This window comes from Agromyces solani (genome assembly GCF_058349925.1).
The window spans coordinates 226,396-282,178 of sequence record NZ_JBYRER010000004.1; the positions used below are offsets into that span (position 1 = coordinate 226,396).

54 protein-coding genes and 1 tRNA gene (2 of these 55 running past the window's edge) are annotated in these 55,783 nt (G+C 70.5%); 24 read left to right on the forward strand and 31 right to left on the reverse strand.

Annotated features, from left to right (window positions below):
- Together ctaD and AC3RJ7_RS17740 are read left to right on the forward strand one after the other, a co-directional pair.
- Positions 1-1,228 carry the 3' portion of an aa3-type cytochrome oxidase subunit I gene (ctaD, locus tag AC3RJ7_RS17735; RefSeq protein ID WP_491457176.1) on the forward strand. 509 nt of this gene lie to the left of the window's left edge, so 1,228 of the gene's 1,737 nt are visible here — the last part of the coding sequence; its start codon lies beyond the left edge, outside the window; its stop codon occupies positions 1,226-1,228.
- Positions 1,228-1,659, forward strand: coding sequence for a cytochrome c oxidase subunit 4 (locus AC3RJ7_RS17740; RefSeq protein ID WP_491457177.1), 432 nt, complete (start codon positions 1,228-1,230; stop codon positions 1,657-1,659). The genes ctaD and AC3RJ7_RS17740 overlap by 1 nt, the downstream gene beginning before the upstream one ends.
- A 56-nt stretch (positions 1,660-1,715) precedes the next feature.
- On the opposite strand, the gene AC3RJ7_RS17745 is transcribed toward AC3RJ7_RS17740, so the two are convergent.
- From AC3RJ7_RS17745 to ctaE, 6 genes are all read right to left on the reverse strand, one after another.
- Positions 1,716-2,381, reverse strand: a complete 666-nt coding sequence (locus AC3RJ7_RS17745) for a class I SAM-dependent methyltransferase (RefSeq protein ID WP_491457178.1) — start codon at positions 2,379-2,381, stop codon at positions 1,716-1,718.
- A 68-nt stretch (positions 2,382-2,449) separates the two neighbouring features.
- Positions 2,450-3,292, reverse strand: coding sequence for a methyltransferase domain-containing protein (locus AC3RJ7_RS17750; protein ID WP_491457179.1), 843 nt, complete (start codon positions 3,290-3,292; stop codon positions 2,450-2,452).
- Between the two features lie 31 nt (positions 3,293-3,323).
- Positions 3,324-4,931 (reverse strand): cytochrome bc1 complex cytochrome b subunit, encoded by a 1,608-nt coding sequence (gene qcrB, locus AC3RJ7_RS17755; protein WP_491457180.1) that lies wholly within the window; start codon positions 4,929-4,931, stop codon positions 3,324-3,326.
- Positions 4,928-6,004, reverse strand: coding sequence for a cytochrome bc1 complex Rieske iron-sulfur subunit (qcrA, locus tag AC3RJ7_RS17760; RefSeq protein ID WP_491457181.1), 1,077 nt, complete (start codon positions 6,002-6,004; stop codon positions 4,928-4,930). The genes qcrB and qcrA overlap by 4 nt, the downstream gene beginning before the upstream one ends.
- Positions 6,005-6,041: 37 nt before the next feature.
- Positions 6,042-6,836: a cytochrome bc1 complex diheme cytochrome c subunit gene (gene qcrC, locus AC3RJ7_RS17765; RefSeq protein WP_491457182.1), complete on the reverse strand. Its 795-nt coding sequence runs from the start codon at positions 6,834-6,836 to the stop codon at positions 6,042-6,044.
- A gap of 47 nt (positions 6,837-6,883) precedes the next feature.
- Positions 6,884-7,528, reverse strand: coding sequence for an aa3-type cytochrome oxidase subunit III (ctaE, locus tag AC3RJ7_RS17770; protein ID WP_491457183.1), 645 nt, complete (start codon positions 7,526-7,528; stop codon positions 6,884-6,886).
- A 132-nt stretch (positions 7,529-7,660) separates the two neighbouring features.
- Between ctaE and trpD the strand changes: the two genes are divergently transcribed.
- Positions 7,661-8,713 (forward strand): anthranilate phosphoribosyltransferase, encoded by a 1,053-nt coding sequence (trpD, locus tag AC3RJ7_RS17775; RefSeq protein WP_491457184.1) that lies wholly within the window; start codon positions 7,661-7,663, stop codon positions 8,711-8,713.
- A 68-nt stretch (positions 8,714-8,781) separates the two neighbouring features.
- Here the strand turns inward: trpD and glpK are convergent, their stop codons facing one another.
- Positions 8,782-10,296, reverse strand: a complete 1,515-nt coding sequence (gene glpK, locus AC3RJ7_RS17780; protein WP_491457185.1) for a glycerol kinase GlpK — start codon at positions 10,294-10,296, stop codon at positions 8,782-8,784.
- Positions 10,297-10,381: 85 nt separating this feature from the next.
- Positions 10,382-11,140 (reverse strand): MIP/aquaporin family protein, encoded by a 759-nt coding sequence (locus AC3RJ7_RS17785; protein WP_491457186.1) that lies wholly within the window; start codon positions 11,138-11,140, stop codon positions 10,382-10,384.
- A gap of 206 nt (positions 11,141-11,346) precedes the next feature.
- On the opposite strand from AC3RJ7_RS17785, the gene dhaK reads away from it, so the two are divergent.
- The 3 genes from dhaK to dhaM are packed head-to-tail and all read left to right on the forward strand — an operon-like array spanning position 11,347 to position 13,730.
- Positions 11,347-12,348, forward strand: coding sequence for a dihydroxyacetone kinase subunit DhaK (gene dhaK, locus AC3RJ7_RS17790; protein ID WP_491457187.1), 1,002 nt, complete (start codon positions 11,347-11,349; stop codon positions 12,346-12,348).
- Positions 12,349-12,366: 18 nt separating this feature from the next.
- On the forward strand, positions 12,367-13,014 hold the full coding sequence (gene dhaL / locus AC3RJ7_RS17795) for a dihydroxyacetone kinase subunit DhaL (protein ID WP_491457188.1): 648 nt from the start codon (positions 12,367-12,369) through the stop codon (positions 13,012-13,014).
- A gap of 2 nt (positions 13,015-13,016) precedes the next feature.
- Positions 13,017-13,730 carry a dihydroxyacetone kinase phosphoryl donor subunit DhaM gene (gene dhaM, locus AC3RJ7_RS17800; RefSeq protein ID WP_491457189.1) on the forward strand — a complete coding sequence of 238 codons (714 nt, stop codon included), beginning with the start codon at positions 13,017-13,019 and terminating at the stop codon, positions 13,728-13,730.
- Positions 13,731-13,742: 12 nt separating this feature from the next.
- Here the strand turns inward: dhaM and AC3RJ7_RS17805 are convergent, their stop codons facing one another.
- Positions 13,743-14,507 (reverse strand): SDR family NAD(P)-dependent oxidoreductase, encoded by a 765-nt coding sequence (locus tag AC3RJ7_RS17805; RefSeq protein ID WP_491457190.1) that lies wholly within the window; start codon positions 14,505-14,507, stop codon positions 13,743-13,745.
- Positions 14,508-14,597: 90 nt separating this feature from the next.
- On the opposite strand from AC3RJ7_RS17805, the gene AC3RJ7_RS17810 reads away from it, so the two are divergent.
- The gene (locus AC3RJ7_RS17810; RefSeq protein WP_491457191.1) at positions 14,598-14,936 is read left to right on the forward strand and encodes a hypothetical protein; all 339 of its coding nucleotides are present in this window, start codon (positions 14,598-14,600) and stop codon (positions 14,934-14,936) included.
- Between the two features lie 105 nt (positions 14,937-15,041).
- Entirely contained in the window at positions 15,042-15,518 is a 477-nt protein-coding gene (locus tag AC3RJ7_RS17815) for a GNAT family N-acetyltransferase (protein ID WP_491457192.1), read from the forward strand.
- A 25-nt stretch (positions 15,519-15,543) separates the two neighbouring features.
- On the opposite strand, the gene AC3RJ7_RS17820 is transcribed toward AC3RJ7_RS17815, so the two are convergent.
- From AC3RJ7_RS17820 to AC3RJ7_RS17835, 4 genes are all read right to left on the reverse strand, one after another.
- Positions 15,544-17,778, reverse strand: coding sequence for a winged helix-turn-helix domain-containing protein (locus AC3RJ7_RS17820; protein WP_491457193.1), 2,235 nt, complete (start codon positions 17,776-17,778; stop codon positions 15,544-15,546).
- Between the two features lie 224 nt (positions 17,779-18,002).
- The gene (locus AC3RJ7_RS17825) at positions 18,003-18,290 is read right to left on the reverse strand and encodes a hypothetical protein (RefSeq protein WP_491457194.1); all 288 of its coding nucleotides are present in this window, start codon (positions 18,288-18,290) and stop codon (positions 18,003-18,005) included.
- On the reverse strand, positions 18,283-18,669 hold the full coding sequence (locus AC3RJ7_RS17830) for a hypothetical protein (RefSeq protein ID WP_491457195.1): 387 nt from the start codon (positions 18,667-18,669) through the stop codon (positions 18,283-18,285). The genes AC3RJ7_RS17825 and AC3RJ7_RS17830 overlap by 8 nt, the downstream gene beginning before the upstream one ends.
- A 140-nt stretch (positions 18,670-18,809) precedes the next feature.
- Positions 18,810-19,247, reverse strand: a complete 438-nt coding sequence (locus AC3RJ7_RS17835) for a MarR family winged helix-turn-helix transcriptional regulator (protein WP_491457196.1) — start codon at positions 19,245-19,247, stop codon at positions 18,810-18,812.
- Between the two features lie 69 nt (positions 19,248-19,316).
- On the opposite strand from AC3RJ7_RS17835, the gene AC3RJ7_RS17840 reads away from it, so the two are divergent.
- The gene (locus tag AC3RJ7_RS17840) at positions 19,317-19,772 is read left to right on the forward strand and encodes a hypothetical protein (RefSeq protein ID WP_491457197.1); all 456 of its coding nucleotides are present in this window, start codon (positions 19,317-19,319) and stop codon (positions 19,770-19,772) included.
- Here AC3RJ7_RS17840 and AC3RJ7_RS17845 read toward each other — a convergent pair.
- Both AC3RJ7_RS17845 and AC3RJ7_RS17850 read right to left on the reverse strand, forming a co-directional pair.
- Positions 19,756-20,412, reverse strand: coding sequence for a hypothetical protein (locus AC3RJ7_RS17845; RefSeq protein WP_491457198.1), 657 nt, complete (start codon positions 20,410-20,412; stop codon positions 19,756-19,758). The genes AC3RJ7_RS17840 and AC3RJ7_RS17845 overlap by 17 nt on opposite strands.
- A gap of 55 nt (positions 20,413-20,467) precedes the next feature.
- Positions 20,468-22,843, reverse strand: a complete 2,376-nt coding sequence (locus AC3RJ7_RS17850; protein WP_491457199.1) for an ATP-binding cassette domain-containing protein — start codon at positions 22,841-22,843, stop codon at positions 20,468-20,470.
- 209 nt (positions 22,844-23,052) lie between these two features.
- Between AC3RJ7_RS17850 and AC3RJ7_RS17855 the strand changes: the two genes are divergently transcribed.
- Positions 23,053-23,655 carry an HdeD family acid-resistance protein gene (locus tag AC3RJ7_RS17855; RefSeq protein ID WP_491457200.1) on the forward strand — a complete coding sequence of 201 codons (603 nt, stop codon included), beginning with the start codon at positions 23,053-23,055 and terminating at the stop codon, positions 23,653-23,655.
- A gap of 89 nt (positions 23,656-23,744) precedes the next feature.
- On the opposite strand, the gene AC3RJ7_RS17860 is transcribed toward AC3RJ7_RS17855, so the two are convergent.
- Positions 23,745-24,512, reverse strand: coding sequence for an SDR family oxidoreductase (locus AC3RJ7_RS17860; RefSeq protein ID WP_491457201.1), 768 nt, complete (start codon positions 24,510-24,512; stop codon positions 23,745-23,747).
- A 139-nt stretch (positions 24,513-24,651) separates the two neighbouring features.
- On the opposite strand from AC3RJ7_RS17860, the gene AC3RJ7_RS17865 reads away from it, so the two are divergent.
- The 4 genes from AC3RJ7_RS17865 to AC3RJ7_RS17880 all read left to right on the forward strand — a co-directional run bounded on the left by AC3RJ7_RS17865 (position 24,652) and on the right by AC3RJ7_RS17880 (position 27,309).
- Positions 24,652-25,119 (forward strand): NfeD family protein, encoded by a 468-nt coding sequence (locus AC3RJ7_RS17865; protein WP_491457328.1) that lies wholly within the window; start codon positions 24,652-24,654, stop codon positions 25,117-25,119.
- Positions 25,119-26,099 carry an SPFH domain-containing protein gene (locus AC3RJ7_RS17870; RefSeq protein WP_491457202.1) on the forward strand — a complete coding sequence of 327 codons (981 nt, stop codon included), beginning with the start codon at positions 25,119-25,121 and terminating at the stop codon, positions 26,097-26,099. Before AC3RJ7_RS17865 ends, AC3RJ7_RS17870 begins: the two co-directional genes overlap by 1 nt.
- 7 nt (positions 26,100-26,106) lie before the next feature.
- On the forward strand, positions 26,107-26,862 hold the full coding sequence (locus AC3RJ7_RS17875; protein ID WP_491457203.1) for a glycerophosphodiester phosphodiesterase family protein: 756 nt from the start codon (positions 26,107-26,109) through the stop codon (positions 26,860-26,862).
- Positions 26,863-26,946: 84 nt separating this feature from the next.
- Positions 26,947-27,309 carry an RNA polymerase-binding protein RbpA gene (locus AC3RJ7_RS17880; protein WP_244854108.1) on the forward strand — a complete coding sequence of 121 codons (363 nt, stop codon included), beginning with the start codon at positions 26,947-26,949 and terminating at the stop codon, positions 27,307-27,309.
- Here the strand turns inward: AC3RJ7_RS17880 and lnt are convergent.
- From lnt to AC3RJ7_RS17925, 9 genes are all read right to left on the reverse strand, one after another.
- A complete protein-coding gene (lnt, locus tag AC3RJ7_RS17885; RefSeq protein ID WP_491457204.1) occupies positions 27,306-28,865 on the reverse strand; it encodes an apolipoprotein N-acyltransferase in 1,560 nt (519 codons plus the stop codon). The genes AC3RJ7_RS17880 and lnt overlap by 4 nt on opposite strands.
- A gap of 23 nt (positions 28,866-28,888) precedes the next feature.
- Positions 28,889-31,315, reverse strand: coding sequence for a DEAD/DEAH box helicase (locus AC3RJ7_RS17890; RefSeq protein WP_491457205.1), 2,427 nt, complete (start codon positions 31,313-31,315; stop codon positions 28,889-28,891).
- Positions 31,316-31,344: 29 nt separating this feature from the next.
- On the reverse strand, positions 31,345-32,103 hold the full coding sequence (gene tatC / locus AC3RJ7_RS17895; protein ID WP_491457329.1) for a twin-arginine translocase subunit TatC: 759 nt from the start codon (positions 32,101-32,103) through the stop codon (positions 31,345-31,347).
- A gap of 50 nt (positions 32,104-32,153) precedes the next feature.
- A complete protein-coding gene (tatA, locus tag AC3RJ7_RS17900; protein ID WP_491427555.1) occupies positions 32,154-32,372 on the reverse strand; it encodes a twin-arginine translocase TatA/TatE family subunit in 219 nt (72 codons plus the stop codon).
- Positions 32,373-32,492: 120 nt separating this feature from the next.
- Positions 32,493-33,485, reverse strand: a complete 993-nt coding sequence (locus AC3RJ7_RS17905) for a helix-turn-helix transcriptional regulator (RefSeq protein WP_491457206.1) — start codon at positions 33,483-33,485, stop codon at positions 32,493-32,495.
- Positions 33,482-34,501, reverse strand: a complete 1,020-nt coding sequence (locus AC3RJ7_RS17910) for a helix-turn-helix transcriptional regulator (protein ID WP_491457207.1) — start codon at positions 34,499-34,501, stop codon at positions 33,482-33,484. The genes AC3RJ7_RS17905 and AC3RJ7_RS17910 overlap by 4 nt, the downstream gene beginning before the upstream one ends.
- A gap of 62 nt (positions 34,502-34,563) precedes the next feature.
- Entirely contained in the window at positions 34,564-35,484 is a 921-nt protein-coding gene (locus AC3RJ7_RS17915) for an FKBP-type peptidyl-prolyl cis-trans isomerase (RefSeq protein ID WP_491457208.1), read from the reverse strand.
- 42 nt (positions 35,485-35,526) lie between these two features.
- Positions 35,527-36,579 carry a tRNA (adenine-N1)-methyltransferase gene (locus tag AC3RJ7_RS17920; RefSeq protein ID WP_491457209.1) on the reverse strand — a complete coding sequence of 351 codons (1,053 nt, stop codon included), beginning with the start codon at positions 36,577-36,579 and terminating at the stop codon, positions 35,527-35,529.
- Positions 36,576-37,250: an HAD family hydrolase gene (locus tag AC3RJ7_RS17925; protein WP_491457210.1), complete on the reverse strand. Its 675-nt coding sequence runs from the start codon at positions 37,248-37,250 to the stop codon at positions 36,576-36,578. Before AC3RJ7_RS17925 ends, AC3RJ7_RS17920 begins: the two co-directional genes overlap by 4 nt.
- A 75-nt stretch (positions 37,251-37,325) precedes the next feature.
- On the opposite strand from AC3RJ7_RS17925, the gene AC3RJ7_RS17930 reads away from it, so the two are divergent.
- On the forward strand, positions 37,326-38,231 hold the full coding sequence (locus AC3RJ7_RS17930) for a proteasome assembly chaperone family protein (RefSeq protein WP_491457211.1): 906 nt from the start codon (positions 37,326-37,328) through the stop codon (positions 38,229-38,231).
- A gap of 111 nt (positions 38,232-38,342) precedes the next feature.
- On the opposite strand, the gene AC3RJ7_RS17935 is transcribed toward AC3RJ7_RS17930, so the two are convergent.
- Together AC3RJ7_RS17935 and AC3RJ7_RS17940 are read right to left on the reverse strand one after the other, a co-directional pair.
- Entirely contained in the window at positions 38,343-39,173 is an 831-nt protein-coding gene (locus AC3RJ7_RS17935; protein WP_491457212.1) for an undecaprenyl-diphosphate phosphatase, read from the reverse strand.
- 88 nt (positions 39,174-39,261) lie between these two features.
- Entirely contained in the window at positions 39,262-40,581 is a 1,320-nt protein-coding gene (locus AC3RJ7_RS17940) for a M20/M25/M40 family metallo-hydrolase (protein ID WP_491457213.1), read from the reverse strand.
- A 235-nt stretch (positions 40,582-40,816) separates the two neighbouring features.
- On the opposite strand from AC3RJ7_RS17940, the gene AC3RJ7_RS17945 reads away from it, so the two are divergent.
- From AC3RJ7_RS17945 to AC3RJ7_RS17975, 7 genes are all read left to right on the forward strand, one after another.
- Positions 40,817-40,901 (forward strand) — tRNA-Leu (locus AC3RJ7_RS17945).
- 104 nt (positions 40,902-41,005) lie between these two features.
- The gene (locus tag AC3RJ7_RS17950; protein WP_491457214.1) at positions 41,006-41,500 is read left to right on the forward strand and encodes a hypothetical protein; all 495 of its coding nucleotides are present in this window, start codon (positions 41,006-41,008) and stop codon (positions 41,498-41,500) included.
- A gap of 84 nt (positions 41,501-41,584) precedes the next feature.
- On the forward strand, positions 41,585-42,340 hold the full coding sequence (gene imuA' / locus AC3RJ7_RS17955) for a DnaE2-dependent mutagenesis accessory factor ImuA' (RefSeq protein WP_491457215.1): 756 nt from the start codon (positions 41,585-41,587) through the stop codon (positions 42,338-42,340).
- Entirely contained in the window at positions 42,337-43,881 is a 1,545-nt protein-coding gene (locus tag AC3RJ7_RS17960; RefSeq protein WP_491457216.1) for a DNA polymerase Y family protein, read from the forward strand. Before imuA' ends, AC3RJ7_RS17960 begins: the two co-directional genes overlap by 4 nt.
- Positions 43,882-43,894: 13 nt before the next feature.
- Complete coding sequence (locus AC3RJ7_RS17965) at positions 43,895-47,359, forward strand: error-prone DNA polymerase (RefSeq protein WP_491457217.1); 3,465 nt, start codon at positions 43,895-43,897, stop codon at positions 47,357-47,359.
- 64 nt (positions 47,360-47,423) lie between these two features.
- Complete coding sequence (locus AC3RJ7_RS17970; RefSeq protein WP_491457330.1) at positions 47,424-48,659, forward strand: MFS transporter; 1,236 nt, start codon at positions 47,424-47,426, stop codon at positions 48,657-48,659.
- 9 nt (positions 48,660-48,668) lie between these two features.
- The gene (locus AC3RJ7_RS17975; protein ID WP_491457218.1) at positions 48,669-49,541 is read left to right on the forward strand and encodes a DUF3097 domain-containing protein; all 873 of its coding nucleotides are present in this window, start codon (positions 48,669-48,671) and stop codon (positions 49,539-49,541) included.
- A gap of 31 nt (positions 49,542-49,572) precedes the next feature.
- On the opposite strand, the gene AC3RJ7_RS17980 is transcribed toward AC3RJ7_RS17975, so the two are convergent.
- From AC3RJ7_RS17980 to AC3RJ7_RS17990, 3 genes are all read right to left on the reverse strand, one after another.
- Positions 49,573-50,325, reverse strand: a complete 753-nt coding sequence (locus AC3RJ7_RS17980; RefSeq protein ID WP_491457219.1) for an SDR family oxidoreductase — start codon at positions 50,323-50,325, stop codon at positions 49,573-49,575.
- Positions 50,326-50,362: 37 nt separating this feature from the next.
- Positions 50,363-51,457: a VIT1/CCC1 transporter family protein gene (locus AC3RJ7_RS17985; protein ID WP_491457220.1), complete on the reverse strand. Its 1,095-nt coding sequence runs from the start codon at positions 51,455-51,457 to the stop codon at positions 50,363-50,365.
- A 222-nt stretch (positions 51,458-51,679) separates the two neighbouring features.
- Positions 51,680-52,156 carry an Lrp/AsnC family transcriptional regulator gene (locus AC3RJ7_RS17990; RefSeq protein WP_231431019.1) on the reverse strand — a complete coding sequence of 159 codons (477 nt, stop codon included), beginning with the start codon at positions 52,154-52,156 and terminating at the stop codon, positions 51,680-51,682.
- A gap of 111 nt (positions 52,157-52,267) precedes the next feature.
- Here AC3RJ7_RS17990 and AC3RJ7_RS17995 point away from each other — a divergent pair, with 111 nt between their 5' ends.
- Positions 52,268-53,488, forward strand: coding sequence for a trans-sulfuration enzyme family protein (locus tag AC3RJ7_RS17995; RefSeq protein ID WP_491457221.1), 1,221 nt, complete (start codon positions 52,268-52,270; stop codon positions 53,486-53,488).
- A 51-nt stretch (positions 53,489-53,539) separates the two neighbouring features.
- Here the strand turns inward: AC3RJ7_RS17995 and AC3RJ7_RS18000 are convergent, their stop codons facing one another.
- Entirely contained in the window at positions 53,540-55,393 is a 1,854-nt protein-coding gene (locus AC3RJ7_RS18000; RefSeq protein WP_491457222.1) for a DEAD/DEAH box helicase, read from the reverse strand.
- A 47-nt stretch (positions 55,394-55,440) separates the two neighbouring features.
- On the opposite strand from AC3RJ7_RS18000, the gene AC3RJ7_RS18005 reads away from it, so the two are divergent.
- A protein-coding gene (locus AC3RJ7_RS18005) for an SGNH/GDSL hydrolase family protein (RefSeq protein ID WP_491457223.1) crosses the window boundary here: on the forward strand, positions 55,441-55,783 show its 5' portion. Its footprint extends 443 nt past the window's final position; the window shows 343 of its 786 coding nt (coding positions 1-343); its start codon is at positions 55,441-55,443; its stop codon lies beyond the right edge, outside the window.

Genomic DNA, 55,783 nt, shown 5'->3' on the forward strand with positions numbered 1-55,783 from the left:
CAACCTCTGGATGCTGGGCCTCGGCCTCTCCGGCTTCGGCACCATCCTCGGCGCCGTGAACTTCATCACGACCATCATCACGATGCGCGCGCCGGGCATGACCATGTTCCGCATGCCGATCTTCACGTGGAACACGCTCGTCACCTCGATCCTGATCCTGATGGCGTTCCCCGTGCTGGCGGCGGCGCTGCTCGCCGCGGGGGCCGACCGCGTCTTCGACGCGCACGTCTACGATCCCGCCAACGGCGGCGTCATCCTCTGGCAGCACCTCTTCTGGTTCTTCGGCCACCCCGAGGTGTACATCATCGCCCTGCCGTTCTTCGGCATCGTGTCCGAGATCTTCCCGGTGTTCAGCCGCAAGCCGATCTTCGGGTACAAGACCCTCATCTACGCGACGATCGCGATCGCGGCCCTGTCGGTCACCGTGTGGGCCCACCACATGTACGTCACCGGCTCGGTGCTGCTCCCGTTCTTCGCGCTCATGACGATGCTGATCGCGGTGCCCACGGGCGTGAAGATCTTCAACTGGATCGGCACGATGTGGCGAGGCTCGATCACGTTCGAGACGCCGCTCATCTGGTCGCTCGGCTTCCTCATCACGTTCGTGTTCGGTGGCCTCACCGGCGTCATCCTGGCGTCGCCGCCGCTCGACTTCCACGTCTCCGACACGTACTTCGTGGTCGCGCACTTCCACTACGTGGTGTTCGGCACGGTCGTGTTCGCCATGTTCGCGGGCTTCTACTTCTGGTGGCCCAAGTGGACCGGCAAGATGCTCAACGAGACGCTGGGCAAGTGGCACTTCTGGCTGCTGTTCATCGGCTTCCACACGACGTTCCTCATCCAGCACTGGATCGGCGTCGTCGGCATGCCGCGACGGTACTTCTCGTACCTGCCCGAGGACAACGTGACCTGGATGAACCAGCTCTCGACCATCGGTGCCGGCATCCTCGCGGTCTCGCTCGTCCCGTTCTTCCTGAACGTGTACATCACCGCGCGTCGTGCGCCGAAGGTGACCGTCAACGACCCGTGGGGGTACGGCGGTTCGCTCGAGTGGGCGACCAGCTGCCCGCCGCCGCGGCACAACTTCACGTCGATCCCGCGCATCCGTTCGGAGCGTCCGGCGTTCGACCTCAACCACCCCGAGGCCGGCATCCCCGTCGGCATCGGTCCGGCGAAGGACGCCCCTGAGGCGCCGACGTACGACGCCGCCACGGAGGAGATCAAGTAATGCGCGCCAACGTCATCCTGTTCTGGATCCTCAGCGTCTTCTTCCTCCTCGCGGCCGCAGTGTACGTGGTCTGGAGCTGGAGCGACAACGCCGCACACGGCCTCGACCACCCCGAGTGGGTGGGCACGGTCGCGGTCACGCTCAGCGCCGTCCTCGCGGCGTTCATCGCGTTCTACCTCGGGCGGGTGCACAGCGCACAGGGCGCTGAGCTGCCCGAGGACCGCCTCGACGCGAACATCGACGACGGCGACGCAGAGTTGGGCTTCTTCAGCCCGTGGAGCTGGTGGCCGATCATGCTCGCCGGTGCGGCTGCGCTGCTGTTCCTCGGTCTGGCCGTCGGGTTCTGGATCTCGTTCATCGCGGTCGGCATCGGTGTGATCAGCCTCGTCGGCTGGGTCTACGAGTACTACCGCGGCAACTTCGCTCGCTGAGCCTCAGCTGCACGAAGCCCCGAACCGATCGGTTCGGGGCTTCGTCGTTTCCGGGATCACGCGTGCACCGCGCCGACGACGCGCCATGAACCGGCTCGCTGGCGGTAGCGCGCCTCGAAGCCGTTGCGCTCGAGCACGGCCACCATCGCATCGGGGGAGTGCACATACCCGCGGTAGCTTCGCCGCTGCAGCCGCATGAGCAGGTTGCCGGATGCCGCCGCGAACCTGGTGAGGAGATCACGAGGGGGGTGCGTGAAGACGAGGGCGCGGTTCGCCCTCCCGGCTGCTGCGGACAACAGGCGGGTCGCATCGGGGTAGCAGCAGACGACGCGATGCAGGATGACCACGTCGGCGACGTCGACGGCCTCAGGATGCAACGCGAGATCGACACCGGTGCGGCGGGTCATGACGTGTGCCGTGCCGGATTCCGCGGCGACCCGCGCCGCCACCGTCTCATAGGAGCTCGACAGCTCCAGATTCACCGAGGCCGCAGCGCCGCGCTTGATCAGCTCGATCTGGATTTCGCCGATACCCCCGCCGATCTCGAGCACCGTTGCGCCCTCGACACCGACCTCGTCGGCGAGGTACTCGACGATGCGCCGCTCGGGCGGGGTCAGACCCTCCTTCGCGTAGCGTCGGGCGATCCGCTCGGCGAAGCGGCTGGTGAATACGGGCTCGTAGCGGTCGGCACCCTCCGTACCGCCCACGCAGCAGTCGTCCATGCAGCAAGTATCGGCCCTGCCGACGTCGAATGCATCAGTCCGATCGTGGGAGGTCGGTCGCGAGGCGTTCAGCGCTCGAGCACGAGGAGTGCGACCGAGACGGTCACCGTCGCCGGCGCGACATCCTGTTCGATCGGTGGCCTCGCGCCGTCACGGGCATGATGCGCCGACGGTCCCATGCCGGCGAGCTGCCGCTGCGTCGCGGCGTCGGCTGCGAGATCGTACTCGATCGACCTGACCTCGGCGGGTGCGAAACCGTCGGCGGCGAGTTGTTCGACGAGGCGTTCGGCCTTGCCGGGCGGGACATCGAGCATCAGCCCCGCCTCGCGGAGCTCGATCAGATGGCGCTCCGTGGGCACGATCGTGAGGAGGCGCCCGCCCGGGCGCAGGACACGAGCGAACTCCGTACCGTTCCTCGGCGCGAAGATGTTGAGCACCAGGTCGGCGGTCGCCGTCCTGAGCGGAAGCGGCCGCCAGATGTCGAGCACGACGCCGGTCGACTCGGGGACCGCGCGAAGACTCGTGCGAACGGCGTCGGGCGAGCGGTCGGCCACCAGGAAGGTCGTGCGGGGGAGTGCTCGGTCGAGTTCGGCCGAGTAGTGCCCGGTTCCGCAGCCGAGGTCGGCGATGCGCAGCAACGATGTGGCGTTCGCGGCGTGCTCGCGGGCCGCGTCGACGAGGGCGTTCGAGATGGGTGCGTACGCACCGCCGCCGAGCAGGGCGGCCCGTGCCTCGAGCATCGAGCGGTCGTCGCCGATCGTCTTGGGGGCCTTCGGCGGAAGGAGGGTGAGGAAGCCGTGCTTCGAACGGTCGAAGCGATGTCCTTCGGCGCAGCCGAACGTCCGCTCGGCGACGGGGGAGAGTTCGCTGAAGCAGTTCGGGCACCGGAGCCAGGTCGAATCGATCGACATGGTCCGGTGCCCGAATACGTCAGTCAGCGCGTCAGTGGTGGCCGTCGTGGCCCGACTCCAGCTCGCCCTTCGTGACCGGCGCGATGCGGTCTTCGAAGAACCAACGCGAGAGCGAGGCGCGCACGCGCTGGCCGAAGGTGATCTTGCCGCGTGCGTTCGGCCGGATCATCAGCGGCTCGTAGGTCTCGAAGTCGACGAGCTTCCAACGGTCGTACTCGTCGAGCGGCTGGTGGACCTCGATGAACTCGCCACCGGGCAGCTTGACGATGCGGCCCGACTCGTAACCGTGAAGGACGATCTCGCGATCCTTCTTCTGCAGGGCGATGCACACGCGCTTCGTGATGAAGTACGCGATGAACGGCCCGATGATGACGACGGCCTGCAGCGCGTGGATCACGCCCTCCATGGTCAGGGAGAAGTGGGTCGCCAGGATGTCGGAGCTCGCCGCGGCCCAGAGGCCTGCGTAGAACGTGACGCCGGCGGCACCGATCGCCGTGCGGGTCGGCGCGTTGCGCGGACGGTCGGCGATGTGGTGCTCGCGCTTGTCGCCCTTGATCCAGGCCTCGATGAACGGGTAGATCAGCACCGTCATGATGAATCCGCCGAGGACGAGGATCGGCACGATGATGTTGAACGACCACGTGCGGTCCAGCCAGACGAACTCCCAGCCCGGGGGCACGAGACGCAGCGCACCGTCGGCGAAGCCGATGTACCAGTCGGGCTGGGTACCGGCGGAGACGGGGGAGGGGTCGTACGGGCCGTAGTTCCAGATCGGGTTGATCGTGAACATCGAGGCGATGAGCGCAAGCACACCGAAGATGATGAAGAAGAACCCGCCGGCCTTGGCCGCGTAGATCGGAAGGATGGGCGGGCCCACCGCGTTCTGCTGGGTCTTGCCCGGGCCGGCGTACTGCGTGTGCTTGTGCACCACGACGAACACGAGGTGGATCGCCACGAGCGCGACGACGAGCGCCGGGAGCAGCAGGATGTGGAGGGTGTAGAGGCGGCCGACGATCGCGGTGCCCGGGAACTCTCCGCCGAACAGCAGGAACGACGTCCAGGTGCCGACCACCGGGATGCCCTTGATCATGCCGTTGATGATCGCGAGGCCGTTGCCCGAGAGCAGGTCGTCGGGGAGCGAGTAGCCAGTGAAGCCCTCGGCCATCGCGAGGATGAACAGCGTGAAGCCGATCACCCAGTTGAGCTCGCGGGGCTTGCGGAACGCGCCCGTGAAGAAGATGCGCAGCATGTGCAGGCCGATGGCGGCGACGAACAGCAACGCGGCCCAGTGGTGCATCTGCCGCACGAAGAGCCCGCCGCGGATGTCGAACGAGATGTCGAGGGTCGACGCCATGGCGACGGACATCTCCACGCCCTTGAGCGGCACGTACGAGCCGTTGTAGTGCACCTCGGCCATCGACGCCTGGAAGAAGAACGTCAGGAACGTGCCCGAGATCAGGACGACGACGAAGCTGAAGAGGGCGACCTCACCCAGCAGGAACGACCAGTGGTCGGGGAAGGCCTTGCGCCCGAGCTCCTTGACGAAGCCGGCGAGGCTCGTGCGCTCGTTGACGTAGACGGAGGCTGCCGCGGTGAACGACCGCTTCTGCGGCGCGGTTGCGGACGGTGCGGTGCTCAATGGCGCTCCCAGAAGCTCGGGCCGACGGGTTCGGTGAAGTCGCTTCGCGCGACGAGGTAGCCCTCGTCGTCAACGGTGATCGGCAGCTGCGGCAGCGGACGCTTCGCCGGGCCGAAGATGACCTCGCAGTGGTTGGTGACGTCGAACTGCGACTGGTGGCAGGGGCACAGCAGGTGGTGCGTGTGCTGCTCGTACAGGGCGACCGGGCAACCGACGTGCGTGCAGATCTTGGAGTACGCGACGATGCCGTCGTACGACCAGTCCTTGCGGTCGGGCTGCTCGTTGAGCTCCGCCGGGTCGAGGCGCATGAGAAGGACGGCGGCCTTGGCCTTCGCCTCGAGCTTGCCGTGCTCGAGTTCTGCGAGCCCCTCGGGGATCACGTGGAACGCGCTTCCGACCGTGACGTCCGCCGCCTTGATCGGCGTGCCCGACGGGTCGAGGGTGAGGCGGCTGCCCTTCTGCCACATCGTGTGGCTGAGCAGCTCCACCGGGTTCTCGTCCTGCGGAGCGAAGCCGCGGAAGAGGACGATCGCCGGGAGGGGGAACACCAGCAGCGCGCCGATGAGGCTGTTGCGGATGGCGGTGCGACGGGTGAACCCCGACTCGCGGTCGGAGTCGGCGAAGACCTTCGCGGCCGCCGCCTGGGTCTCGGGAGAACCGCCGATCGGGTGCCGCTCGTCGGCGAGCTCGACCTCGGTCATGACGGCCTTGCCCCAGTGAACGACGCCGAAGCCGATGCCGAGGAGGGCGAGCGTCGCACCGAGGCCGAAGAACATGTTGTTCAGGCGGACCATGCCGACGTCGTTGGACTCGATCGGGAAGAGCATGTACGCCGCGATCGCCCAGACGCTGCCGAGGATCGACAGGTAGAAGAGCGTGTAGACGGTGCGCTGGGCCCGCTTGTCGCGCTTCGGGTCCTCGTCGGTCACTCGCGGCCGGTGCGGCGGGAATCCGGGATTCTCGAACGCGTCGGCGGCGATCACCGCGGTGCCCGGCGAAACGTTCGAGTCGTGCGCGGCGTGCGACGAGTCGGCAGCGGCGATTTCCGCGCCGCTGTGGTCGTCCTGTGCCATGGTTCTCCTTCTGAGTCTTCTTCGTGCCGGGCTGTCGCTAGTTGGACTTCGCCGTGATCCACACGGTGATCGCGACGATGGTGCCGAGACCGAAGATCCAGATGAACAGGCCCTCCGAGACCGGGCCGAGCGAGCCGAGCTCGAATCCGCCGGGCGAACGGTTGTCCTGGACGTACTTGAGGTACGTGATGATGTCGCGCTTGTCCTCGGGCGAGATGTTGAGGTCGTTGAAGACGGGCATGTTCTGCGGACCCGTGACCATCGCCTCGTAGATGTGGACGCCCGTGACCTCGGTGAGCGGGGGAGCGAACTTGCCCTCGGTGAGGGCGCCGCCCGCGCCGGCGACGTTGTGGCACATCGCGCAGTTGATGCGGAAGAGCTCGGCGCCGTTCGCCGCGTCACCGCCGCCGTTGACGAGGTGGTCGGCCGGGATCTCGGGGCCCGGGCCGAGCGACGCGACGTAGTAGGCGAGCTGCTTGACCTGCTCGTCGGTGAACTGCGGCGGCTTCTGGAGCGCCTGGGGACCCTGCATCTGCATCGGCATGCGGCCGGTGCCGACCTGGAAGTCGACCGCCGCGGCACCGACGCCGATGAGGCTCGGACCGTTGGAGGTGCCCTCCGCGTCGATACCGTGGCACGTCGCGCAGTTCGCCTGGAAGAGCTTCTTGCCCTCTTCGATGGTCTGCTGCGAGGACGGGTCGGCCTCGGCCTGGGCGACGGTGCCGGCGCTGAGCGCGGCGTAGGCGCCGCCGGTGAAGACGAGGCCCATGGCGAGGAGCGCGACGGTGGCGAGCGGGTGCCGACGGCCGGCGCGTCGCTTCTGGCGGGTCATGTGGTTCTTCCTGTTGACGGGCTTGCTGGACTGACGCATCGGGCGGCCTACTTCAGCACGTAGATCACGAGGAACAGACCGATCCAGACCACGTCGACGAAGTGCCAGTAGTACGAGACGACGATCGCACTGGTCGCCTCGCGGTGACCGAAGTTCTTGACGGCGAAGACTCGGCCGATCACGAGCAGGAAGGCGATGAGACCGCCGGTGACGTGCAGACCGTGGAAACCGGTCGTGAGGTAGAACGCCGAACCGTACGAGTTCGAGTCGATCGCGATGCCCTCGGAGACGAGCGTGGCGTACTCCCAGATCTGGCCGGCGACGAAGATCGCACCCATGGCGTAGGTGAGGAAGAACCACTCGACCATGCCCCACTTGACCGGGTTCCACCACTCGCCCGTGCGGTAGGGCTGCAGGCGCTCGGCCGCGAACACGCCGAACTGGCAGGTGAACGAGGACAGCACGAGGATGATGGTGTTCGTCAGCGAGAACGGGAAGTTCAGCCGATCGGCCTCGAACGCCCAGAGGTCGGGTGAAGTCGACCGCAGTGTGAAGTAGATCGCGAAGAGTCCCGCGAAGAACATGACCTCGCTGCCCAGCCAGACGATCGTGCCCACCGCAACGGTGTTCGGTCGATTGATCACGGGCGCGCTCGCCTGATAAGTGATTGAGGTGCTCGTCACGCTCCCCATTATGGCCGAAATCCCGGCGGAGTTTTCGTCATCATCGGGGGCCGTGTCGCCGCGCACCAGGTAAGGGAAGCCTAAGTAGCACTGTGCAACGCCCGAGAATCCGCCGTGAATCGGGCGGATATGATCGGCAGCATGCCCTCGCACCAGAACTGGCCGGAAATCCTGAACTCCCTCCTGCAGGGCCACGACCTGAGCGTTTCGGACGCGGCGTGGTGCATGGAGCAGGTCATGACGGGCGAGGCGACCGAGGCCCAGCTGGCCGCATTCCTCGTGGCGCTGCGCATCAAGGGGGAGACGGTCGATGAGATCGTCGGCTTCCGCGACGCCGTCCTCGAACACGCGGTGCCGCTGCCCGCCGATCCCATGGCCCTCGACATCGTCGGCACCGGTGGCGATCGATTCGGCACGGTCAACGTCTCGACGATGGCGTCCATCGTCGCCGCGGCCGCGGGCGTGCCGGTGATCAAGCACGGCAACCGCGCCGCGAGCAGCGCGTCCGGCTCGTCCGACGTGCTCGCCGAGTTGGGTCTCGACCTCGCGCTGGCGCCGGAGCGCGTCGCGTCGGTGCTCGAGGACGTCGGCATCACGTTCGCGTACGCCGCGGCCTTCCACCCCGGCTTCCGGCACGCGGGACCCGTTCGGGCCCAGCTCGGCATCGCGACCGTGTTCAATTTCCTGGGCCCGCTGTGCAACCCGGCCCGCCCGGAGGCGTCGGCCGTCGGGGTCGCCCACCTCGACCGCGTGCCGCTCATCGTGGGCGTGTTCCAGACGCGCGGCGCGACGGCGCTCGTGTTCCGCGGCGACGACGGGCTCGACGAACTGACGACGACCGGGCACTCCCACGTGTGGGAGGTCTCCGGAGGCACGGTGAAGGAGCACGACCTCGATCCGCGCGACCTGGGCATCGCGCGCACGACGATCGACCGGCTCACGGGCGGCGACGCCGCACACAACGCGGCGATCGTGCACGAGGTGCTCGGAGGCGCCCGTGGGCCCGTGCGCGACATCGTCGTGCTGAACGCGGCGGCCGGGCTCGTCTCGTTCGACCTCGCGAAGGACCCGAGCCAGTTCCAGCGCCCGATCCTCGACCGATTCCGCGACAAGATGGCCGTCGCCGAGGAGGCGATCGACGGCGGCGCCGCAGCAGCGAAGCTCGACGCCTGGATCGCCGCGACCAAGCGCTGAGACTCGACGTCGGACGACCGACGAACGCGGGCCCCGTGGTCGACCACGGGGCCCGCGTTCGTCGTCGATCACTCGACGTCTTCGTCGACCCAGTCGAAGGTCTTCGTCACGGCCTTCTTCCAGAGGCGCAGGCGACGCTCGCGCTCCCCGGCATCCATCTCGGGCTCCCAGCGCGAGTCCTCCTGCCAGTTCGCGCGGAGCTCGTCGAGGCTCGACCAGAACCCGACCGCGAGACCCGCGGCGTAGGCGGCGCCGAGGGCGGTCGTCTCGGCGACGACCGGCCGGACGACCGGAACGCCGAGGATGTCGGCCTGGAACTGCATGAGCGTGTTGTTCGCGATCATGCCGCCGTCGACCTTGAGCTCGGTCAGCTCGACGCCCGAGTCGGCGTTCACGGCGTCGAGGACCTCGCGCGTCTGGAACGCCGTCGCCTCGAGTGCCGCCCGGGCGATGTGCCCCTTGTTCACGAACCGGGTGAGCCCGACGAGCGCGCCGCGGGCGTCGGGTCGCCAGTACGGCGCGAACAGCCCCGAGAACGCGGGGACGAAGTAGGCGCCGCCGTTGTCCTCGACGGACTTCGCGAGCTCCTCGACCTCGGGTGCGCTCTGGAACAGCCCGAGATTGTCGCGCAGCCACTGGATGAGCGAGCCCGTCACCGCGATCGATCCCTCGAGCGCGTAGTGCGGCGGTTCGTCGCCGAGCTTGTAGCCCAGCGTCGTGAGCAGCCCGTTCTTCGAGTGCACGATCTCCTCGCCCGTGTTGAAGATGAGGAAGTTGCCCGTGCCGTACGTGTTCTTCGACTCGCCGGCATCGAACGCGGCCTGACCGAACGTCGCCGCCTGCTGGTCGCCGAGGATGCCGGCGACCGGCACCTCGCGCAGGAGGCTCGACGGCTCGACGGTGCCGTAGACCTCGGACGAGCTCTTGATCTCGGGCATCATCGAACGGGGCACGCCGAATGCCGCCAGGATCTCGTCGTCCCACTGCAGCGTCTCGAGGTCCATGAACATGGTGCGGCTCGCGTTCGTGACGTCCGTCGCATGGACGCCGCCTTCGTGTCCGCCCGTGAGGTTCCAGAGCACCCAGCAGTCGGTCGTGCCGAACAGCAGGTCGCCCGCCTCGGCGCGCTCGCGCGCGCCGGGGACGTTCTCGAGGATCCAGACGATCTTCGTGCCCGAGAAGTAGGTCGCGAGCGGAAGGCCCACCTGGTCCTTGAACCGTTCGACGCCGCCGTCGGCCGCGAGCCGGTCCACGATCGGCTGGGTTCGCGTGTCCTGCCAGACGATGGCGTTGTACACGGGCTCGCCGGTGTGCCTGTCCCAGACGACGGCGGTCTCGCGCTGGTTGGTGATGCCCACCGCGGCGATGTCGTGCCGGGTCAGGTCGGCCTTGCCGAGGGCCTGGCCGATCACCTCCCGCGTGTTGCGCCAGATCTCGGCCGGGTCGTGCTCGACCCAGCCGGCCTTCGGGAAGATCTGCTCGTGCTCGAGCTGCCCCGTTGCGACGATCGATCCGGCCTTGTCGAAGATGATCGCGCGCGAGCTCGTCGTGCCCTGGTCGATCGCGAGGATGTAGTCGGCCATGAGTTCCTCTCATTCGTGCGCGCCGGACTGCGTCGGGCGCGTCGTTCGTTGGATGTCTCGGTGTCGGTGTCGTGCGAACCGGCGGTCAGGCGAGCACGGGGAGCAGCACGAGTGCCGCCCAGCCGGCGATCATTCCGCCGATGATCGGGCCGACGACGGGCACCCACGAGTACGACCAGTCGGATGCGCCCTTGCCCTTGATCGGCAGGAAGGCGTGCGCGATGCGCGGGCCGAGGTCGCGGGCGGGGTTGATCGCGTAGCCCGTCGGGCCACCGAGGGAGGCGCCGATCGCGATCACGAGGAACGCCACCGGGATCGCGCCGAGCTCGGCCGGGGTGCCGCCGTAGCTGAAGCCCAGGATGACGAACACGAGCACGAAGGTGCCGATGATCTCGGTGACGAGGTTCCAGCCGTACGAGCGGATGGCCGGCCCCGTCGAGAACACGCCGAGCTTGTTGCCGGCCTCCGGCTCCGCGTCGAAGTGCTGCTTGTACGCCAGCCAGCAGATGACGGCACCGATGATCGCGCCGACCATCTGGGCGCCGATGTACGTCGCGATGGAAGCGCCGTCGACCGGGATGCCGGGGACGAAGTCCGCCTTGCCCTTGCCGAGGTAGTTGACGGTGAGGCCGAGCGTGACCGCCGGGTTGAGGTGCGCTCCTGACGCGTAGGAGACGATGACGCCGGCGAAGACCGCGAGGCCCCAGCCGATGTTCACCATGAGGAACCCGCCGTTGTGGCCCTTGTTGCGGATGAGCGCGACGTTCGCGACCACGCCGCAACCGAGCAGCACGAGCATGGCGGTTCCGACCAGTTCCGAGAGGAAGATGGTGCCGAGATTCATGTGCAACCCCCTTCGTTGGCGGTGCGTCGTCGCAGCCGCTCGAGTGTCACGATAGCCCCGTGACCCCTTCGGGGGGAACGACCGCGATGCAGTTCGCCGATCATCGCCCTTACGGACGAGGGCGCACGGGGCGTAGGTTTGCGGGGGATGCTGCGTCGGGTTCGCCGCGCCGCGGCGGCGCCCGGCGGAGACGGAAGGGGTGCGGGATGAAGAAGATCATCAATGACCCGAAGCGCGTCGTCGACGAGTCGGTCGCGGGATTCGCGCTGGCGCACGCCGACCTCGTGCGGGTCGACGTCGATCCGATCCGCGTCGTGCGGGCGGATGCGCCGATCGCCGGGAAGGTCGGCCTCGTCAGCGGCGGAGGGAGCGGACACGAGCCGTTGCATGCCGGGTTCGTCGGCTTCGGCATGCTCGATGCCGCGGTGCCAGGGGCGGTGTTCACCTCGCCGACCCCCGATCCGATCCTCGAGGCGACGAAGTCGGTCGACGGCGGGGCCGGTGTGCTCCACATCGTGAAGAACTACACCGGTGATGTGCTGAACTTCGAGACCGCGGCCGACCTCGCGGCGGCAGAGGGCATCGAGGTGCGGGCGGTCGTGACGAACGACGACGTCGCCGTCCGCGACTCGCTCTACACGGCCGGTCGGCGAGGCGTCGCCGGAACGGTGCTCGTCGAGAAGATCGCAGGGGCGGCCGCCGAGCGCGGGGACTCGCTCGAAGCGGTCGCGTCGATCGCCGAGCGGGTGAACGCCGGCGCGAGGTCGATGGGGCTCGCGCTCACGCCGTGCGTGGTCCCGCACGCCGGCGAGCCGAGCTTCACGCTCGCCGACGACGAGATCGAGATCGGCATCGGCATCCACGGCGAGCCCGGGCGTGAGCGCATCGGACTCGAGCCGGCCGACCGGCTGGTCGACCGGTTGCTCTCGCCGATCCTCGAGGATCTCCCGTACGAGTCCGGCGAGCGGACGCTCCTGTTCGTGAACGGCATGGGCGGCACCCCGCAGATCGAGCTGTACATCGCGTATCGTCGAGCGGCCGAAGTGCTCGCGGGACGAGGCATCCAGGTCGCCAGATCGCTCGTCGGCAGCTTCATCACCTCGCTCGAGATGCAGGGGATGTCGATCACGCTGCTGAAGCTCGACGACGAGCTGATCGAACTCTGGGATGCCCCGGTGCAGACGCCTGCACTCCGCTGGGGCCGGTGACGGGAAGAAGGAGGATCGGTGGGGCTCGACATCACGTGGGCGGTGGACTGGACGCGGCGGAGCGCCGAACGCATCAGCGAGCATCGGGTGGAGCTGATCACCCTCGACCGGGCGATCGGCGACGGGGATCACGGTGAGAACCTCGACCGCGGGTTCCAGGCGGTCACGGCCAAGCTCGACGACCTCGCCGCGGGCGCGAGTCCGAGCGACGTGCTGAAGCTCGTGGCGACCACCCTCATCTCGACGGTCGGCGGCGCCGCGGGCCCGTTGTACGGAACGGCCTACCTGAAGGCCGCCGGGGCGGTGTCGGGCGAGGTCTCGCTCGACGGCCGGGCGGTGGCCACCCTCCTCACGGCCGCCCGTGACGGCATCGTGGCTCGCGGGAAGGCGGAGTCCGGCGACAAGACCATGGTCGACGCCTGGACCCCGGCCGTCGAGGCGGCCGAGGCCGCGGCCGTTTCCGGTGCGGACGCCGCGGCGGTGCTGGCCGCAGCCGCGGCGGCCGCGGAAGCCGGTGCGGTCGCGACGGAGCCGCTCATCGCGCGCAAGGGGCGGGCGAGCTATCTCGGCGAGCGATCCGCCGGGCACCGCGACCCGGGGGCGCAGTCGAGTGCCCTGCTGCTCCGTGCGGCCGCCGACGCGGCAGAGACGGCGGCGGGGGCGTGAAGATGGCGCGCACCGTCGGCCTCGTCTTCGTCTCGCATTCGGCCCAGATCGCATCCGGGCTCGTGGCGCTCGCACGTCAGATGGCGCCGACGGTCGCGCTCATTCCGGCGGGCGGCACCGACGACGGGCGCATCGGGACGAGCTTCGACCTCGTGCATGCGGCCATCGCCGAGGCCGACAGCGGAGAGGGCGTCGTCGTGCTGTGCGACCTCGGCTCAGCGATCCTGACCGCGGAGACGGCGCTCGACTTCCTCGACGACGCGCAGCGCGACCGCACGCGGATCGTCGACGCGCCACTCGTCGAGGGCGGCGTCGCGGCCGCCGTCGCGGCCGAGGCGGGCGATGCGCTCGACGTCGTGGTCCGGGCGGCGGAGTCGGCCGGCCGGCCGGCACCGGTGACCGCCCCTGCAGCGCCCGGATCGGACCCCGGCGCGGCGCAGGGGGCCGGTGCCGAGGCATCCGGCTATTCACGCGTGGTGACGCTCGTGAACGCCGACGGCCTCCATGCCAGGCCCGCCGCCGAACTCGTCAAGCTCGCGGCGCGGTATCCGCAGCGGATCACCGTGAACGGCGCCGACGCGAAGAGCCTGCTGGGCATCATGTCGCTCGGCCTGACGAAGGGGGCGAGCGTCGAGATCGCGAGCGAGGACCCCGAGGCGACCGCGGGCGTCGACGCGCTCGCCGATCTCGCCTCGACGGGGTTCGGCGAGGCCTGATCGCGACGGGGTTCAGTTGCCGCCGGCGACGCGGATGTCCGCCCCCGAGGTGTAGCTCGCGTCGTCCGAGAGCAGGTAGGCGACGGCGCCGGCGATCTCGTGCGGTTCTCCGGGGCGGCGCATCGGGATGCCCGGGGCCCGCTCGTCGGGTGCGTCGGGGCGCCCGCCCGCGGCGTGGATCTCGGTTCGGGTGGTGCCGGGGGAGACCGTGTTGACGCGGACACCCACGGGCCCGAACTCCTTCGAGGTGCCGGTGGTGAGCGCGTTGATCGCCGCCTTGCTCATCGCATACGGGATGTACGTGTTCGGAGCGCCCGACTTCGCCGCTCCGGACGAGATGTTGACGATCGACCCGCCGGCACCGCCTCTAGCTGTCGACATGTGCTCGACGGCCGACTGCGTGATGACCAGCGGGGCGAGCACGTTGATGCGGAAGACGGCCTCGGCCTCGCTGAGCGGCACGTCGAGGAACGGACCGATCCGGCCGGTGATGCCGGCGTTGTTGACCAGGCCCGTGACGCGGCCGAAGGCGTCGATCGCCGAGGGAACGACGGTGGCGGCGGCGGCGAGGTCGGCGAGGTCGACCTGCAGGACGAGCACTCGCGCTCCGGCGTCAGCGCACCGCCGGGCGACGGCGTCGGCATCGTCGGCGCGATCGCGGTAGGTGATGACGAGGTCGTGCCCCTCCGCGGCGAGTCGCTCCGCGATCGCCGCACCGATGCCCCGGCTCGCGCCCGTGACGATCGTGACCGGGCGGGGGAGCGAGGCATCCGTCATGCTCACAGCCTAGAACTTCCTGCACGGCGCCCGGCGCGCCCCACGCGCGCCTCTGGTGATGAGGATGTCTCGGGGCGTACGATCTGCGGTATGGCACGCGACGCAGCGAGCCGCCCAGACGACGGCAACGCTTTCACGAGGTTCTTCGATCGAGTCGACCACGCACTCGAGCCGATCTTCGGCGCACCGCCCATCTCCGAGGGCACCGATCAGGCCGATCCGCGCGAGTTGGAGGAGCGGCCGTGCCCCGTGTGCGGCCATGCCATCTTCGAACACACGTTCGATGACGCGAACGGCAACATCGTCATGACCTGCCCGACGGATGAACGGCTGCCCGAGCGGTCGACGACGGGTCCGCTGAACGAGCTCGGCATGCCGGCGACCGGCCGACGTCTCGAGCGGTACGAGGAACGCGACGCGACGACCTGAACCGGGGTGATGCGGGGGAGCGGAGAGTGGGCCGCTCGGGGGAGCGGCGCACGATTCGGTCGACGACGCGCGCCGATCGTCACCGGATGGTGGCAGCATGGCTGGATGACGACGGTGACGGTACGCCCGATGACCCGGGCCGAGTTCGACGAGTGGCAGCTGGCGATCGCCGAGGAGTACGCCGAGGAGCAGATCGCCGCGGGGAGCTGGCCCCGTGAAGGAGCCGTGCAGCGCGCGCTCGACGAGAACGCCCGCCTGCTTCCCGACGGTCTCGGAACGGCGCGGATGCTCATCCTTCGCGGCATCGACGACCGTGGCGAGCCCGTGGGCCGCGCCTGGGTCGGCCTCGACCACCCGCGAGGCGCGGCCGGTGTCGCGTTCCTGTACGACATCGAGGTGCTCGCCGGGCGCCGTGGTGCCGGTCTCGGTCGTGCACTGCTGGAGGCCGTGGAGTCGGCGACACGCGCGGCCGGGGCCGCCGCGCTCGAGTTGAACGTCTTCGGCCGGAACGCCGCGGCGATCTCGCTCTACACGTCGGCGGGCTACGACGTCATGACGCAGCAGATGCGCAAGACGTGGTGAACGGCGCCCTCCCGCCCTCGCCGCGCTACTCGAACGAAGCGGTCTGCAGACCGCCGAGCAGCCCGAGTGTGGATGCGTTCTCCACCGCCTCGGCCCTGGTCGATGCGTCGAGCTTGCGGAAGATCGCGGACACGTGGCTGCTGACGGTGTTCCTCGAGACGTAGAGCCGCTTCGCGATCTCCGCCTGGGTCAGGTAGGTCTGGAGGTAGGGGAGAACGCGCTGTTCGGCGACCGTGAGCGCCGTCGACGGCCCAGACCTGCCGAGACGCTCCTTCTCATCGATGGCGCGCGATGCCGCGGCCACTCGCGCGTCGAGGGCGTCGCGGCCATCGGCGGGCGGCAGGATCTCGGAGATCTCGCGGAACAGCATTCGTGCGGCGTCGGTGTCGCCCACCTGCAGATTCGCGTGGATGAGGAACAGTCGCGTGGGAATGCTGATGAGGGGGACCGCACTCATGCATCGCCCGCGCTCGGACATCGCCAGGGCGAGGAACTTCTCGCCGGCCTTCCGCCGGCCCCCGTGCAGCGCAGCGTATGCGGCCGCGGCGTGCGCATACGCGCACATGATGTATCCGTCGATGTTGCCGGCTCGGATCGCGTCGAGCGCTCGCTGCACGTGCGCCTCGGCCGCAGGCCAGTCCTTCTCGTCGATCGCGAGCTGTGCGAGTTCGACCTCGCACATGACCACGGTGGCGGGGTTCTGGTGCGCCTCGGCCGTGTGGATCGCCTCGCTCAGCACTTCGCGCGCCCGGGCCGTGTGACCGGTGTGGAGCAGGGTGCTCCCCAGGATCTGCAGGGCGGGATCGCGCCATTGGCTGTCGACGGGCTCCGCCTGGACCGCGAACTCGGCGTCGGCGAGCGCCTCGCGCATTCCCCGCTTCATCGTGATGGCTCGGACCATGGCCTTCGTCGACGGGAGATCGATGCCCGGCACCTGAGGTGCGCTGTCCGGCATGCTGCCGAGCAGCGCCGCCCACTTCTGCGCGGCGGCATCCGTACCGGAGAGCAACGAGTACCAGGTGACGACCACCACCGCGAACGGGTTCGCAAGGAGGTTCGCGTCGCCGATCTGGTCGAGCCACCGTCCGAGGGTCGTGGTCTCGCCGGCGGTGTACGTGTTGAGGGCGGCGAGCGCCACGAGTGAGGAGGCCGTCGTGATGTCGCCACCGGCGATCGAATGGTTGATCGCTTCGGGCAGCAGGCCCTGCTGATGGCACCAGCCGGCCGCTCTGCGGTGCAGCTCGAGTACGGTCGGACCGGCGTCGAGCAGGAGCTCCGCGCGCAGGTACTCGACGAACAGCGGGTGCAGGCGATAGGCCTGCCGCTGCGGATCGGCGGTGATGAAGAGCTGGCGCGCTTCGAGATCGCGAAGCACGTTCGCGGAATCGGTGCGTCCGAGCACGGCGTCGCACATCGCCGGCACGAGTGGCTGCAAGATCGAGGTGGAGACGAGGAAGCTCCGGACGTCCTCGGGGAGCTCCCGCATGCATTCGCGGTAGAGGTAGTCGGCGATCAGGTCTTCGCTGCCGATCGCTGCCGGAGGCCTGCTCCGGGAGAGGATCGCGCACATGTGCAGGCCGGCAGCCCAGCCGCCGCACTGCTCGACCCAGCTGCTGAGCATCTCGGGGGAGACCTGCGCACCGGCGCCCTCGGCGATCCTGGCGGCGCCGGCCAGATCGATCTGCAGATCCTCCGCACCGACGTGGGCACCCGATGCCGCCACGCGCCCGCGCGCGTACGGGGTCGGGCGATGCCGGCTCGCCAGCACGACCTGGGAACCGTCCGGCACGCCGGTCAGCACGACATTGAGCGCATCGATCGCGTCGAGCGATGTGAGCGCGTGCGCGTCGTCGATGAAGAGCACGAACGGCCGCTCGGATTGCGAGATGGCGTGTGCGAGCACCGGAGCGATCCGGCCGAGCACCCCGCGGTCGGCGGTCGAGATCTGGCCGTCCAGTGACGCGGCGACCGGTGTGAACGCCGAGCAGGCACGCGTCAGGAGACGCATGAGCGCGGCAGGATCGTCGTCGTCGCCGCTCAACGTGAGCCAGCCGGTGGCGCGGTCCTCGAGCTGGCGCCACTCGGCGAGGAACGACGTCTTGCCGTAGCCCGCCGGCGCGGTCACGGTGACCAGGCGGGAGCGCTCGGCCCGGAGGCGCCGGATGAGCGCCTCGCGACGCACGTAGCCCGGATCGTAGTCGGGGCCTGTGGTCTTGACCTCGAGGATCAGGTCCCTGAGGTCGCGTTCAGCGGCCGCCATCCGTCATCTCCCAATCGACCTTCGCCAACAGTGAATTCACGCACCGAATCGCGCGTGCGGCTTCAGATACTACCGATCCACAGCGGATCGGGTTCGCATCGGGTGGGGAGCGGATTCATGCGCCCCGAACGCTCGTTCCGACATAATGTGCATTATCGGCGCTGAACCCATGCGAGTTGCATCCGATGCGAGAACTCGACCGGTGCTCGGAGCTTCGTGGTCACCTAGTGGCTGAGCAGCCAGATGATCAGCAGCGCTGTCAGGGCGGCGTTCACCACGAGCATCGAAAGACGACCGGCCGACGGTCCGTGCAGCGAGATCCCCCGAACCTGCCGGCCCAGGTTCACCATGAACAGGGCGAGCGGCAGGAGGAGTCCCAGCGGTGCGAAGCCGATCGCGAGGACGAATGCCGCCATGATCGCGGCCAGCGGCGTGAGAAGTGCGCGCAGCGCCTGTGCCGAAGTCCTCGAATGAGGCGTCGGCGGCGACAGCGTCGCGACGTGCTCAGCCATCGACGCCCGTCAAGCACTGCGTGACGCCAGCGGTGTCTGCGGTCAGCAGCGCCGCCGACTCGGGGCTGATGCGTTCGGTGCTCGCGAGGTCGTCGACCTTCGTCTGGAGATTCGTCAGCTTGACGACCGCATCCACCGCCTTTCCGGACTCGGCGAGCGCACCCGCGTCCTCCACGAGTTTCACGAGGCCCGCACGTTCCTTGTCGACCTTCCCGCCGACGATCGGCACCGAGACGATGTCTTCGTGCAGTTGGAGGAGCTCCTCGCTGCACGCCTGCGTCGTCGGGAGGGTGTCGGCACTGGCGACTTCCCCGCCCGCGATGCTCAAGAATGCTGCGAGGGCGGCGGTTCCCAGAACGCCCGAACGTCGTGCCTGCATCGTCGACTCCTCACTCCGGGGCGGATACCCGAGATACTAGGTCGTCGTGCCGCGTGCGATCCAGTGTCCACGGGACGAGATGATGGCCAAATTCGACTCGGCATCGGACGATCGGCCGGCCGCGACCGCGCCCGGTCCGATCAGGGCGTCGTGAGCGTCTCGAGTGCGCGACGCAGGATCCCCTTCACGATGACGAGTTCCTCCGGCGTGACGGCGGCGAAGAGCTCATCGGCCACTCCCCTGGTGTGCTGCTGCGCGGCGGTGAGCGTTCGCACTCCCTCATCGGTGAGCTCGAGGATGGTGACCCGGCGGTCGACCGTCGACGGTGAACGCGAAACGAGCGCGAGCCGCTCGAGGTCGTCGACCGTTCGGACCATGCCCGTCTTGTCGGTGTTGAGACGCGCTACGAGATCTCGTTGGGTCTGCACGCCGTCGCGGATGAGGAACATCACCGACAGATGTCGCGCCGTCAGGCCCATCGGGCGCAACGCGGCATTGAGGCGCTGAGTCGCCACCGTGTACAACTGGTGGAACATCACGCCCACCTCGATCGTCGCCTCTCCCCCGCGTTCGCTCATGCGACGATTCTCGCAGATTTAGATCCAAATGCAATTGATCCATATGGATCGACTCGCTAGCCTTCTGCCATGAGGTCTCACAGAACCCGACGAACCTGGCCGACGACACTGCTCCGCGTCTCGCTGGCGCTCACCGCGCTGCTGATGTTCGGCCAGGTGATCACGGCCGGGCTGTTCATGGGCGGGGTGCTCGAGGCGTTCCCCTGGCACCGCGAGCTCGCGACGGTCACCGGGGTCGTGCTCATGGTCGGCATCGTCGCTGCGATCCTCGCGCGTCGGCTCGTCGGAGCCCCGAGGTGGCCGATCGCGGCGTCAGTGGGTCTGCTCGCGCTCATGTCGCTGCAGGCGTTCGCGGGCTTCCGATCGCTCGTCGCACTCCACGTCCCGCTCGGCGTGCTCGTGATCCTGCTGTCGGTCGCCCTCGCGATCTGGGCGTGGCGATGGCAGTCGTCGGGCGAGCAGCGAGCCCGCGTCGCGGATTCGGAGCGAACGGCCGAGCCGGTCGACGTCAGCGTTGCGCGCTGATGATCGACACGGTGCGCGTCGGTGCCGGTCGGTTGGCGAGCACGATCGCGACGACTCCGAGGAAGACCGCCGCGCCGACGCGGACGGCGAGGTCGAGACCGAAGAATGCGAGGAGGGTCTCCTGCGAGTCCGTCCCGCCGGCGGCGACGAGGTACTGAACGGTCGTCGTGATCGCGACGGCGGCAAGGGCCCAGGCCGGCGCCCAGTTCCAAGGCGGGGTGATCGTGTGCGCCCGGCCGATCTGGATCACCGCGATGAGGGCGACCGCGGCCTGCACGATCGACAGCGCCGTACCCAGGACGACCGTCGGCGCGTTGTTCGACTGATCGATCGGGACGACGGTGAAGACGAGCAGGTCGACGAAGCTCCACAACGCGAGGACGACGAGTGCCGTCGTGCCGAGCGGACGCCGAGCCGTCACGCTGCCCTGACCACGGATGCCGAGCGCGAACACGAGCAATGACGCCGCGTACAGCGCATCGCCGAGGATCCGCACCACCACGCCCGGGACTGCGAAGGCCCAGGACTGCACCGTGAGACCCCAGACCGTCGATGCGAGCAGCAACGAACCGGCGAGCATCCAGGCGAGGCGGCGATCAGAGGTGCGTTCCGCATCGGTGCGGGGGTCGTCCGTGGCCATGGCTGCGACACTACTCCGTCGTCAGCGGCCGGTCGTCGACCCCCATGCGGTCGAATCAGGATGCCTCGGCGCCGACGTATTCCGCGAGGTGCTGCCCGGTCAGGGTCGATCGCGCCGCGACGAGATCGGCCGGGGTCCCCTCGAAGACGATGCGCCCGCCGTCGTGGCCGGCGCCGGGTCCGAGGTCGATGATCCAGTCGGCATGCGCCATGACGGCCTGGTGGTGCTCGATCACGATCACCGACTTGCCGGAGTCGACCAGGCGATCGAGGAGGCCGAGCAGGTTCTCGACATCGGCGAGGTGGAGGCCGGTGGTCGGTTCGTCGAGGACGTAGACCTCGCCCTCCTCTCCCATGGCGATCGCGAGCTTGACGCGCTGGCGCTCTCCGCCGGAGAGCGTCGAGAGGGGCTGACCGAGCGTGAGGTAGCCGAGTCCGACGTCCTCGAGCCGACCGAGGATCTTGGCCGCCGCCGGGATCTTCGACTCCCCCTCTGAGAAGAACGTCCGGGCCTGCGCCACCGGGAGGTCGAGGACCTCGGTGATGTCGAGGCCGCCGAGCTTGTACTCGAGCACGCCCGCTTGGAACCGCTTTCCACCGCAGTCCTCGCAGGGCGTCTCGATCGTGTCCATGAACCCGAGCTCGGTCACGATGACGCCCGACCCCTTGCAGCTCGGGCAGGCGCCTTCGGAGTTCGCGCTGAAGAGGGCGGGCTTCACGCCGTTCGCCTTGGCGAACGCCTTCCGGATCGGTTCCAGCAGGCCGGTGTAGGTGGCGGGGTTGCTGCGCCGAGATCCCTTGATGGCCGCCTGGTCGATCGACACCACGCCGTCACGACGGGACACCGAGCCGTGGATGAGCGAGCTCTTGCCCGACCCGGCGACGCCGGTCACCACCGTGAGCACGCCGAGCGGGATGTCGACGTCGACGTCGTCGAGGTTGTTCGAACTGGCACCGCGCACTTCGATCGCGCCGCTCGCCGAACGGACCTCGGCCTTGAGCGCGGCGCGATCGTCCAGATGCCGACCGGTGAGCGTGCCGCTCGCCTTGAGCCCATCGACGGTCCCCTCGAAGCAGATCTCTCCCCCACCGCCGCCGGCGCCGGGACCGAGGTCGACCACGTGGTCGCCGATCGCGATCGTCTCGGGCTTGTGCTCGACGACGAGCACGGTGTTGCCCTTGTCGCGCAACTGGAGCAGCAGCGAGTTCATCCGCTGGATGTCGTGCGGGTGCAGCCCGATCGTCGGTTCGTCGAACACGTAGGTGACGTCCGTCAGCGATGAGCCGAGGTGCCGCAGCATCTTGATGCGCTGGGCCTCCCCGCCCGACAGCGTTCCCGACGGTCGCTCGAGGCTCAGGTAGCCGAGGCCCAGGGTCACGAACGCCTCGAGGTTGGCGCTCAGCGCCTCGAGCAGCGGACCTGCTCCCGGCTCGTCGAGGCCGCGCACCCAGGCGGCGAGGTCGGTCACCTGCATGCGACACGCGTCGGCGATGCTGACGCCGTCGATCTTCGACGACCGCGCGCCCTCGGTCAGCCGGGTGCCGTCGCACTCCGGGCACGTCGCGAAGGTCGCGACCCGTTCGACGAACGCCCGGATGTGCGGCTGCAATGCGTCGAGATCCTTCGAGAACATCGACTTCGTGAGCTTCGGGATGAGCCCCTCGTAGGTCATGTTGATCCCGCTGATCTTGACCTTCGTGACCTCCCCGTAGAGGAAGAGGTGCCGCTGCTTCTCGGTGAACTGCGCGATCGGCTTGTCGGCGGGATAGAAGCCCGACTGCGAGAAGCCCTTCACCATCCAGCCGTCGGCGGTGTAGCCGGGAACGGTGATCGCCCCTTCGTCGAGCGACTTCGACTCGTCGACGATCAGCGACAGGTCGAGATCCGACACCGCGCCGCGCCCTTCGCATCGCGGGCACATCCCGCCGAGGTAGATCACGTCCTTGACGATCTTCTTCTCGCCGTGGGGGCCCGTCATCACCCCGCTCGCCTTCTGCGTCGGGATGTTGAACGAGAACGCCGTCGGCCCGCCGATGTACGGCTCGCCGAGCTTGGAGAAGAGGATCCGGAGCATCGCGTTCGCATCGGTCACCGTTCCGACCGTCGAGCGCGGGTTCGCGCCGAGCCGCTCCTGGTCGACGAGGATGGCAGTGGTGAGCCCCTCCAGCACGTCGACGTCGGGTCGTGGCACGGAGGGCATGAACCCCTGGACGAACGCGCTGTACGTCTCGTCGATGAGTCGGCGCGACTCCGCCGCGATCGTGTCGAACACCAGCGAGCTCTTGCCCGAGCCCGACACGCCGGTGAAGACGGTCAGTCGCCGCTTCGGCAGATCGACGTCGACGTCCTTGAGGTTGTTCTCGCGAGCGCCGCGCACGCTGATGAGCTCGTGACGGTCGGCGGGATTCGGAGCGGTCGTCTCGGTGGCCATGTGGTCTAGATTCTCACGGGCGCGAACGATGAGGCACATGCCGGTCACGCTAGCTGCGACATCCGCGCCGGAGCTTCTCGAGAACTGACCGATCGCCTACGTCACGGTCGCACGGCGTCGCATCGCGACGCGCGCGTTCACATCCGATACTCAGGCGGCGTTCGGCAATAGCCTTGGCGGGCACGGTTCACCCCCAGAAAGGACAAGCCATGTCTTCCACACAGCCGACCGGCTTCTTCGCCACGTTCTCGCTCGATGCCGCCGAGCTGTCGAAGTCGGCCATCAACACCGTCCGCACGACGCTCGGCATCAGCGGCGCCGTCGCGCTCATCGTCGGTCTCATGATCACCTTCTGGCCGAAGGACTCGGCCGTCGTGCTCACGGTCATCCTCGGCATCTACCTGCTCATCGCGGGCATCGCCTACCTCGGCCTCGGCATCTTCTCGAAGGGGATCTCCGGCGGCGCGAGGGCGCTCGACATCATCCTCGGCATCCTGTTCATCATCGGCGGCATCTTCGCCGTGGCGAACCCCACCGAGAGCGCGGTCGTGCTCGGCATCTTCCTCGGCATCCTCATCGGTGTCCTGTGGATCGTCGAGGGCATCGTCGCGCTCGTGCAGCTCGGCGACGCCCCCTCGAAGGGCTGGGCGATCTTCTTCGGCATCCTGAGCATCCTCGCCGGTATCGTGCTGCTCTTCTCGCCGCTCTACGTGGTGGTGCTGTGGTGGATCATCGGCATCAGCCTGATCGTGCTCGGCATCATCCAGATCGTCCGCGCGTTCACCTTCGGCAAGGGCGTCAAGGCCGCCTGACCCCGCCTGCGGCCCGTCCGCACGTGACGAAAGGCCGGCCCCGGATGTCTCGGGGCCGGCCTTTCGTCGTCGCTGCGGAGCGGTCCGGCTCAGGATTCCTTCACGAAGCCCGAGATGTCGCCGACGTACCGCGTGTTCTCGGCCGGGACCGGGTCGACGACGGCCGATGCGACCTCGGCGGCGAACTCGGCGACGTTGTAGAGCCGGCCGGCGTCCTGCTTGCGGGCGTCGATCGCCCCGGGGTTCGCACGCTCGAGGAGGGTCGCCGTGATGGTGCCCTCGATCATGTCGCCCGAGACCACGACGAACTCGACGCCCGCGGCATCGAACTCGGGCAGCTTCGCGCGCAGCGCGTCTTCACCGGCGCGCTTCGAGAGGGCGACCGGCTCGTACTCGGGCATCGTCGGGGTCGTGCGGATGAAGTGGGCCTGGTGACTCGTCACGAAGACGATGCGAGCCCCCTCCGCGAGGTGCGGCAGCGCGCCCTCGACGACGTTGACCTGCGCGTCGCGGTTGAGACGCATCGCGTAGTCCTCGCCGAGTCCGGTCTCCATACCGCCCGAGGCGTTGAGCACGAGCACGTCGATCGGGCCGAGCTCGGCCACCGTGCGCTCGAACATCGCCGCGACCGACGAGGGGTCGGTGAGGTCGGCCCCGACGGCGATCGCGGTGCCGCCCGCTGCGACGATCTCGGCGACGACCTTGTCGGCGCGCGGGGCCTTGCTGCGGTAGTTGACGACGACCGAGGCGCCGGCGGCGGCGAGGTAGCGAGCGGTGTCGGCGCCGATGCCGCGCGACGAGCCGGTCACGAGGGCGACGCGGCCGGCGAGCGAACCGGGGGCGAGTGGATTGGTCACGGGGAGGCTCCTCGAAGGTCTGGGCACCGCGAGGTCGTCCCGCCGCGGCGGATCCGAGACTATCAACTCCCCCATGCCGCCCCGGGCACTGCTAGTTTCGGAATGAGCCGACCGCGTGCGAAGGAGTCCCGATTTGGATGTGCTGACCCAGTACGCGTGGATCGTCTGGCTGGTGCTGATCCTGGCGTTCGCGACGATCGAGGTCTTCACCCTCGAGATGACCTTCCTGATGCTGGCCCTCGGCAGCGTCGCCGGCCTGCTGTCGGGCCTGTTCGGCATTCCGTGGTGGGCGCAGTTCATCATCGCCGCGGTCGTCGCGGTCGCCCTCATGCTGGTCCTGCGTCCGCCGCTGCTGCGCGCGCTCCGTCGCGGCGGCGACCCGGCGCGCACGAACATCGACGCTCTCATCGGGGCGGAGGGCACCGTCGTGCAGACGGTCGGCGGCGCGGGCGGCCAGGTCCGCCTGCAGAACGGCGAGACCTGGACGGCGCGGCTCTCGCCCGCGACCGAGCAGGCCGACGTGCCGGTGGGCGGGCGCGTGCTCGTCACCGGGATCGATGGCGCGACGGCGGTCGTCGTGCCGGTAGAGAGGAGCACCACCGAGTAATGGACGTGCCCAGCATCATCGTGACGATCGTCGTCATCGCGATCGTCATCTTCGTCATCGTCGTCATCGCGCGATCGATCAGGATCATCCCGCAGGCGTACGCGGGGATCGTGGAGCGGCTCGGCCGCTACCACAAGACGCTCACGCCGGGCCTGAACCTGCTGGTGCCCTTCATCGATCGGCTGCGTCCGCTCGTGGACATGCGCGAACAGGTCGTGTCGTTCCCGCCGCAGCCCGTCATCACCGAGGACAACCTCGTCGTGTCGATCGACACCGTCGTGTACTTCCAGGTGACCGACGCCCGCGCGGCGACGTACGAGATCGCCAACTACCTCGGCGCGGTCGAGCAGCTCACGACGACCACCCTGCGAAACGTCGTCGGCGGCCTGAACCTCGAAGAGGCGCTCACCTCGCGCGACAACATCAACGGCCAGCTGCGCGTGGTGCTCGACGAGGCCACCGGCAAGTGGGGCATCCGCGTCTCCCGTGTCGAGCTCAAGGCGATCGACCCGCCCGTCTCCATCCAGGACTCGATGGAGAAGCAGATGCGCGCCGAGCGCGACCGTCGTGCGCTCATCCTCACCGCCGAGGGTACGAAGCAGTCGGCCATCCTGACGGCGGAGGGCGAGCGCCAGGCCGCGATCCTCCAGGCCGAGGGCGACGCGAAGGCTGCGGTGCTCCGCGCGCAGGGCGAGGCCGAGGCGATCCTCACGGTCTTCGAGGCGATCCACAAGGGCGACCCCGACCCGAAGCTGCTCGGCTACCAGTACCTGCAGATGCTGCCCCAGCTCGCCCAGGGCGATGCCAACAAGCTGTGGGTCATTCCGAGCGAGCTCACCGAGGCGTTGAAAGGCATCGGCCGCGCGTTCGCACCTCCGGCGCCCGGTGCACCTCCGGCTCCCGGTGCGAGCGCGCAGGTGCCGGGCGTGCAGCCCAGCGGAGACCCGCGCGGGCCGTCGGGCTCGTTCCCGCAGGCCTGACACCGGCGTGGTCTCCACCTATTTCGAGGGTTCGGTCCCGCGCGTGCTCGCCCATCGGGGGCTTGCGACGGATGCGCCCGAGAACACCCTGCTCGCCTTCGCCGCGGCGATCTCGACCGGCGCCGGATACATCGAGACGGACGTGCGGGCGACCCAGGACGGCGCGGCGGTCGTCGCCCACGACTCGACCCTCGAACGCGTGGCGGGCCGGCGCGTGTCGGTCGGTCAGCTCACGATGGCCGAACTGCGCCGCGTCGACCTCGGTCACGGACAGGGCTTCCCGTCGCTCGACGAAGCGCTCGACGCCTTCCCGGACGCACGATTCAACATCGACGTGAAAGACGAGCGCGCTGTCGACGCCACGGTCTCGGCCGTCTCTCGCAGCCGCGCCGCTTCGCGCGTGCTCGTGACGAGCTTCTCCGAGCGCCGGCGCCGACGGCTGGCCGCCATGCTGCCCGATGCGGTCAGCTCACTCGGTGGTGCGGGGGTCCTGGCATTCCGCGTCGCGGCCTCGCTCCGCTCCCCCGCGCTGGCCGCGCGCGCGTTGCACGGTGCCCGCGCGCTCCAGATTCCCGAGCAGACCGGTCCCATCCGGCTCGTCACCCGGCGACTCGTCGACATGGCGCACACGGTCGGCGCCGAGGTCCACGTCTGGACCGTGAACGACGCCGATGACATGGTGCGGCTTCTCGATCTCGGCGTCGACGGGATCGTGACCGATCGCGCCGACACGGCCCTGCGCGTTCTGGCCGAACGAAGCTGAGAATTCCCCGCGAAACCTCAGGCTTCGGAAAGGGAACGCCCAGCTTGATCGTTGAGACTGTCAGACGATCGAGAGGAGAACGCCATGGCGGATCGGAGCCTTCGGGGCATGCGGATCGGTGCGCAGAGCCTGCAGAGCGAAGACGGCGTGGTGTTCGCCGACCGCGCCGAGTACACGTACCAGTGCGAGACCTGCGGACGGGACACGACCATGGTCTTCTCGACCGAGGCCGAGATCCCCGAGACGTGGGAGTGCCGTCACTGCGGTGCGTCGGCCGTGCTGCTCGTCGACTCGAAGCCGGTCGAGATCGACCGCTCGGGTGAGAAGGTCGCCCGCACCCACTGGGACATGCTGCTCGAGCGTCGCACCATTCCCGAGCTCGAGGAGTTGCTCGAGGAGCGCCTCCAGTACCTGCGTGCCCGTCGCGGCCAGAAGGTCGGCGCCTAGCCCTTCGGCCCGCCCGCTGGGCGACCCGTGCGCTGCCGCGCGATGACTCCCGCGGCGATGAGCCCGATGATCGATCCCGCGACGATCACGATCGAGACCCACGACCCGAACACGACCGACGGGGTCAGACCGTGGCGGAGTTCGACGTCGGTCACCATGGCCCCGGCCTCGTAGGCCGGGAGCGAGTCGATCGTCCGGCCCGAGGGGTCGATCACCTGGCTCGTGCCGACGGTCGAGATGTTGACCACCGACCGTCCGGTCTCGATCGCGCGGAGTCGTGCGATCGCGAGCTGCTGCTGATTCTCGTCGGTTCCCCGGAAGTCCGCATTGTTCGTCTGGAACATGTAGAGCTCGGCGCCTTCACGGGCGCCCTGCCAGATCACGTCGTCGTAGATGACGTCGAAGCAGATCGCGAGGCCGGCCACGGCCGTGCCGAGGTCGAAGACGGGAGCATTCACCCCGGGCGAGTAGCCGCGCTGCACGAGGCCCGTGAGGTCGGGCACGATCGCGTCGTAGAACCACCGGTCGGGAATGTACTCGCCGAACGGCACGGGGTGTCGCTTGTCGTAGCTGTCGACGGCGCCCTCGCCGGTTCGCCACAGGAGCGACGTGTTGAAGTACTCGTCGTCACGCGTGGTCACCGTGTTCAGCACGATCGGGGCGTCGAGCCGGCGCCCCAGCGTGTCGAAGATCCCGGCGGCCGCCGCACTCCGAGTCGGGTCGATGTCGGAGCCGCCCTCGGGCCAGAGCAGCACGTCGACACCCTGCTCGTCGAGGATCGCCTGGGTCGCCTCGAGCTGCGCGGCGAGCACGTCACCGGGCTCCCGCTCGTCGAAGTAACCGGAAGGGCCGTTGCCCTGGACGCTCGCGACACGGAGCTCGCCCGCCGTCGTGGTCGGAAAGGCGGGCACGAGCACCGCGACGACCAGCAGCGCGACGACCGGGACGGCCGTGCGGAGGTCGCGCCAACCTCGCAGGCGCACCCACTCGATGACGCCCGCGACGAGGGCGACCATGACGAAGCCGAGACCCGTCGAGCCGATCCACGCGACGACCTCGGCGAAGGGACTCTGCGACTGGCTGAGTGCGGCCCGCCCCCACGGGAACCCTCCGTACGGCATCGAACCGGCGGCGGTCTCGCGCACGATCCAGAGCCCCGCCACGAGCAGCGGAAGCCAGATCAGTCGCGCCCAGCGGGACGTGCTCGCGCGAGGGACCCAGCGATACGCGAGCGCGATGAGCACCGCACCGCCGGCCATGAAGCACGACTCGAAGATCGCGAGCGCGAGCCACGGGATGGGCCCCAGGTAGAGCGACGTCCATGACACGTGCGGCAGGTAGAAGGCGAGGCCGAAGACGAACCCCACGAGGGCGGCGCTCCACGCCCGCCGGCCGACGAGCGGAAGGAGACCGAGCGCGATCCCCGCGAATGCGAGCGGCCAGGCCGAGACGTCGGGGAATCCGAGGTCGTAGACGATGCCCCCGATGGCCGCGACCACGACGGCCGCCCACAGCGGAAGCGGCAGGAGACCTCGCGCAGGGGTGGTGGATGGCACCAGATCAGCCTAAGCGACCGGGCCTACGCGACCGTGCCGTAGGCGACGACTCCCCGGCGCACGGCGTCGATCGCTGCCCGCGCCGTCGCGGCCAGCTCGGCGTCTGCGACGATCGAGATCTGGTCGAGCAGGTCGATCACCTGCTTCGTCAGCCGCACGAAGTCGCCCGCAGCGAGGTCGGTGTCATCGAGCACGCCCGCGAGCGCGCCGCCTCGAGCCCAACCGTGCATCGCCGACGCGAGTGCCGGCGACGGCTGCTCGCTGCTCGGCAGGCGATGATCGCGCTCGAGGTCGTCGAGCGCGCTCCACACGTCGAGCGTCTTGTCGAACGCCTCGCGGAAGCCGCGACGCGGAAGTCGGTACTCGACCCCGCGATCATCCCGCCGCGGCTCGTACACGAGCGAGGCGGCCATCGCGGCGATGCCGGCGACGTCGAGCCCGTCCCACAGCCCGAGACGCAGGCATTCCGCGACGAGCAGGTCGCGTTCGCCGTAGATGCGCTTGAGGATGCGTCCCGCGGACGTGGAGACGAGGCGTCCGTCGTCGTCGACCTCCAGGTAGCCGAGCGCGGTGAGCACCTCGGAGACGCGGTCGAACCGCTTCGCCACCTGGCCCGTCCGACTGCGGATCTGCCGGGAGAGCTCGTCGTGCTCCTGCTTCAGGCGCCACCAGCGCTCCGCCCAGCGCGCGTGCGACTCGCGTTCGGCGCAACCGTGGCACGGATGGGCTCGCAGGCGCTTGCGGGCGCCGCCGAGCTCGCGCTGGAGCCGCTCGCGTTCGGCGTGCGTCGGGTTGCCCTTCGACGCCTGACGCTCGAGCCGCCCGATCTCCCGCCGGATCCCCGCGTACTCCCCGAAGTCGCCGAGGTGGCAGCGCATCGCCTCCTCGTAGCCCGACATGGATTCCTCCTGCTTGCGCAGGGTGCGGGCGAGGTCGACGACCGCGCGGTCGGCCTGGAACTGCGCGAACGAGAGCTCGAGGATCTGCCGGGTGCGGTCGCGACCGAACTGGTCGATCAGGTTCACCGCCATGTTGTACGTGGGGCGGAAGCTCGAGTTCAGCGGATAACTGCGGCGCGAGGCGAGCGCGGCGACCGACTCGGGGTCGAGCCCGTCGACCCACTGGATGACCGAGTGCCCCTCGATGTCGATGCCGCGCCGACCGGCCCGGCCGGTGAGCTGCGTGTACTCCCCCGGCGTGATGGGCACCCTGGCTTCGCCGTTGAACTTGTCGAGCTTCTCGAGCACGACCGAGCGAGCCGGCATGTTGACTCCGAGCGCCAGGGTCTCGGTCGCGAACACGACCTTGAGCAGCTTCTTCTGGAAGAGCTCCTCGACGATCTCCTTGAACGCGGGAAGCATGCCGGCGTGGTGGGCGGCGACGCCGCGCTCGAGGCCCTCGAGCCAATCCCAGTAGCCGAGCACCGCGAGATCCTCATCCCGGAGCATCCTCGCCCGCTCCTCGACGATCGCGCGGATCTCCGCGCGCTCGTGCCCCTCGGTGAGTCGGATGCCCGAGCGGAGGACCTGACGGACCGCCTGGTCGCAGCCCGCGCGGGAGAAGATGAACACGATCGCAGGCAGCAGGTTCTTGCCCTGCAGGAGGGCGACCACCTCGGGTCGGTCGAGACGCCCTCCCTGGCCGGACTCGTGGAAGCGTCCCCGGTCGCCGCCCCGACGACCGCGAGCCGAGCGCTGGCCGATCGATCGGCCGCCCGAGCGGGCCAGCTGCTTGAGCTCGGGGTTCACGCGGTGCGTGGCGGCCTGGCCCGAGGAGTCGAACAGGTCGACGAGCTTCGACCGCACGAGCACGTGCTGCTCGAGCGGAACGGGTCGATCCTCGGAGACGATCACCTCCGTGTCGCCGCGCACGGCCTGGAGCCAGTCGCCGAACTCCTCGGCGTTCGACACCGTCGCACTCAGGGAGACGAGGCGCACCGCCTCGGGGAGGTGGATGATCACCTCCTCCCAGACCGCGCCGCGGAACCGGTCGGCGAGGTAGTGCACCTCGTCCATCACGACGTACGCGAGCCGATCGAGCAACGGCGAGTCGGCGTAGAGCATGTTGCGCAGCACCTCGGTCGTCATGACGACGATGCGCGCGCCGGAGTTGACGTTCGTGTCTCCCGTCAGGAGGCCGACGTGGTCGGAGCCCCAGGTGTCGCTGAGCTCCTGGTACTTCTGGTTCGAGAGCGCCTTGATGGGCGTCGTGTAGAACACCTTCGCGCCCTGCTCCTGCATGGCGAGGTGCACCGCGAACTCGGCGACGACCGTCTTGCCCGCGCCCGTCGGCGCGGCCACGAGCACGCTGCGGCCCTCGTCGAGCGCCGCGCACGCGGCCTGCTGGAAGGGGTCGAGGTCGAAGCGCATCGAGGCGGCGAACTCGGCGAGCCGAGGCTGTCGTCGTTGGCGGCGGGACTGCGCGTAGCGTTCGGCCGGCGAGAGGCTCATCACTCCCCCAGCCTAGACAGCGACGGGGCCTAGACGGCTTCTCCGAACTCGGCGAGGTTGCGACGCGCGACCCGCTTGTCGTGCAGGTTCGCGATGAACCAGGCGGCGAAGTAGAGCACGATCATCGGGATCGCGAGCATGAACATCGAGACCACGTCGGCCGACGGGGTCGCGATCGCCGTGAAGAGCACGATCACGAGGATCGCGACGCGCCACGACTTGATGATCGACGCGGCGCTGATCACGCCCGCGAAGTTCAGCAGCACGATGAACACCGGGACCACGAAGGCGATGCCGATCGCGATCACGAGCTTCAGCACGAAGTCGATGTACTCCTTGGCCGTCAGCAGCGACATCGCGCCCTCGGGCACGAAGCTCGTCATGAGCTTCACGATGTTCGGCAGCACGAACCAGCCGGCGGCGCAACCCGCGAAGAAGAGCGGGATCGCCGTCGCGAAGAACGCGAGCGTGAAGCGGCGCTCCTTCTGGTTCAGGCCGGGCACGAGGAACGCGAAGATCTGGTAGAGCCAGACCGGGCTCGAGATCACGAGCCCGAGCGTGAACGCGATCTGCAGGCGCAGGTCGAAGGCGCTCGAGATCGTCGGGAAGACGATCGCCGTCTCGGCGCTGTGCCCCTGTGCCTCGGCGACCCTGACCACGGGCTGCTGGATGGCGTCCCAGACGTAGAGGTCGGTCAGCACCCAGCCGGCGACCATGCCGACGACGATCGCGATCGCCGAGATGAAGAGGCGCTTGCGCAGCTCGATGAGATGCGCGGCCAGAGACATCCGCTTCTCGCGGTTCTTCTCCCCGCGATCTTTCACCGCGGTCATCTGTGTCAGGCGCTCTTGCCGGAATCCGACTCTTCGGACTTCGGCGTCTCGTCACCGGCGGCGGCCGCGTCGCCGTCGCCCTTGTCGCTGCGCACCTCGGTCTTCAGGATCTTCATCGACTGCCCGAGGCTGCGGGCGAGGGCCGGAAGCTTGGGGGCGCCGAACAGCAGCAGGATGACCACGAGGATGATCAGCGCATGCCAACCGGTGAAGCCTTGCCACATAGGTTTTCGTCCGTTTCTCGGGGGATGTTGGCGACAGTCTACCTGCCGGAGGTTTCCACGAGCCCACCGCGGTGGACGGATGCCCCGACGAACCGTCGGGTTCGGCGCGAGGATCCGTACTCAGCGTTCGGATGACTCGTCGTCAGCGTAGCCGGAGAGGCCCGCATCCGCCCAGCCGGCGACGGCGGCCCGCGCGTCAGCGGGCGAGACGACGGTGACGAGGCCGGGGAGCCCCGCGACGAGCCGTTTGAGTCCGTGGACGTGCGCGAGACGCAGCGTGACCCTGAGCCGTCCGTCGACTTCGTCGGTCCTCGAATCGGCGAGGTAGTCGGCGAGGAGCGGCAGCGCCTCTGGGAGGGCGTCGACGACGACGTCGAAGTCGCTGTCGGACCCTTGGAACAGGGTGTCGGGAACGACGGTCTCCGCGTGCTCGCCGATGGGGAGCTCGGAGATCACGAGCCCGCTCATGCGGTCGACGCGGAAGTTCCGGACGTCCTCCCGGGTGTGGCAATAGGCCTGCAGGTACCAGTCGGCATCCTGCGAGAGGATGCGCAGCGGGTCGACCCGGCGGCGACCGGCGACGCCCATCGCATTGCGATAGTCGAACTCCAACTGCCGCCCGCCGGCGACCGCCTCGCGGATGGCCGCGAGCGAGGCGTCCCCGCCGGATTCGGCGACGGCCAGTCGGCTCGGCGCCGCCGAGGCGCCGGCGGTGAGCTTCTGCATGAGGGCGCCGAGCGAGGCGCTGCCCGCATTCTCCGGCAGCGCCGAGAGGTACTGGAGGCCGGCGATGAGCGCGGCCGCCTCGCGCGCCGAGAGCCTCGGCGCGTCGTCGATCGCGACGTGGTGCACGATGACGATGACGTCGTCGTCCTCGAAGGCGTCCCAGTCGATGTCGAAGAGGTCGTTCGGCTGGTAGGTGCCCGTCGCCCCGGGCAGGCCCGACGTGGCGATGAGCCGCACGGCGTCGCGGATCTCGTCGTCGGTCACCCCGAAGTGGGCGGCCGCGTCGGGAACGTCGACGACCTGTTGCTCGAGCAGGTACGGCACGAGGGACAGCAGGAACACCAGCTTGTCGGACGCCTTGAGCGGCCTGCGTCGCGGTTCGCTCATCGGACGCTCCCCTCGCGGTGCGAGTCGGCGACGAGCCGGAGGCGGTCGCGGACGGCGGTGCGCAACGACGCCGGGGCGAGCACACGGACCTCGGGACCGTACGCGGCGAGCTCATCGGCGAGCACGGCCTCATCGGTGTAGTGCAGGCGGATGACCCCCGCGTCCTCGTCGCCCTCGACCGCACGTTTGCCGAGACGGACCTCGGCGTCGCTTCCGGCGGTCACCGCGAGGTCGGCGACGTTCGCGAGCCTCAGCGCGTCGAGCTCGGCGATCACGCGATCCTGGATGCCGGGCGGCGGTGCATCGAAGGTCGCACCGGCGACGGGCTGGACCTCGCCGACGATGCGCGAGAGCAGGAAGGTGCGCGGCTCGTCGACGTCGCGGTCGCGGGCGTGGAGGTGCCAACGACCCTCGTGCAGCACGACGGCGAGCGGGTCGACCGTCCGCACGCGCGGAGCCTGCTCCCCCGGCTTGAAATAGCGGAAGCGCACCGTCTGGCGGCGGTCGAGGGCCTGCCGGAGCGGTTCGAACGCGGCGTCGCGCACGCGCAGCCGCGGCGCGTACCCGATCACGGGATCGCGCGGCTCGATTCCGAGGGAACGCAGCTTGGTGAGGGCCCGCTGCGAGTCGGCCGAGACGGATGCCTCGCGCCAGACCTCGGCGGCGAGGCCGAGCAGCGCCAGCTCGTCGGGGCTGAAGCGCACCGCCTCGGGGAGTTCGTACTGCCCCTTCGGGATCCGGTAGCGGAGCGACTGGTTGTCGCCGGGGCGGTCGGGCGATTCGACCGTCTCGAGCGGGATGCCGAGATCGCGGATCTCATCCTTGTCGCGCTCGAACTGCCGCTCGAGGTTCGCGTTCGAACCCGATGCGTCGTAGCGCTCGGCGTAACCGCGGACGGTCGAGAGGATCTCGGACTTCAGCAGGCCGGTCTCGGTCGCGACGAGTGCCAGGACGAGGCTGAACAACCGGTCTTCGACCGGAACCTTCGCTGCACCACTGGGTTCTGTTCCGGCCACACGTGCGATCATACTGAACCGCCGGCGCCCCGAGGGGCGCCGGCGGCGGAGTCATGGCGAGGTCAGAGCGTGCCGAGGACGTCGACGACGTAGAACTGGGCCGAGCCGCTCGCGTCACCGCCCTCGGGGACGACGATGACGCCGATCTGCGAGCCCGCCTTCTGGCCGATGAGCGCCTTCGAGACGGCCGGCGGAAGCGCGCCGCCCTGGCCGTCCTCGCTCGCGACGGTGATGGTCGGCGCCCCGTCCTCCCACGTCGAGGCCGTGACCTCGTTCGAGTCCCAGTCGACCGCCGTGAACTGCACGACGACCTGGTCGCCCGCCTCGACGACCTCGCCCGAGCCGGCCTTCAGCGTCTCGACCTCGCTCTGCTTCGGCGGGGCGCTCTTCGGCACGGTGATGCCGTGGCGGCCGTCGGGCGCGAGCACCACGGCGGGGAAGCCGTCGCGGGTGAGTCGGGCGCTGCCGTCGGCGCGCGACGGGAATGCGCGCTTGACGTCGAATACCGCGACGGCGCTCGGGCCGCCCTTCGCCAAGTCGGCGTTCTCGGACGCCGGGACCATGGCCTCGGACGGCGCGACGATCACGACACGCGAGCCCTCGCGGGCGCAAGTAAGGCCCGCCGACAGGCCGACCAAGGAGCTTTCGCCGCCGATCACGTACGGCACCGTTTCGTCGCCGTAGCCGATCGACTGGATCAGTTCGCCGGTCTCGCCGCTGAACAGCGAGGCGCCGACGACGACAAACTGACCCTGCTCGAGCAACGGTCCCTCGCCCTCGACGACCTCCGTGCACTCCGTCTCGCTGACGACGAGCGGGGTCGGGAATTCGACGGTCGGTGCCGAACCGAACGCCCCCGTCACGTCGATCATGTCGGAGGACGCACCGGGACTCGCCTCGGGCACGGGAGCCTGGGCGGCGCAGCCGGAGAGCGCGACGGCGACGAGGCCGGCCGTGGCGATGAGCGCGAGAGACGAGCGCACAGATCCTCGATTCTTCATGGGTCGCTGAGGGGCGATGAAAGCCTACCCGTCCGCGACGGGCGCATCGCGCCCGGGCGCGTGGGGGTCGACGGCGGACTCGGAGCCGATCTCGTCGGCGCCGGACGACTTGCGCGCGGCCGCGTCGGCGGCGCGGACTCGCTTGCGCAGCGCCTTCGCGCTGACCTGGCGCTCGCCGAGCGCGCCGGGCGTCCACGCCTCGACGTCCTCGTCGCTGAACTCGGTCTTCGACGGGCGGCGCTTGAGCTCGGGCAGCACGGTGTCGGGCGCGAGGCGGCGGGCCGTGATGAGGAAGCCCGTGTGGGCGATCATGCGGTGGTCGGGGCGCACCGCGAGGCCCTGGACGTGCCAGCCGCGCACCATCGTCTCCGAGGACTGCGGCTCGGTGTAGAGCCCCGTCGCCCGGATGGCCTCGGCGACCCGCGACAGCTGCGTCACGGTCGCGATGTAGCAGAGCACGACTCCGCCGGGCTTGAGCGCGCGGGAGACCTCGTCGATGCACTCCCACGGTGCGAGCATGTCGAGCACGACCCGGTCGACGCTCGCCTCGGCGACGGTCTCGGGAAGGGCCTCGGCGAGATCGCCGAGCGTGATCGACCAGTTCTCGGGGACGGCGCCGTGGAACGTCGCGACGTTGCCGCGGGCGACGTCGGCGAACTCCTCGCGACGCTCGAAGGAGTGCAGGCGGCCGTGCTCGCCGATCGCGCGCAGCAGCCACAGCGAGAGCGCCCCCGAGCCGACGCCCGCCTCGACGACGGTGGCGCCCGGGAAGATGTCGGCCTGCGCGAGGATCTGGGCGGCGTCCTTCGGATAGACGATGGCCGCACCGCGGGGCATCGACATGACGAAGTCGCTGAGCAGCGGGCGCAGGGCGAGGTACTCGATGCCGACCTGGTTCGCGACGACCGAGCCGTCGGGCAGCCCGATGAGGTCGTCGTGCGCGATCGGTCCCTTGTGGGAGTGGAAGAGCTTGCCCGGCTCGAGCGTGATGGTGTGCATCCGCCCCTTCGGCCCGGTCAGCTGGACGCGGTCGCCGACCCGGAAGGGCCCGCTCTGCTCGCCTCGGCTCGCATTCATCGCGCCGCCTCCTTCGCTCCGACGAGTGCGGCGACGTCGGCGACGGTCATGCCCTCGAGCGTCGGCCAGAGCACCGTGGAGGGCACGTCGTCGAGCGCGAGGATGTTCGGCACGCCGACCGCGATCGTCCCGGCGGCGAATGCGGAGGTGAGCCCGGCCGGCGAGTCCTCGAAGGCGACGCAATCGGCGATGTCCACCCCGAGCTCCGACGCGGCCTGCAGGTACGGCTGAGGGTGCGGCTTCGCGTGCTCGACCGAATCGCCCGTCACGATCGCGTCGAACGCGGTGAACGGGATCGCCGAGATGATCTCGTCGGCCATCGAGCGGAGGGACATGGTCACGAGGGCGGTGGGCACGGATGCCTCGCGGAGCGCGAGGAGCAGTTCGCGGGCGCCGGGCCGCCACGGCACGCCGTGCTCGGCGAGCATCTCGGCCACGCGATCCGTGAGTCGGACGACGATGGTGTCGGCGTCGAGGTCGACCCCCTTCGCCTGGAAGACCCGGGCGGACTCCCACAGGCCGCTGCCGACGAGGGCGAGCGCCTCCTCGTGGGTCCACGAGCCGCCGAACGCTTCGACGAGCTCCTCCTCGGCGGCCATCCAGTAGCGTTCGGTATCGACGAGGGTTCCGTCCATGTCCCAGAGGACGGCGGCAGGCAGGCGTGCAGTCACAACCCCCAAGTCTACGGGCACGGCCTATTGTGGAGAGGACCCCGGGCGTCCGGGGTGGGAAGCGGGGCACACGGAGTGATTCAGCCGGCCGGATTCGAGGGCCGAAGGCTGCTCGTCGTCGCCTTCGAGGGCTGGAACGACGCGGGCGAGGCCGCCAGCGGCGCGGCGAAACTGCTCGCCGAGCGGCTCGGCCTCGTCGAGGTCGCCGCCGTCGACCCCGAGCTCTACTTCGACTACCAGTTCACCCGCCCGACCGTCGTCGCCGGCGACGACGGCGTCCGACGGCTCGAGTGGCCCGGCGCCGCGATCCTCGGCCCGAGCGGTCGGGCCGAGGCCGACGAGCCGGTGACCGGCCCCGGGGCATCCGGCCTGCACGTGCTCATCGGCGCCGAACCCGCCCGCAGCTGGAAGGGGTTCGCCGCCGAGCTCATCGACGCGGCGCTCACCGCCGACATCGACGGCATGGTGCTGCTCGGTGCCATGCTCGCGGACGCGCCGCACACGCGCCCGCTCACGGTGTTCGCCTCGAGCGAGAACCCCGAGGTCCGCGAGGCGCTCGGCGTCGAGCGTTCGACCTACGAGGGGCCGGTCGGCATCCTGAGCGTCATCGCCGACCGCGCCGAACGTCTCGGCATCCCCACGGTGTCGCTGTGGGCCTCGGTGCCGCACTACGTGCACAACGCGCCGTCGCCGAAGGCCGTGCTCGCCCTGCTCGGCAAGCTCGAGGAGCTGACCGGACTCTCGATCCCGCGCGGCACGCTCGAGGCCGAGGCGCAGGCGTGGGAGGCCGGCGTCGACGCACTCGCGGCCGACGACGAGGAGATGGCCGGGTACATCGCCCAGCTCGAGCAGGCGCGCGACGCGGTCGACGCGCCCGAGGCGAGCGGCGAGGCGATCGCGCAGGAGTTCGAGCGCTACCTTCGCCGTCGCGGCGACGGCCCCGAGGGGCGGGCCGACGGGCGCGGTCCGAGCGCGCCGTGACATCATCCGGGCGCCGTCGTGGCGACGGCCCCGAGGGGCGGGCCGAGGGGCGCGGTCCGAGCGCGCCGTGACTCCACCGGATGCCTCGGGCGAGGCATCCACGCCGTCGATCTAGACCGGCTGGAGCGTGCCGTTCGCCAGCAGGACGAAGATGAGTCCGCCCAGCACGATGCGGTAGATCACGAACGGCAGGAAGCTGTGCTTCGAGATCCACTTCATGAAGAACGCGATCACGACGATCGCGACGCCGAACGCGACCGCGGTCGCCGCGGCCGTCTCGATCGGGTCGTAGACCGACGGCTCGTCGAGGCTCTTCACGAGCTGGAAGAGGCCGCTGCCGAAGACGGCCGGGATCGCGAGCAGGAAGGCGTACCGCGCCGCGGCCGCTCGTTCGTAGCCGAGGAGCAGACCCATCGAGATCGTGCCGCCCGAACGCGAGACGCCCGGGACGAGGGCGAGCGACTGGGCGAGGCCGAAGAGGATGCCGTGCGGGTACGTCAACTGGTCGAGCTTGCGGCGCTTGGCCCCCGCCCAGTCGGCGAGGCCGAGGATGATGCCGAACACGACGAGCATCGTCGCGGTGATCCAGAGCGAGCGCAGGACCGTCTCGATCTCGTCCTGGAAGAGCAGGCCGAACACGACGATCGGGATCGAGCCGATGATGATGAGCCAGCCCATTCGGGCGTCGGGATCGTTGCGCGGCACGCGGCCCGTGAACGAGCCGAACCAGTGCGACACGATCCGCACGATGTCGCGCCAGAAGAACACGACGACCGCGGTCTCGGTCCCGAGCTGGGTGATCGCCGTGAAGGCGGCTCCGGGGTCCTGGGCGCCGGGCAGGAACTCCCCCAGGATGCGCAGGTGGGCGCTCGAGGAGATCGGGAGGAACTCGGTGAGGCCCTGGACGAGTCCGAGGATGAGCGCTTCGATCACGTGGTGCATCCGCCTTCCGCCTCCGCGGAAGTCGGAGGTCTGAGCTGGTCTGAGGGGCGCGGGCCGGTCGTGGGCCGTCGCGCCGGCGACTCGCCGGTCAGTACTCGAGGAGCAGGTCGCGCAGGACCTGCCTACCGAAGACTAGTGCGTCGAGCGGCACCCGCTCGTCAACGCCGTGGAACATCGCAGGGAAGTCCAAGCCTTCGGGCAGGCGCAGCGGCGCGAACCCGTAGCCCGCGATGCCGAGGCGACTGAGCGCCTTGTTGTCGGTGCCGCCGGAGAGCAGGTACGGGAAGACGGGCGCGCCGGGGTCGTGCGCCTCGAGCGATCGCTTGACGGCATCCACGAGGCGTCCCGACGTGGCGCTCTCGAGGCCGACGTCGCGGTGGACGACCTCGATCTCGATCTCGTCGCCGACGAGCGCCTGCACCTCGGCGAGCACCGCCTCCTCCTCGCCCGGGAGGGTCCGGATGTCGATGAGCGCCTCGGCCCGGTCCGGGATGACGTTGTGCTTGTAGCCGGCCTCGAGCAGCGTCGGGTTCGTGGTCGTCCGCAGGGTCGCGGTGATGAATCCCGATGCCGAACCGGTCGCGAGGGCGAGCTCGTCGGGCGAGACCTGCTCGGGGTCGACGCCGAGCACCGCGGCGATCTCGGCCAGCAGCTCTCGAGTCGTGTCGGTGAGCCGCATCGGCCACTCCGTGCGCCCGAGCGTCGCCACGGCCTCGGCGAGCTTCGTGATGGCGTTGTCGCGGATGAGTCGCGAGCCGTGCGCGGCGACGCCGCGGGCGACCAGCTTGATCCAGAGCAGCGACTTCTCGCCCGTCTGCAGCAGGTACGCGCGGCGGCCGCCGACCGTGATCGAGTAGCCGCCGACCTCGCTGATCGCCTCGGTCGCGCCTGCGAAGAGCTCGGGGTGGTGGTCGACGAGCCAACCGGAGCCCGCTCCTCCGCCGGCCTCCTCGTCGGCGAAGAAGGCGATGACGAGGTCGCGCTCGGGCTGCCCGCCGCTCCCGAGGATGTCGCCGAGGGCGGCGAGCATCATCGCGTCCATGTCCTTCATGTCGACGGCGCCGCGACCCCACAGCATGCCGTCGCGGATCTCTCCGGCGAAGGGGTCGACGCTCCAGTTGCGCGCGTCGGCGGGGACGACGTCGAGGTGGCCGTGCACGACGAGCGCGGGCTTGTCGGGATTGCGCCCGGGTACGCGGGCGACGACGCTCGTGCGGCGCGGCTCGGGTTCGAACATCCTGGGCTCGAGCCCGAGACCCGCGAGGCGGGCCTCGACGTACTCGGCGGCCTCGCGCTCGCCGTTCGCGCGCCCGCTCCCGTAGTTGGAGGTGTCGAAGCGGATGAGGTCGCGGGCGATCACCGCGGTCTCGTCGAGCACTGGGTCTGGGGTCGCGGATGCCTCGGCCATGCGCTCAACGCTAGTCGGTGCCGTCGGGTCGGGGCCGGTACGAGTCGCGGGACGGCGGGGCGGCGTTCCGCGGGGGCGGGGTCCTGGGCTCGGCGACCGTGGTTCGCGACGACTTTTCCGCCCTCCGACCCGGGGTTTCCAGTGCACGGCGGCCCTTCCGACGCCGTTTGGTCAAATGGGCTCCGCAAACCGTGCTAATGTCTTCTACGGCCGCTGAGAGATCAGCGGAAACCACGCGCGGGTGGCGGAATTGGCAGACGCGCTAGCTTGAGGTGCTAGTGCCCGTATAGGGCGTGGGGGTTCAAGTCCCCCCTCGCGCACGTGGGTCGAAAGGGCCGGATCGAGAGATCCGGCCCTTTCGCGTTTTCTCCACCCCGTTCGGGGCGGTTCGGTTCCGGCCCGGCGCCGGTAGCGTGATCTTTCTATGAATCCCGCCGCAGTCCGCGCAGCCGTCTCATGCGTCGCACTGGCGCTCGCACTCGGGCTGCTCACGGCCTGCGGTCCGACCCCGGCCGGCACCGGCGGACTGGTCGGGCGGATGAAGGGCCTCGACGACGTGGGGGCCGGGAGCGAATACGCCATCGGGGGTGGTGGGCTGGCCGTCCTCCCGATCGCCGTGATGGACGGACCCTTCTGGGAACTGACAGGATCGGAGCCGATCGCGGACCCGCAACAGTGGAGATACCTGACGGCGAAGCTGAGCGAGGCGGATGTCGCAGACCTTGGTGGCACGGCGTCTCCGATCGAGGATGACGGCGACTTCCGGATCACAGCCCCGCCCGGCGAATACGCCGTCTGCTACTGGATGCAGCGGATCGGCCGCGGCATCTCCGGCTGCTCCGGCGTCGAGTTGCCGCGCGAAGGCGAACTCGCCGGCTACTGGGGCGAGGGCGGCTTCGGCTTCACCGTCAAGGAGTAGTCGCCCCACGCGTCCCGGAGCAGACCGCCGGACGTTCGGCCGGAGCGACTTGCCAGTTTCGAACATGTGTTCGAAACTGGAGGTGTGACCCCGGCCGCTCCCCGCTCCTCGTCGACGGCCCGCCTCGAGCGGGTCGACGAGCTGCAGGCGCGCATCCAGGGCATGCAGTCGACCCGGCTCGAGACCAGGGCGGTGCCGACCCATCCGGCCTTCGCCGGACTGCTGCCGGGCGGAAGCCTGCGGGAGGGCACCGTCGTCGAGGCGCGCGGGTCGACGACCCTCGTGATGGCGCTGCTGGCCGGGCCCTCGGTGAGCGGGCGCTGGGTCGCCGTCGTCGGCATGCCCGAGTTCGGCGTCGAGGCGGCTGCACGGTTCGGCATCGAGCTCGAACGGCTCGTGCTCGTGCCCGAGCCGGGGCGGCAGTGGCTGCCCGTCGTCGCGGCGCTCGCCGACGTCATCCCCGTCGTCGCGGTGCGACCGGCCGAACGCGTGGCTCCCGCCGAGGCATCCCGGTTGGCGGCTCGCCTGCGCGAGCGCGGTGCCGTGCTCATCGCGGCGGGCGCCTGGCCCGGCAGCGACGCGAGCCTCGACGTCGAGGCGAGCGAATGGCACGGCCTCGAACTCGGCCACGGCCTGCTCGACGAGCGCGAGGTCGTCGTGAGCGCCGCGGGCCGCGGAGGCTTCGCGAAGCGGCGTCGATCGAAGCTGCGACTGCCCGACCGGGCGCTCGGGTTCGAGGCGGTGGTCGAGGCGTCCGCCCCCGGGGCGGCTCCTGCATCGCCCATCGTGGACACCGGGCTCGCGCCCGTCTACCGCGGCGAGTTCCGGAGACCGGCATGACCGTCGTCTCCCCCACGCGCGCGATCGTGCTCTGGTGCCCCGACTGGCCGGTGTTCGCCGCAGCCCGCGAGGCAGGGCTCGACCTCGCCGCACCCATCGCCCTCACCGAGGGCGGCGCGGTGCACTCCTGCTCGGCCGCGGCGCGCCGCGACGGGGTGAAGCGCGGGCTGAGACTGCGCGAGGCGCAGTACCGCTCCCCCGCGCTCACCGTGCTGCCGTACGATCCGGCCCTCGACGTGCGCGCCTTCGAACCCGTCGTGCGGCGGGTCGAAGACACGGTGCCGGGGGTGCAGATCGTGCGACCCGGCACGCTCGCGATGCGGGCACGCGGGCCCGCCCGCTACTACGGCGGCGAGGAGGCCGCGGCCCGGGCGCTGCTCGACACCGTCCGTCAGCTCGGCCCCGAGGCGCGGGTGGGCGTCGCCGACGGGCCGTTCGCCGCCGAACAGGCGGCGCGTGCGGTGCGCTCCTCGCCGCACGTCGGCATCGTCGAGCCGGGCGGCTCGGCCGCCTTCCTCACGCCGTTGCCCGTCGGGCTCGTGGTCGACGAGCGCACCCGGGTGCTGCTCGACCGTCTCGGCGTGCGCACGCTCGGCGAGTTCGCCGCGCTGCCGGTCGACGACGTGCGCCGACGGTTCGGGGCTGCCGGCGCGTTCGCCCACGATCGTGCCGCGGGGCGGGAGGCCGCCGGGGTGGCCGCCCGCACCCCGCCGCCCGAGTTCGAGGTGCTCGCCGAGTTCGAGCCGCCGCTCGACCGCATCGACCAGCTCGCCTTCGCGTTCCGGGTACGGGCCGAGGAGTTCATCGATCGCATGCGGGCGGTGCGGCTCGTGTGCACGGCGATCCGGGTCGAGCTCGACGACGAGCGGGGCGGCCGATCCAGTCGCAGCTGGCTGCATCCGCGCTGGTTCACCCCCGCCGACGTCGTCGATCGGGTTCGCTGGCAGCTCCAGGGGGCCGGCACCGCCGACAGCGGGCTCGCCTCGCCGATCACGGCGCTGCGGGTGATCCCCGAACGGGTCGACTCGACCGCGAACCATGAAGCGGGGCTCTGGGGTCAGGGGCCCGACGAACGGGTGCACCACGCCCTCACCCGGGTGCAGAGCATGCTCGGGCACGAGGGCGTCGTCACGGCGGCGGTCGGGGGCGGTCGCATGCTCGCCGACCGGCAGGTGCTCGTGCCGTGGGGCGACCGCGCGCCCGAGCGGCGCGAGGCGCCGTGGCCGGGCAGCCTGCCGGCGCTCGCGCCGGCGAGCGTGTTCCGTGAGCGTCATCCGGTGGCCCTCCTCGATTCGGCCGGCACGGCGGTCGCGGTCGACGAGCGCGGGGCGATCTCGTCACCGCCCGAGACGTTCGCGGTGGGCGGGGCCGCGCCGGCGGAGGTGCGCGCCTGGGCCGGGCCCTGGCCGGTCGTCGAACGATGGTGGGACGACGAGCGGGCGCGGCGCGTGCACCGGTTCCAGCTCGTCGATCACGACGGGTGCGCGTGGCTGCTCGTGCGCGACGCCGAGGGCTGGTGGGCCGAGGCGAGGTACGACTGATGGGCGGGCGCTGATGGGCTGGAACAATCCCGAGATCCCGTGGTCGGAGCTCGAGCGCAAGCTCTCCGACCGCCGCAGGCCGAGCCCGTCGAAGCTCATCGCCGACGGCGGCGACGGCCCGGCGTTCAGCCGCAAGCGGCAGCCCTACCGGCCGAGCGACGGGCTCACCGCGCCGGAGGGCCCGGTCGTGCCGTACGCCGAACTCCACGCCCACACCAACTACAGCTTCCTCGACGGCGCCTCGGCGCCCGAGCAGCTCGTGGAGGAGGCGCACCGGCTCGGCCTCTCGGGGCTCGCGGTGACCGATCACGACGGCTTCTACGGCATCGTTCGCTTCGCCGAGGCGGCCGAGAGCTTCGCCGACCTCACGACCGTCTTCGGCGCCGAGCTCTCGCTCGGGCTGAGTGCACCCCAGATGGGTGCGGCCGACCCCGAGGGCGAGCACCTGCTCGTGCTCGCCCGGCAGGAGGCGGGCTATCACCGGCTCGCCGCGGCGATCACGGCGGGCCAGCTCGCGGGCGGCGAGAAGGGACGCCCGGTCTACGACCTCGACGACCTCGGTGCACGATCGGGCGGCGACTGGACGGTGCTCACGGGCTGCCGCAAGGGCGCGGTCCGGCGGGCGCTCGCCACCGGCGGGGCGGAGGCCGCGCAGCGCGAGCTCGACCGGCTCGTCGCGCTCTTCGGCCGCGACCAGGTCGTCGTCGAGCTGTTCGACCACGGGCACCCCGCCGACCAGCGGGCGAACGACGCGCTCGCGGGGCTCGCCGAACGCGCCCGGCTGCGGGTCGTCGCGACGAACGCCGTGCACTACGCCACCCCGCCCGAGCACCGGCTCGCGAACGCGCTCGCCGCCGTGCGCGCCCGCCGCAGCCTCGACGAGCTCGACGGCTGGCTGCCCGCCTCCGACGGCCTGCACCTGCGCAGCGGGGCCGAGATGCAGGCGCGGTTCGCGAGGTACCCGGGCGCGGTCGCGCACTCGGTCGAGCTGGCCGAAGAGCTCGGCTTCACGCTCCGCAGCGCCAAGCCGCGGCTCCCCCGACAAGAGGTGCCCGACGGGCACACCCCGATGAGCTGGCTGCGCGAGCTCGTGCGACAGGGTGCCGCCGATCTCTACCCCGGGGCGTCCGACGCGGTGCACGCCCGGCTCGAGCACGAGCTCGCGATCATCGAGCAGAAGGACTTCCCCGGTTACTTCCTGATCGTCCACGACCTCGTCCGGGAGGCGCGCCGGCGAGGCATCCTCTGCCAGGGCCGGGGCTCGGCCGCGAACTCGGCCGTCTGCTACGCGCTGCGCATCACCGCGGTCGACTCGATCAAGTTCGACCTGCCGTTCGAGCGGTTCCTCTCGGCGCTGCGCGACGAGGAGCCCGACATCGACGTCGACTTCGACTCCGACCGCCGCGAGGAGATCATCCAGTACGTCTACGAGAAGTACGGCCGGCAGAACGCCGCGCAGGTCGCGAACGTCATCAGCTACCGGCCGAAGGTCGCGGTGCGCGACATGGCGAAGGCCCTCGGCTACTCGACCGGGCAGCAGGACGCGTGGTCGCGGCAGGTCGAACGCTGGGGCGCGGTCGTCGAGACCGACGACCACGACATCCCCGCGCCGGTCGTCGAGCTCGCCGAGCGGGTGCTCGGGTTCCCGCGGCACCTCGGCATCCACTCGGGCGGCATGGTGCTCACCGATCGACCGGTCGGCGAGGTGTGTCCCATCGAGCACGCCCGCATGGAGCACCGCACCGTGCTGCAATGGGACAAGGACGACTGCGCCTGGATGGGCCTCGTGAAGTTCGACCTGCTCGGGCTCGGCATGCTCGCCGCCCTGCAGTACACGTTCGACCTCGTGCGCGAGCACACCGGTGAGACGTGGGAGCTCCAGTCCATCCCGAAGGAGGAGCCGGCGGTCTACGACATGCTCTGCCGGGCCGACTCGATCGGCGTGTTCCAGGTCGAGAGCCGGGCCCAGATCGGCACGCTCCCCCGGTTGAAGCCGCGCCGCTACTACGACCTCGTCGTCGAGATCGCGCTCATCCGGCCCGGGCCGGTGCAGGGCGGGGCGGTGCATCCGTACATCCGGCGCCGCACGGGCGAGGAGGCGGTGACCTACCTGCACCCGAACCTCGAACCCGTGCTCGAGCGCACCCTCGGGGTGCCGCTCTTCCAGGAGCAGCTCATGCAGATGGCCGTCGCGGTCGGCGGCTGCACCGCGGCCGACGCCGACCTGCTGCGGCGGGCGATGGGCTCCAAGCGCGGGGTCGAGAAGATCTCGAAGCTCAGGGCGAAGCTCTTCGAGGGCATGGCCGACAACGGGCTCAGCGACGACGACGCGCAGGCGATCTACGAGAAGATCGAGGCGTTCGCGAACTTCGGCTTCGCCGAGAGCCACGCGCTCTCGTTCGCCCTGCTCGTCTACGCGAGCTCGTGGCTCAAGCTGCACTACCCGGCGGCGTTCCTCGCGGCGCTCCTGCGCGCGCAGCCGATGGGCTTCTACTCGCCGCAGACCCTCACCGCCGACGCCCGCCGGCACGGGGTGCGGGTGCTGCGTCCCGACGTGCTGCGTTCGGGCGTGCACGCCGGGCTCGAGGCGCTCGACGAGGCGGGCGCAACCGGCGCCTCGGGTGCGGATGCCTCGGGGCCGGCGACCGACCGGGATCGTCGGCGCCGCCCGCCGACCGGCATGGCGGCCTGCGCCCGCCCCGACCAGCCCGACATCGGCGACTTCGACCTCGAGGCGCCCGATCGTTCGGCCGAGCACCGTCGCGACGGCGCATTCGCGGTGCGGCTCGGCCTCGCCGACGTCTCGTCGATCGGCGTCGACGCCGCGAAGCGCATCGTCGCCGAGCGTGAGGCCCGCGGTCCCTACCGCGACATGAGCGACCTCTCCCGGCGGGCGGCGCTCGACACCGAGCAGCTCGAGGCGCTCGCCGCGGCGGGCGCGTTCGAGGGATTCGGGCTCGCCCGCCGCGAGGCGCTCTGGCTCGCGGGCGAGGCCTCGCAGGACCGCGCCGAGTTCCTGCCCGGCTCGGTCGTCGTCGTGCAGCCCCCGCTGCTGCCCGTGCTCTCGCCCGCCGAACAGGTCGTGTACGACCTGTGGGCGACCGGCATCTCGCCCGACGACCATCCGATCCGGCACATCCGCGATCGGCTCGATGAGCGCGGGGCGATCCGCATCGACCGCCTGCGCGAGGTCGAGTCGGGGCGGCGGGTCGAGGTCGGCGGGGTCGTGACGCACCGGCAGCGGCCGGCGACCGCATCGGGCATCACGTTCCTCAACCTCGAAGACGAATCGGGCACGCTCAACGTGATCGCCGGGGTCGGCGTCTGGAACCGGTACCGGCGCATCGCCCGCGAGGCGCCGGCGATGATCGTCCGCGGCATCCTCGAACGCTCGAAGGAGGGGGTGACGAACCTCGTGGTCGACCGCTTAGAATTGCTCACGGTGCAGGCGAGCACGCGGTCGCGCGACTTCCGGTGAGGGCCGAGACGCCCGGCCGCCCGCGTGCGCCCGCCGCTTCGGGCGTACGCTGGAGCCAGCCCGAATCCACCGCTCCGAGGGACGCGATCGGGGGTCGGCGATGGCCGAGACGATGCCCGAACCGCTCTTCACTCGCGCGTTCATCGCCCTGGGCGCGGCGGATCTCGCGTACTTCACGGCCGCGGGCCTCGCCATCTTCGCGCTGCCCCTCTACGTGACCGGGCCCCTCGGCGACCACGAGGCGGCCGCCGGGCTCGCCGTGGGCGCCTTCGCGGTCTCGGCGCTCGTGCTGCGACCGTTCGCCGGCCGCATCGCCGACCGGTACGGCCGCCGGCCCCTGCTCGTCGGCGGCGCTGCGCTCGCCGCGCTCTGCTTCGCGCTGCTCGCCGTGACCCAGGATCTCGCCGTCGTCATCGTGCTGCGCCTTCTGGCAGGGGTCGCCGAAGCCGCCTTCTTCGTCTCCACCTTCGCGGCGCTCGCCGACCTCGCGCCCGCGACGCGCATGGGCGAAGCCCTCTCGTACAACTCCCTCGGGCTCTACCTCGGCATCGCCCTCGGCCCGCTGCTCGGACAGCTGCTGCTCGCCTGGACGGGCTACGCCGGAGCCTGGGTCGGGGCGGCCCTGCTCTCCGTGGCGGCCGGGAGTCTCGCCCTCCTGGTCGGCGAGACCCGCGAAGGGCCGCCCGACCTCGCCGCCCCGCTGCGGATCGTGCACCGGCCCGCGATCCCGGCCTCGATCGGATTCCTGACGTCCCTCGCCGCGGTCGGCGGGTTCATGGCGTTCGCCTCACTGCACGCCGATCGCGTCGGGATGCTGCCGAGCATCGCCCTCGCGACCTACGGCGGAATCGTCGTGGTCTGCCGCATCGCGTTCGCCCGCGTGCCCGACCGCGTGCCGCCGTTGCGCCTCGCCGTGGCCTCGCTCGTCGCCATCGGCGCGGGTCTCGCGACCGCCGCGCTCCTCCCCTCCTGGTGGGGGTTCCTCGCCGGTATCGCCGTGATGGCGCTCGGCATCACGTTCAGCACGCCGGCGTTCTTCTCCGCGATCTTCGCGACCGCCGCACCCTCGGAGCGCGGCATCGCCTCGGGTACCGCGAGCGCGGCGATCGACCTCGGCTTCGGCATCGGGCCGATCGCGCTCGGGCTCGTCGCGACGCCACTCGGCATCCCCTGGGCGTTCGCGGTCGCGGCCGCGATCGCCCTCGCGGGCGCCGGGTGGACCGCCGGCATCGCGCGTCGCGAAGAGCGCCCCGCACGCCGATCGCCGTGTCGGCGCCGCCCCGCGCGCCCCCTCCGATAGCCTCGATCGGTGCCCGCGACTCCCCCCTTCGACGCCGACCCCTTCGACCGCTACGGCAGCGACGTGCTCGCCGGTGACTGGAGGGCCCGTGGGCGAACGGTGATCCCGACGGTCGAGGCCGAGCGCGACCTCGTCGTCGAACTCGCCGAGTCGGGGTACTGCGGCGCCGTCGTCGGCGTCGAACAGGGCAACGTCGTGCTCGAGGATCGGTTCGGCAAGCGCAGGCTGTTCCCGCTCGGCCACGGCTTCCTCGTCGACGGGCGCGCCGTGCAGCTCGTGAAGCCCAAGCCGAAGGCGCCCGTGGGCCGGCAGCGCACCGCGTCGGGCTCGTTCGCCGTCGAACAGGGCCGGCCCGCGAAGGTCGCCCTGCCGAGCCGCATCTTCGTCGAGGGCCGGCACGACGCCGAACTCGTCGAGAAGGTGTGGGGCGCGGACCTGCGCGTCGAGGGCGTCGTCGTCGAGTACCTCGAGGGCGTCGACGTGCTCGACGACGTGCTCGCGGACTTCCGGCCGGGCCCCGGGCGCAAGGCCGGCGTGCTCGTCGATCACCTCGTGCCCGGCTCGAAGGAGCAGCGCATCGCCGACGCGGTGGCGCGCGGCCCCCACCGCGCGCACGTGCTCGTGGTGGGGCATCCCTTCATCGACGTCTGGCAGTCGGTGAAGCCGGCGCGCCTCGGCAAGTCGGCGTGGCCCGTCATCCCTCGCGGCACCGAGTGGAAGCACGGCGTCTGCGAAGCGTTCGGATGGCCGCACGCCGACCAGGCCGACATCGCGCGGGCCTGGCAGCACATCCTCGGCCGGGTTCGCGGCTACGGCGACCTCGAGCCCGCGCTGCTCGGCCGCGTCGAGGAGCTTATCGACTTCGTCACCGCCCAGGCCTGAGCGGCGACGCACGCCGCGCCCGCGCCGCGGCTCAACTCGAGAAGCCGCCGTCGCTGTGGATGAGCTGGCCGGTCACCCAGCGCGCTTCGTCGGAGACGAGGAACCGCACGAGCCTGGCCGTGTCGTCGGGCGTGCCGAGCCGGCCGGTCGGCTGCTGCGCGGTGAGCGCGGCGCGGGTCGCCGCGTCCATCCACCCCGTGTCGACCGGGCCGGGATTGACGAGGTTGGCCGTGATGCCGAGCGGTGCGAGCTCGCGCGCGGACGCCATCACGATCCGGTCGAGTGCGCCCTTCGACGCGCCGTACGGCATGTTGCCGACGACGTGGTCGCTCGTGAGGGCGACGATGCTGCCGCCGCCCGCGGGCACCTGCCCTGCGAACGCCCGGACGAGCAGCCACGAGGCCCGGGTGTTCACGGCGAAGTGCCGGTCGAAGCTCTCGAGCGAGGTGTCGAGCACACCCGAGTCGACGCTCTGAGCGTGCGAGAGCACGAGGGCGCGCACGGGGCCCAGTGCGGCGGATGCCTCGGCGACGAGCCGTGCGGGCACCTCTGCATCGGCCAGGTCGGCATCGAGGCCGATCGCTGCTGCGCCGATCGCGCGGAGTTCGGCCTCGAGCGAGGCCGGATCGCGGTCGGGGTCGCCACCGAGTCCCATCCGGCGGTCGTAGTCGCCGAGGTGGCTGAACGCGATGTCCCAGCCGTCGGCGGCGAGCCGGGTCGCGATCGCCCACGCGATCGTGTTGCGGCGTCCTGCTCCGGTGATGAGCGCAACGGGTCGGGTCATGTCGTTCCTCCTCGGAGCGGCGCCGGCGTCTCGCCGATCAGCCGATGGTCGTGCCGAACGCGAGGCCCAGCAGGTAGGTGACGGCCGCCGCGCCGAGGCCGATCGCGAGCTGGCGCATGGCGCGCTTGAGCGGCGACGCACCCGACAGGAGCCCGACGGTGGCGCCGGTCGCGAGCAATGCGATGCCCACGAGCACGGTCGCGGTGACGACGGCGGCGATGCCGCTCATGCCGAACAGGTACGGCAGCACGGGAATGAGGGCGCCCGATGCGAAGAAGCAGAAGCTCGAGATGGCGGCCGACATGCCGGTGCCGATCGCCTCGTCGTCGTCGGGCTCGACCGCGAGGGCGTCGGTCGGCGATTGCGCGAGCTCTGCGGCCTGCACCCGGGCGACGACGAGGGCGGCGTGCTCGACGGCCTCGTCGGGATCCATGCCGCGGGCGCGGTACACGAGAGCGAGCTCGTTCGCGTCGACGTCGAGGTGCGGCAGCGCTTCGCGCGCCGTCGGGTCGGGGGCCGAGGCCTCGAGCAGCTCGCGCTGCGACCGCACCGACACGTACTCGCCCGCACCCATCGACAGGGCGCCCGCGAGCAGGCCCGCGATGCCGGTGAAGAGCACGACGCTCGCCGGAACGCCGGTCGCGCCGATGCCGAGCACGAGGGCGAGGTTCGACACGAGTCCGTCGTTCGCCCCGAACACGGCGGCGCGGAAGGTCCCGGCGAGTCGCCGCCGGCCTCGGGCTGCGAGCCCGCGCACGACCTCGCCGTGGATGCGCTCGTCGGCGGCCATCGCCGCGGTCGCGTCGGGGTCGGAGGCGTACGGCGAGCGGGACTCCGCGCGCTGCGCGAGCGCGAGCACGAAGATCGAGCCGAAGCGGCGCGCGAGCGACGCGAGCATGCGCGTACGCACGTCGGCACGAGGGACGCCCGCGTCGTCGCCGCCGAGGAGCTCGAGCCAGTGCGCCTCGTGCCGCCCCTCGGCCGCGGCGAGGGCGAGCAGGATCTCGCGTTCCTCGCCGTCGCGTCGTGCCGCGAGTTCGCGGTAGACGGCGGCCTCCGCGCGCTCCGCGGCGAGATACCGTCGCCAGCGGTCACGGTCGGCCGGGGTGCCCTTCGGCGCCACGTCGGTCATCGTGCCTCCTCGTCATGGGCGGGCGCAGGCCGATGCCGCCATGCGCCCGCGACATCGCGCGGCCGCGTCACGGCCGACGACCACGCTATCGGTCAGCACGACCGGATCGGCCCCGTTCTGCGGGATTGGCAGCTTTTCGGACGGCCGAACCGCAGGTGCCGATGCCTCGGGCTCGAGCCCGAGGCATCCGTCTTCGTCGCTGCGACGTCGAGGCGGGTGCCGTCAGCCGACGAGCTTGTTCCAGCCGTCGCCGTCGACGTGCTCGAAGATGAGGTTCGTCTCGGTGTGCGCCACCGCAGGGTGGCCCGTGAGGTGGGCGAGGACGAACTCGCGCAGTTCTTCGGCGTCGCGGGCGGCGACGTGCAGGAGGTAGTCCTCGGCGCCGGCCATGTGGAACACGCCGAGCACGCCCGGCAGGTGGGGCACCTGGGCGCGGAACGCGTCGATCTCGCCGCGATCGTGCTTGACGAGGCGAACGGCGATGAGCGCCTGCAGCGAGACGCCGAGCGACGCGAGGTCGACGTCGACGCGGTACCCTCGCACCGTGCCGAGCGACTGCAGGCGGCGCAGGCGCAGCGAGACCGTCGATTCGGCGACGCCGACCTCTGCGGCGAGGGCGGCCCCCGAGGCGCGCGCGTTCGTGGAGAGCGCCTGCAGCAGTGCTCGGTCGACGCGATCGAGTTCGGGCTTCTGCGCCATGCGTGCGCTCCTCTCGGGCCATTGATGCAGATACTTCGAGATTTCCAGCATATCGCAGTGATCGTGCATCCCGAGTTGTACTTCACGACAGGATCTGCTTCAGTGCGAGCCATGCAGACATCGTCGTCGCACCTCGAGACCCGCGCCGTCCACGGCGGAATGAGCGGGGTCCGGGAGAGCGGATCCCACGTGCCCGTCATCGACTTCTCGACCACGAACCCGCTCGGGTCCGTCGAGACCGGCGGCCTCTCGTACGAGGAGCTCGCCACCGGCCAGGACCTCGGCGAGGGCCGCTCCGCGGTGTACCAGCGCCTGTGGCAGCCCGGCGTCGCGCGTTTCGAGGAGGCACTCGCCGACCTCGAGGGCACCGACGGCGCGGTCGCGTTCGGCAGCGGCATGGCCGCGCTCGCCGCGGTGCTCATCGCCACGGCGTCGGCCGGCCGGCCGCACGTGGTCGCCGTCCGGCCCCTGTACGGCGGCACCGACCACGTGCTCGAGAGCGGCCTGCTCGGCACGGAGGTGACGTGGGCGACCGTCGACGAGGTCGCGTCCGCCATCCGCCCCGACACGGGCCTCGTGATCGTGGAGACCCCGGCGAACCCGACGCTCGAGCTCGTCGACCTCGGGCGACTCGCCGCGGCGGCGGGCGACGTGCCGCTCCTCGTCGACAACACCTTCGCCACACCGGTGCTGCAGCGTCCGACCGAGCACGGTGCACGCCTCGTGCTGCACAGCGCGACGAAGTACCTCGGCGGCCACGGCGACGTGATGGGCGGCGTCGTCGCCGCCGACCGGGAGTGGGTCGCGCGGCTCCGCCGTGTGCGCGCGCTCACGGGCGGACTGCTGCACCCGATGGCGGCGTACCTGCTGCACCGCGGACTCCGCACGCTCCCCCTTCGGGTGCGGGCGCAGCAGGCGAGCGCCGCCGAGCTCGCGACGCGGCTCGCAGAGCACCCGGCCGTCGGGAAGGTGCACTACCCCGGACTGCCGGGACAGGATCCGCACGGCCTCATCGGCAGGCAGCTCGACGGGGGCGGTTCGATCATCGCGCTCGAGCTGGCGGGCGGCTTCGATGCGGCGGTCGCGTTCACCGAGGCGTGCGAGCTCGTCACCCACGCCGTGTCGCTCGGCGGCGTCGACTCGCTCGTGCAGCATCCGGCATCGCTCACCCACCGCCCGGTGGCGGGGGCGGCGAAGCCGGGCGACGCGGTCGTACGCATCTCGATCGGGCTCGAGCACGTCGACGACCTCACGGCCGACCTGATGGCCGCGCTCGACGCTGCGGCCGTCATCGCGGGCATCGAGGCCGGCGACCGGGTCCCGGTCGGCTGACGCGGCCCCACGCATCGCGGGCGACGGGCATCGAGCACGTCGCCCGCCGGTTCAGCGGCCGCCGAGGCGGCGCCGGAGCAGCTCGATGCGAGCCTGCAGCTGGGTCACGGTCGCCTGCGCGACCTCGGGCCCGCCGCACGCCCGGCGCAGCTCGGCGTGGACCATCGAATGCGCCTGCCCGTTCTGGCGCGCGTAGAGGCCGACGAGGCTGTTGAGGAGCGAACGCTGCTCCTTCAGGGTGCGGTAGAGGGCGACGGGCTCAACGGCATCACCCTCGCCCGCGGCACCCTCGGTGGATGCCGCGTGCCTGCGCCGATCGCTCTGGCGGCGTGCCTGCCGGGCCTGGCGGTGCCGCAGCAGCTCGGACACCTGCTCGGGCTCGAGCAGGCCCGGGATGCCGATGAAGTCGAACTCCTCGTCGCTGCCGGGCTCGGCGAGCGTGCCGAATTCGGTGCCGTCGAAGACCACGCGGTCGAAGCTCGCGTCGGAGGCGATGGCCTGCCACGTGAACTCCTCGGCGAGTTCGTCCGAGGCCTTGTCCTCCCGGTTCGCGGACTCGAGCAGGCCGTCGTCGAGACCGGGGTCGTCGCCGCCGTCGCCGTCTCGGCGGTCGAGCGCGTGGTCGCGGGCCCGCTCGAGTTCGGCGGCGAGCGCCATGAGCACCGGAACGTTCGGCAGGAAGACCGACGCGGTCTCGCCGCGACGGCGTGCGCGCACGAATCGGCCGATCGCCTGCGCGAAGAACAGCGGCGTCGACGAGCTCGTCGCGTACACGCCGACGGCGAGGCGGGGCACGTCGACGCCCTCGGACACCATGCGCACCGCGACCATCCACCGGCGGTCGTTGCCGGAGAACTCCTCGATGCGGTTCGACGCCGCCTTGTCGTCGGAGAGGACGACCGTCACGGGCTCGCCGCAGATCTTCTCGAGGATCTCGGCGTAGGCGCGCGCCACCGTCTGGTCGGTCGCGAGCACGAGCCCGCCGGCATCGGGGATCGAGTGCCGAACCTCGGTCAGGCGTCGATCGGCGGCCTGCAGGACGGCGGGGATCCACTCCCCGGTCGGCTCCAGCGCGGTTCGCCAGGCCGACGAGGTGATGTCCTTCGTGTTGTCCTCGCCGAGCTTCGCCTCCATCTCGTCACCCGCCTTGGTGCGCCAGCGCATGTGGCCGGCGTACACCATGAACATGACGGGGCGCACGACGCCGTCGGCGAGCGCTCGGCCGTAGCCGTAGGCGTAGTCGGTCTGCGAGAGGCGCACGCCCTTCGCATCGGGCGCGTACTGCACGAACGGGATCGGCGCGGTGTCGCTTCGGAACGGCGTTCCCGTGAGCGAGAGGCGCTTCGTCGCGGGCTCGAACGCCTCGCGGATCGCGTCACCCCAGGAGAGCGTGTCGCCGCCGTGGTGCACCTCGTCGAGGATGACGAGCGTGCGGCCGGACAGGGTGAGCTCGCGGTGCAGCGCCGGGCGCATCGCGACCTGCGCGTAGGTGACGGCGACCCCGTGGTAGTGCCGTGCCGACCGGCCGTGGGCGTTGCGGAAGCCCGGGTCGAGCCGGATGCCGACCCTCGCGGCGGCGTCGGCCCACTGGCGCTTCAGGTGATCGGTCGGGGCGACGACGGTGAACCGGTCGACGATGCGGCGCGAACGCAGTTCGGCGGCCAGGCGCAGGGCGAAGGTCGTCTTCCCGGCGCCCGGGGTCGCAGCCGCGAGGAAGTCGCGCGGGAGCTCTGCGAGGTACTGCTCGAGCGCCTCGGCCTGCCAGGCCCGCAGCTTCGACGCGGTACCCCATGCGGCGCGCTCGGGGAAGGACGGTGAGAGGTGCTCGGCGGCCGAGGTGCCGGGTTGGGCTCCTGAAGGCGTCGCGGTACTCACTGGTTCGAGGGTAGTGGAGCCCTGCGACATCCTCGAACCGGCACCGTGCCGGACCCCGACGTGTGCAGAATGGAGGGATGGTCACCCAGCAGCATCCGTGGTCCCGTTACGTCGCGATCGGCGACTCGTTCACCGAGGGAATCGGCGACCCCGAGCCCACCGTGCCCGGCGGTCACCGCGGCTGGGCCGACCGTGTCGCCGAGGTGCTCACGCAGGGCACCGAGGACTTCGCCTACGCGAACCTCGCGGTTCGCGGCAAGCTCATCCAGCAGATCATCGACGGGCAGCTCGAGCCGGCCATGGCCCTTCGCCCCGACCTCATCACGATCTCGGCGGGCGGCAACGACGTGATCCGGCCCGGCACCGATCCCGACGAGATCTCGGCTCGCTTCGAGTACGCGATCGACCGGCTCTCGCGCG

Bases quoted from the DNA above. Each gene is read 5' to 3' on its own strand.
- AC3RJ7_RS17740 (WP_491457177.1), top strand. From the start codon at position 1,228: ATGCGCGCCAACGTCATCCTGTTCTGGATCCTCAGCGTCTTCTTCCTC.
- AC3RJ7_RS17745 (WP_491457178.1), bottom strand. From the start codon at position 2,381: ATGGACGACTGCTGCGTGGGCGGTACGGAGGGTGCCGACCGCTACGAG.
- AC3RJ7_RS17750 (WP_491457179.1), bottom strand. From the start codon at position 3,292: ATGTCGATCGATTCGACCTGGCTCCGGTGCCCGAACTGCTTCAGCGAA.
- qcrA (WP_491457181.1), bottom strand. From the start codon at position 6,004: ATGGCACAGGACGACCACAGCGGCGCGGAAATCGCCGCTGCCGACTCG.
- qcrC (WP_491457182.1), bottom strand. From the start codon at position 6,836: ATGACCCGCCAGAAGCGACGCGCCGGCCGTCGGCACCCGCTCGCCACC.
- ctaE (WP_491457183.1), bottom strand. From the start codon at position 7,528: ATGGGGAGCGTGACGAGCACCTCAATCACTTATCAGGCGAGCGCGCCC.
- trpD (WP_491457184.1), top strand. From the start codon at position 7,661: ATGCCCTCGCACCAGAACTGGCCGGAAATCCTGAACTCCCTCCTGCAG.
- glpK (WP_491457185.1), bottom strand. From the start codon at position 10,296: ATGGCCGACTACATCCTCGCGATCGACCAGGGCACGACGAGCTCGCGC.
- AC3RJ7_RS17785 (WP_491457186.1), bottom strand. From the start codon at position 11,140: ATGAATCTCGGCACCATCTTCCTCTCGGAACTGGTCGGAACCGCCATG.
- dhaK (WP_491457187.1), top strand. From the start codon at position 11,347: ATGAAGAAGATCATCAATGACCCGAAGCGCGTCGTCGACGAGTCGGTC.
- dhaM (WP_491457189.1), top strand. From the start codon at position 13,017: ATGGCGCGCACCGTCGGCCTCGTCTTCGTCTCGCATTCGGCCCAGATC.
- AC3RJ7_RS17805 (WP_491457190.1), bottom strand. From the start codon at position 14,507: ATGACGGATGCCTCGCTCCCCCGCCCGGTCACGATCGTCACGGGCGCG.
- AC3RJ7_RS17810 (WP_491457191.1), top strand. From the start codon at position 14,598: ATGGCACGCGACGCAGCGAGCCGCCCAGACGACGGCAACGCTTTCACG.
- AC3RJ7_RS17815 (WP_491457192.1), top strand. From the start codon at position 15,042: ATGACGACGGTGACGGTACGCCCGATGACCCGGGCCGAGTTCGACGAG.
- AC3RJ7_RS17820 (WP_491457193.1), bottom strand. From the start codon at position 17,778: ATGGCGGCCGCTGAACGCGACCTCAGGGACCTGATCCTCGAGGTCAAG.
- AC3RJ7_RS17825 (WP_491457194.1), bottom strand. From the start codon at position 18,290: ATGGCTGAGCACGTCGCGACGCTGTCGCCGCCGACGCCTCATTCGAGG.
- AC3RJ7_RS17830 (WP_491457195.1), bottom strand. From the start codon at position 18,669: ATGCAGGCACGACGTTCGGGCGTTCTGGGAACCGCCGCCCTCGCAGCA.
- AC3RJ7_RS17835 (WP_491457196.1), bottom strand. From the start codon at position 19,247: ATGAGCGAACGCGGGGGAGAGGCGACGATCGAGGTGGGCGTGATGTTC.
- AC3RJ7_RS17840 (WP_491457197.1), top strand. From the start codon at position 19,317: ATGAGGTCTCACAGAACCCGACGAACCTGGCCGACGACACTGCTCCGC.
- AC3RJ7_RS17845 (WP_491457198.1), bottom strand. From the start codon at position 20,412: ATGGCCACGGACGACCCCCGCACCGATGCGGAACGCACCTCTGATCGC.
- AC3RJ7_RS17850 (WP_491457199.1), bottom strand. From the start codon at position 22,843: ATGGCCACCGAGACGACCGCTCCGAATCCCGCCGACCGTCACGAGCTC.
- AC3RJ7_RS17855 (WP_491457200.1), top strand. From the start codon at position 23,053: ATGTCTTCCACACAGCCGACCGGCTTCTTCGCCACGTTCTCGCTCGAT.
- AC3RJ7_RS17870 (WP_491457202.1), top strand. From the start codon at position 25,119: ATGGACGTGCCCAGCATCATCGTGACGATCGTCGTCATCGCGATCGTC.
- AC3RJ7_RS17880 (WP_244854108.1), top strand. From the start codon at position 26,947: ATGGCGGATCGGAGCCTTCGGGGCATGCGGATCGGTGCGCAGAGCCTG.
- AC3RJ7_RS17890 (WP_491457205.1), bottom strand. From the start codon at position 31,315: ATGAGCCTCTCGCCGGCCGAACGCTACGCGCAGTCCCGCCGCCAACGA.
- tatC (WP_491457329.1), bottom strand. From the start codon at position 32,103: ATGTCTCTGGCCGCGCATCTCATCGAGCTGCGCAAGCGCCTCTTCATC.
- tatA (WP_491427555.1), bottom strand. From the start codon at position 32,372: ATGTGGCAAGGCTTCACCGGTTGGCATGCGCTGATCATCCTCGTGGTC.
- AC3RJ7_RS17905 (WP_491457206.1), bottom strand. From the start codon at position 33,485: ATGAGCGAACCGCGACGCAGGCCGCTCAAGGCGTCCGACAAGCTGGTG.
- AC3RJ7_RS17920 (WP_491457209.1), bottom strand. From the start codon at position 36,579: ATGAATGCGAGCCGAGGCGAGCAGAGCGGGCCCTTCCGGGTCGGCGAC.
- AC3RJ7_RS17935 (WP_491457212.1), bottom strand. From the start codon at position 39,173: ATGCACCACGTGATCGAAGCGCTCATCCTCGGACTCGTCCAGGGCCTC.
- AC3RJ7_RS17940 (WP_491457213.1), bottom strand. From the start codon at position 40,581: ATGGCCGAGGCATCCGCGACCCCAGACCCAGTGCTCGACGAGACCGCG.
- AC3RJ7_RS17950 (WP_491457214.1), top strand. From the start codon at position 41,006: ATGAATCCCGCCGCAGTCCGCGCAGCCGTCTCATGCGTCGCACTGGCG.
- AC3RJ7_RS17960 (WP_491457216.1), top strand. From the start codon at position 42,337: ATGACCGTCGTCTCCCCCACGCGCGCGATCGTGCTCTGGTGCCCCGAC.
- AC3RJ7_RS17965 (WP_491457217.1), top strand. From the start codon at position 43,895: ATGGGCTGGAACAATCCCGAGATCCCGTGGTCGGAGCTCGAGCGCAAG.
- AC3RJ7_RS17980 (WP_491457219.1), bottom strand. From the start codon at position 50,325: ATGACCCGACCCGTTGCGCTCATCACCGGAGCAGGACGCCGCAACACG.
- AC3RJ7_RS17985 (WP_491457220.1), bottom strand. From the start codon at position 51,457: ATGACCGACGTGGCGCCGAAGGGCACCCCGGCCGACCGTGACCGCTGG.
- AC3RJ7_RS17990 (WP_231431019.1), bottom strand. From the start codon at position 52,156: ATGGCGCAGAAGCCCGAACTCGATCGCGTCGACCGAGCACTGCTGCAG.
- AC3RJ7_RS17995 (WP_491457221.1), top strand. From the start codon at position 52,268: ATGCAGACATCGTCGTCGCACCTCGAGACCCGCGCCGTCCACGGCGGA.
- AC3RJ7_RS18000 (WP_491457222.1), bottom strand. From the start codon at position 55,393: ATGTCGCAGGGCTCCACTACCCTCGAACCAGTGAGTACCGCGACGCCT.